Here is a 56884-nt window from a genome sequence, read left to right as displayed (position 1 = left end):
GATGGCCAAGATGCGCGAGCTGCCGGTGAAGGATGCCTTCACCGACAACGGCATCCTGCGCGAGGACGGCCGCATGGTGCACAGCATGTTCCTGTTCCAGGTGAAGAAGCCCGAGGAATCCAAGGGCCCGTGGGACTATTACAAGCTGCTCGCCGAAGTGCCGGCCGACCAGGCGTTCCGGCCGCTGAAGGACGGCGGCTGCCCGCTGGTGAAGTAACGCTGACGACCGACCTGCATCGCCTCGCGCGGTGCAGGTCCTCTAGCGGCGCCGCAAATCCGATGGGCTGTGGCCGAACTTCCTGCGGAACGCCGTGCTGAAATAGGACGAGCTGCTGAAGCCCAGCTGATAGGCAACTTCGGTAATCGACAGCGACCGCAGTTCCGGCCGCGTCAGCACGTCGTAGCAGCGCTGCAGCCGGCGATCCAAAATCCATTCGGACACCGAGACATCGGTCAGCCGAAAGAGATAATGCAGATGCCTGAGCGAGACGCCATTGCTCTTCGCAATCTTCTCCAGCGACAGATCCGCATCAGTGAGGTGCGCCTCGATCCAGGCCTTGACCGAGCGCAGGCGGGCCTGCGCAGCGCTCGCATCCTCGGAGAATTCGTCGCGCTCGCCCATGTCGAGCGCGAGCGCCAGCACGTCCATCAGCTCACCGCCCAGTCGCGTTCTCGCGGTCTCGTCGAGCGGCGCGCCTTCCGCGGCGAGCGTCGCACAGAACTCGGCGGCAATCCGGCCAAGGCCGCGGCTCGTGGCCATCGTAGTGACGACCGGCAGCCGCCCCTCGCTGAAGCGCGCCGAGAATTCCGCGCGCGGAATCTCGAGATAGAGCGATCGCACCTTGCCGACGCATTCGAGATCATAGGCTTCGGAGGCCGAGAAGATCGCGCTCACGCCGGGATTCGACAGCAGGGTCTGGCCGGCCTGGAGCACGTTGACCCGGCCCTGCTGGACGAATTCGACATAGTAGCAATCCTTGTCGAGCTTCGCGATATGCCGCTCGCGGCGCGAGATGCGCTGCTCCGACAGCAGGACGTCGGTCATCGTCACCGCGCCGAACCGTGCCTCGCGGATGAAGCCGTGATAGTCGGACCGCTCCTCGGCATTCACGTCGACATGGACGTAGACGTCGCAGATCGCGCCTTGCCACGCGGCGTAGCGTTTGGACGGCTCCAGATCGTCTGTCGAAAACACCAGGTTCATCGTCCGCCCATCCGTTGCGCCGCCATGATGAACGTCGTTTGTGCATCGCACAAGCTGGCCACGCATCGAGATTCTAGAGGGCCGCCGCCTACACGCAAGACCGTTTGCGCGGAGAAGCAAAAGCTTTGCGCTCCGGAGCAAGCCGCGCTCCGGCATGTGGCCTATGAAGAACAAAAAGCAGTCCACAAAATAGGCGGGAAACGTTCGCTTGCGTCAGGTCCAGTCAACTGCTGCACAGCTTGCCGTGCCGCCCGAATGGCGATGCCCGTGAGCAGCGCCTTGTCATCGCAAGTCACAACCCGGTTCACGCAGCCGGTCAAAACCATCGCCGATATCGAGGCGTTGGAGCAGCGGCCTTACGATTCGCTCATCCCTGCCCGCAATCTGCTCGATCTCTTCGAAGCCACGGCGCACCTGCATCCCGATCGGCCTGCACTGACGGTGCTGACCAAAGGCTCGCGCGAGCCGGGCGACGCGACGCTGACGCACCGGCAATTGCTTGCGGAGATCATCCGCGCGGCCAATCTGTTCCGGTCGCACGGGATCGGCGAGAGTGGCGGGACCGCCGCGTTCCTCTGTCCGATCCTGCCGCCACTGTTTCCCGCATTGCTCGGCGCCCAGGTCGCGGGCGTCGCCAGCTCGATCAACTATCTCCTGAACGAAGACGCAATCGCCGACCTGCTCGAGGCGCAGAACGCGACTGTGCTGGTGATCCCGGCCGAAGCGGCCGATCGCGCGATCTGGGCCAAGGCGGCCAACGTCGCGAAACGCGTCCCGTCGCTGAAGACCATTTTTGTGATGGGCGCGAACGGTCCGCTGCCTGGAGGATCTCTAAACTTCAATGAGACGGCCGCGAGCGCGCTCGGCACACTGGACTTCGCACCTTCGACCGATCGCAATGCGATCTGCGCCCTCTTCCACACCGGCGGGACCACCGGACGACCTAAGCTGGTTCGGCTGACACATGGCAACCAGATCCATGCGGCCTGGAGCTTTGCGCAGGTCCACGGACTGGATGAGCTGGACGCCGCCGTGAACGGTTTTCCGCTGTTTCACGTCGGCGGCACCATGACGCTCGGCCTGTCGATTCTCGCTGCCGGCGGTCATGTGATCATTCCCTCGCCGTACAGCCTCAGAAGTCCCGATGCGATTCGCGACTACTGGCACACGGTGGAGCGGTTTCGCGCGACCATCGTGAGCGGAGTGCCGACTTCGATTGCCGCTCTTGCCGAGGTGCCGATCGGGTCCTCCGATGTCAGCACCGTTCGCATGGCGCTCACCGGCGGGGCCGTGGCTCCCAAGGCTGTCAGCGACAGGTTTCAGGCGCGGACCGGGATTACCTTGTTCGAGACCTACGGGATGACAGAAACCGCGGCAGCGATCGCATTCAATCCCGGCCGTGGCACTCCTGTGCAAGGCAGCGTCGGCTTCAGGGCGCCGTTCGCAAAGACCAAAATCGTCGCTCTGGCCGATGCCGAACTGAAGACAGAGTGTCCGCCTCTCACCAGCGGTCTTGTCCTCGTGAGGGGACCGCAGGTGTTTCCCGGATACGTCGATCCCCAGCACGACAAGGGCGTTCTCACCGACGACCACTGGATCGTCACCGGCGACGTCGGCTATCTCACCCCGGATCAACGCCTCGTGCTGACGGGGCGCGAGAAGGACCTCATCGTACGAAGCGGTCACAACATCGACCCTGCCGCAATCGAGGACGTCGCGAACGCCTTCCCCGGTGTCCAGATGAGCTCGGCCGTCGGCATGCCCGACGCCTACGCGGGAGAGGTTCCAGTTCTCTTCGCGGTGCCCTCCCCCGGACAGACAATCGATCTGGCGCAATTGCGCGAGCATCTCGAACACAACGTCAATGAGCCTCCTGCGAGGCCGAAGCGCGTCGTCCTGCTTGAAGCTCTTCCGGTTACCGCCGTCGGGAAGATCTTCAAGCCCACGCTTCGCGATCTCGCCGTCCGGGAAAAGGTCAGGACCGAGATCGATCGCATCTTCGGCCCCGACACCGCGGCGGATATCGTCGTCGGGAAAGACGAGAAGCTCAACACAGTCGTCAGCATCTCGGTCCATTCCGGTGATCTGGATCGAACAAAGATGCTCGTCGAAAGCCTTGCAACGCTTCCACAAACCTATCGCATCGAGAACCGATCGTCCTGACGGTCGCGCAACAGCCGGGTCGAAGAAAGGCAAGACGGGGATGAAGCGCTTTCGTTTCAATCAGCAAGAGATCGTCTTCGCAGTCTTCGCGCTGCTGTTCCTTGTGTTTTCGATCTTCCTGCGCGGCTTTCTGACGCCGGACAACATGCTGACGCTGCTCCAGAACGTGGCAGTGCTCGGCATCCTCGGCCTTGCCATGGCAATCGTCGTGATCGGACGCGGCATCGACATCTCGCTGATCGCGGCCCTTGCGGTGCCGCCGGGACTGGTGCTCCAGATGGTGCAGAACGGTCATTCGCTACCGGCCTCGCTGCTGACCGCCGTCCTGCTCACGATTGCCTTTGGCCTCGTCAACGGCTGGCTGATCGCCTATGCCGAAGTCCCTTCGCTGTTTGCGACGCTGGCAACGGGCCTGTTGCTGGCCGGGCTCGGGCAGACCGCGCTGTTCCAGCTCGACGTCGTGCAATGGAGCCCGGGCATGGACGGCTTCGAGCGGCTCGGACAAGGCACCATTCTCGGCATTCCGACGTCGATCTGGATGTTCGCAATTGCCTGCATCGTGGTCGCGTTCCTGCTGCGCCAGACGCGCTGGGGCGCCTATATCTATGCGATCGGTGACAACCCCTATGCCGCGCGTGTCACCGGCATTCCCTCTCGCCCGATCATCGTCCTGCAATATGTGATCACCGCCCTGATCGGCTGCTTTGCCGGCCTCGTGATGGCGGCATCCGTCAACTCGATGCCGACCCGCATCTTCAACTCGACGCTCATCTATGACGTCATCCTGGTCGTCGTGCTTGGCGGCATCGGGCTATCAGGCGGCCGTGGCGGCGTGCTCAACGTCGTCATCGGCACGCTCGTTATCGGAACGATGCTCAACGGTATGACCATCATGGACATCTCCTACGCCGGGCAGAATCTCATCAAGGGCGTGGTGCTGCTGCTCGCCGTCATCACGGATTCCTTCCTGAATCCGCGCAACGAGGAAACGGCACAACAGGGCGACATCTGAGCGATCCAACAATAACGACAACCACAACCAAGGAGGAAGCAATGAAGCATTTCGGCAACCCGACAAAGGCAATTGTTGCCGCACTGGGTCTTGCGGCAATGACCGCGCCGGCCCTCGCCCAGCAGGGTCTGGATGAGCCGTTCCAGAAGCCGTTCAAGGAGGCGCTGGCCGGCAAGACCGTGGCCTATGTGCCGGTCGCCATGAACTTCGACCTCACGGAGGGCTGGTATGCCGGACTGAAGAAGGAGCTCGAGCCGTTCGGCGTCAAGTTCGTGATCCGCGACGCCAACTGGAATACCAACGCCGGCGCCCAGGCGGTCACCTCGCTGATCTCGGAGAAGCCGGCGGTGATGGTGGTTCATAATCCGGACGTGCAGACCTACGCCAAGCTGCTGCAGCGCGCCGAGAACGAAGGCATCTACGTCATCCAGATCAACATGGGCTCTGCCTATCGCAGCTCGGCCTTCGTCGGCGCCAATTGGGTCGAGATCGGCGAACGCCAAACCGAAGGCGTGGTCAAGGCCTGCGAGGGCAAGTCCAACAAGATCGCGATCATCCAGGGTGCGCTGTCGGCCGCCGCGAGCGCCTATACGCTGAAGGGCGTCGAGAACGTGCTCGCCAAGCATCCTGAAATCAAGGTGGTGTCGAGCCAGGCCGCCGATTGGGACGCCGCCAAGGCCAAGGCGATCACCCAAACGGTGCTGAAGCAGAATCCCGATCTCTGCGGCATCGTCGGCTTCTGGGATGGCATGGACATCGGCACGGCAGCGGCCGTCAAGGAGGCCGGCCTCACCGGCAAGGTGTTCGTGGCAACTTCGGGCGGCGGCGAGCGCAAGGGCGCGTGCGAACTGGTGAAGTCGGGCGCGTTCGATCTCAACATGAGCTACGACGTGCCGACCCAGGCCGCGCAGATGGCCGGCACCATCAAGTGGCTGCTGTCGTCGGGCGTCAAGCCCGGCTCCGTCAAGGGCTCGGAATACACGACGCTGATTCCGATCACCAAGGAGAACGCCGATAGCCAGATGGCCTGCTGGAATCTCAGCGACCTCAAGAAATAATTGTCGCGACGCAAGACCCTGGCGTCCCGGACGATCTCACGTCCGGGACGTAGTCTCGAAACTTGCAAGGTCCCGGAATGCCGATGCGCGACACTCTGACAAGCCTGCGTTACCGCTACTGGCCCGATCATCTCCTCGGTGAAATCCTGTCCAAGCGATGGACCGAGACAGCTATCCCGGTCATCCTCCTCCTGATCGTCGGCCTCGCGCTCAGCCGGTCCATCGACAATTTCCTGTCGCCGGCGAGCCTTGCCGACACCGCGCGCCAGGCTGGAGAGATCGGCTTCATTGCGCTCGGGCTGGCGCTGGTGGTCATCGTCGGCGGCATCGACCTCTCCGTCGGTTCGATCTTCGCGCTGACCGATTTCTGTGCCCTCTATCTTCTCGACGTCCTGGGCTGGCCGGTCCCGGCGGTGGTGGCGGCCACCCTGCTTTCCGGTGCGCTGCTCGGCGCCGTCAACGGCATCCTGATCGGATATTTGCGACTGCGGGCCTTCATCACCACGCTGATCACCCTGATCATCTACCGCTCGGCCTACGATCTCCTGATCCAGCGTTACTCCAACGCGATCGCGTCGGCCTTCCCCGACATTCCGTCCTGGGATTTCATCGGCAGCGGCAGCATCTTCGGCATTCCGACCGTGGCGCTCGTCTATATCGTCATCGCCATCTTCGGCCATATCTTCATGACCCGGCTGCGCCCGGGCTGGCACATCACCGCGATCGGCGGCTCGCGTCGTTCAGCTTACAATTCCGGCATTCCCGTCCGCCGCACCATCGCGCTTTGCTACGTCGCAAGCGGCGTGCTGACCAGCATTGGCGCGCTGTTCTTCGCGTCCCGGCTTGGCACCGTCGGCGGCGACATCGGCGTTGGCCTGGAGGTGATCGTGCTGACCGCGACAGTGCTCGGCGGCATCACGCTCGGCGGCGGCAAGGGCTCGGTCGCCAAATCGGCGGTCGGGGTGCTGATCGTGCTCCTGATCACCAATGGTCTGACCACCATGAACGCGCGCGGTGGCGTCAACCGGATGGCGCTTGCCGGCATCCTGCTCGTTGCTGCCATGGTCGACATCCGCTGGCAGAAGAACCGAACCCGCATCATCAGCAAGGTCTACGTGGCCCCCACCTATCACGCGCTGCCGCCACCGCCGCCGACCGAGATCGGGCAAGGCGGCCCGTTCGAGCAGAACGACAAGCTGCGCAATGTCGAGTCGATCGGCCTCGGCCGCATCGAGGCGCCGGAGGACGTCATCCTCGACCGCCACGACAATCTCTATGCGGGTTCGCGCCACGGCGACATCATGCGCTTCCTCGCGCCCGACTATCAGAAGATGGAGGTGTTCGCCCATATCGGCGGCCAACCACTCGGCATGGCCTTCGACCGCGAGGACAATCTCTACGTCTGCATCGGCGGCATGGGGCTCTATCGCATCAAGCCTGACGGCACGGTGGAAAAGGCGACCGACGAGACCAATCGCAGCATGCGTTCGGTCAATGACGACAGCCGCCTGCGGCTCGCCGACGATCTCGACATCACCGACGACGGCCTGATCTTCTTCTCGGAAGCCACCGTGCGCTACGAGATGGACGAATGGCCGATCGACGGTCTCGAAGCGCGCGGCAACGGCCGCATCATCTCTTATGACACCAAGACCGGCGTGACGCGCACGGAGCTGCGCGGCCTCAAATTCCCCAACGGCATCTGCGTCGCCAGCGACGGCCAGTCGATCCTGTTCGCCGAAACCTTCGGCTGCTCGATCAAGCGCTATTGGTTCGCAGGGTCAAAGAAGGGCAAGGTCGAGGTCGTCATGGACAATCTGCCGGGCTACCCCGATAACATCAACCTCGCCTCCGACGGCAATTACTGGCTGGCGCTGGTCGGCATGCGCAGCCCCTCGCTCGACCTCGCCTGGAAGATGCCCGGCTTCCGCCGCCGCATGGGCAAGCGCGTGCCGGTGGACGAATGGCTGTTCCCCAACATCAACACCGGCTGCGTGGTCAAGTTCAACGAGCAGGGCAAGATCGTCGAATCGTTCTGGGACCTGCGCGGCGAAAACCATCCGATGATCACCTCGATGCGCGAGCATCGCGGCTATCTCTATCTCGGCGGCATCCTCAACAACCGGATCGGCCGCTACAAGCTCGACAATGCCGATCCGAACTTCGTCCAGTACGACAAGCGATGGGGGAAGCAATCGTGATCGCGGCCGTCAGGGAGTTCGCCAACCGCTTTCTCGGGCGCGGCGACGCCACCATCACCGTACCGTCCTTCGACGGCGCATTGAAGCCCAACCAGAAGCTGGAATCCGCCGAAACCTTGCTGACATGCGAGGCGCCGGAGGATCTCGCCACCGACGGAAGCAACCTCTTCATCGCGGCGGGCCAGCGGCTGATGTCTCTGAATGACGGCACGGCATCGGAGGTCCGCAACTTCGAGCGGCCGATCTCGGCATTGTGTGCCCTCCCCGGCGGCGGCCTTGCGGTTGCGCTCGGGGGACGCGAGGTGCGGCTCTACGCAAGCCCCTCGGCCGAGCAGCCAAGCGTGACGTTTGCAGATAGCGCGTTCAATGCCGTCAACGCACTGACGCTCGCGAGCGACAACACGCTGATCGCGACGGACGGCTCGGCGACATGCGGCGTCGATGACTGGGCACGCGATTTGATGGAGCTCAATCGGAGCGGCCGGGTGTTCAGGCTCGATCCCGGCAGCAGGAGCGTGACGCCCCTCGCGCAAGGGCTGGGCCACGCCTTCGGCGCCTGCGCGTATGGCAATGGCGTGCTGGTCAGCGAGAGTTGGCGCCACCGCCTCGTCCTTGTGGCACCGGGCACATCGCCGCGAACCGTCCTTGCTCACTTGCCCGTCTATCCGTCGCGGCTGTCGAAGGCGGCGGGCGGCGGCTACTGGCTCACCGCCTTCACCGCGCGCACCCAGCTGATCGAGTTCGTGCTGCGCGAACCAGCCTACCGTAAGCGAATGATGGCCGAGATCGATCCGGCGTATTGGGTTGCGCCGCGCCTGCGCTCGGGCTTCTCGTTCAAGGAGCCGATGCAGGGTGCACACATCAAGACCATGGGCGTGATCAAGCCGTGGGCGCCGCCGCGCTCCTATGGCCTCGTCATCCGACTCGATGCAGATGGCCAGCCGCTCTATTCGCTGCACAGCCGGGTCGACGGCGCCAATCACGGTATCGTTGCGGCGATCGAGATGGGCGGCGATCTCGTCCTGATCGCCAAGGGACCGGGCCGCGTGCTGCGACTGCCGCTGTCCGGTCTTGCCGAGGAGTTCCGCTCATGAGCGACATCGCACTCTCGCTGCGCAAGGCCACAAAACTTTACGCCGGCGTGCCCGCCATCGACGGGGTCGACTTCGACCTCCGCCGCGGCGAGATCCACGCGCTGGTCGGCGAGAACGGCGCCGGCAAATCGACACTGACCAAGGTGATGGCCGGCGTGGTGACGCTGACGTCAGGGACCATGACGGTCGACGGCGCCGACGTCGCACCACGGACACCGCTGGAGGCGCGCAATCTCGGCATCGCCATGGTGTTCCAGGAAAACAGCCTGGTACCGACCATGACGGTCGCGCAGAATCTGTTTCTCGGGCAGGAGAAATTCTATAACCGCCTGCGCGGCATCTACATCGCTGCGCAGCAGTTCCTGCAATCGCTCAATTTCGACGTCACGCCGACCGCCACCGTCGGCGGCCTCGGCGCCGCCAAGAAGCAGATGGTGGAGATCGCGCGCGCGGTTTTGCACCGCGCCAAAGTCATCATCTTCGACGAGCCGACGGCGTCGCTGACGCCGGAAGAGAAGAAATACTTCTTTGACCTCGTCCGCGATCTCAAGAAGCGCGGGGTCTCGATCGTCTTCATCTCGCACGCCCTGGAAGAAGCCTTGTTGCTCGCCGACCGCATCACGGTTCTGCGCGACGGCAAGCACGTCGTCACCGACGATGCCACCAACTTCGACCGCGCGGCGATCGTGCAGGCCATGGTCGGGCGCGACCTCTCCAACACGCTCTACGGTGCGCGAAAGAGCAGCGTGCGGCCGCCCGGCGCGCGCGTGCTCACCGTGCAGAACCTGAAGATGGCACCGATGGTGAAGAACAATTCGCTGTCGGTGTTCGCGGGACAGATCACCGGCGTGTTCGGCCTCGTCGGGGCCGGCCGCACCGAAACGTTCAAGATCGTCTCCGGCGTGCTGAAGCGCGACTTCTTCCATGGCGGCGAGATCCTGCTGCACGACAAGCCGGTGCGCTACCGGGTGCCGGCGCCGGCGGTGCAGGCCGGCATCGCCTATGTGACTGAAGACCGCAAGGTCGAAGGCTTCTTCGAGACGTCCTCGATCGCACGCAACATCTATCTCGGCCTTCTGTCGAAATTTCCCAAGGGCCGCATGATGCTGTCGCGGCGAGAGAACGAGGCGATCGGCAGGACCTGGATCGAACGGCTCAAGGTTCGCGCGATCGGCAACGACGGCAAGGTGGTCGAGCTTTCCGGCGGCAATCAGCAGAAGGTCGTGATCGCCAAATCGCTGGTTCAGGAGCCCGATCTGATCATCTTCGACGAACCCACGCGCGGCGTCGACGTCGGCGCCATCGTCGAGATCCACGAGTTGATCAACCAGCTCGCCGACGAGGGCAAGGCGGTCGTGGTCATCTCATCCTACCTGCCCGAGATCATGGCGCTCTCCGACCGCATCCTGGTCTCGCGCCAGGGCAAGGTCGTGGAGGAATTCTCCGCATTGGAGGCGACGGAGGAGAGGATCATGTACGCCGCGATTCACTGAGCATGACGGTCTACGGCTTGTGCGCTTTCTGGCGCAGCGCCTCGATGAGGCGTAGCTTTAGTTCATCTGCGGCCTTCTGGTTGACGTCCTGGCCGATCTGCGCGCTCGCCTGCGCCAGCGCATCGGACTTTTCCATAAACTTCCGGCCAGCAGGCTGGGCATAGAACGCTTCGATCTGGCGCAGCTCGTCGACGGTGAAGTTTTGGGCATAGAGCGCGGCGATCTGGTCGATCATCGAGGCAAAGAACGGCGCGTAGATGTCGGAGCCCGGCGCCGTCATTGCGTCATAATCGCGCTCGATCTCAGGCCGGTCCTGTGCGACCACGGGTCTCAGCTTGAGCAGGAGCTGCGGGAGCGCCGCGCGATACTGATCTGCGATCTTCAGCGTGGCGACGAGTTTTCGTGCAGCATCCATCGCCTCGGGCGACGGCCCTTGCGCCGACGCGTTGCAGACGAGGAGCAGGAGGGCGCCGGCAATCGTCAACAAAAATCTCGACATGCATCTCTCCCGAAAAATCGTCCCGGCGACGCGATGTGCTCTCAGCGGCGAGCCGGAGCCGCGCCGATGATCGTTACCGGCGCGCCTTCGGCGGCGGCCTCCCGCTCGTCGTCGACATCCGTCACCTTGACGAAGAGGCTCGGCACCCGCTCGGCGCGGTCGAGCAGCCACGCCGCCCCGAACATGATGACGAAGCCGGCGAACGAGACGGCGAGTTGCTCCCAGACGCCCCTGGTGAATTGCATCAGGATCCAATGCGCCGAGAACGACAGGAACACGCTGAGGCAAAAGATCGGCAGCGAATGCTGGCCGCAGAGGATGACCGGGTGCACCCATTTCGAATGCAACGCCTTCCAGTGGCGCGGGATAAAATAGATCACCCAGACCGCCAGCGCCAGAAAGTGCGTGAAGCGCAGCATGTCGAGGTCGGTCTTGTCGATCGGGTAGATCGCCTTGATCATCCATTTCGGGATCAGCGCCTCGAGCGCAGGGATGTGCCAGGTCATCACGATCAGGAGCGCGAAGGCGAGCCAGGCCGCCGCCAGCGTCATCGCCGCCTTCGACCACACCCATGTTGCGATCTTGTCGATCTGGCCGACGCCACACCAGGCGGCGAACACGAACATCAGCTGCCAGCAGAACGGGTTGAAGTACCAGGTCGTGCCCGGCGGATAGGAGGCGATGTTCCAGTCGAACCGGCGCGCCAACACATACAACACCACGGAGGCAGCCAGCGTCAGGTTCGGCCGGCGCACCAGGCCCCACACGATGAAGGGCGCGGCGAGCACCAGCGTGATGTAGAGCGGCAGCACGTCGAGATTGACCGGCTTGTAGCGCAGCGAGAGCGCCTGACCTATCAGGATGTCCGGATGGTCGAGAAAATTGTGAACGTTGAACTCGTCTGCATACATCGGGTTGTCGAACCTCCTGACCGTGCGCGCGATCTGCGCCGTGAACAACAGGAACAGCATGATGTGGGCAACGTACATCTCGCCCGCGCGCCGCCACAGCCGCTTCAGCGCGGCGAGAAACCAGCCGCCGGCGACGATCGGCCCGTAGATCCAGCCGACCAGATAGCCGGAGATGAAGACGAAGAACTCGGCGGCGTCACTGAAGCCGTAGTTGCGCAAGGTCAGCCAGGCCACGACGTCGTGCGGGATGTGATCGAGGAAGATCATCCACAACCCGACGCCGCGGAAGAGATCGAGCCGCAAATCGCGCTCGACCGGCGCCAACAAAGCTGACTGGTCCCGTGTGCTCATGGCCCCGCCTCGTCCGGTGGGCGTCGCGCCGTCGCGGCGCCGAAAGATCGGATGCTAAAAAATGTAAATCAAAAGTCACCTGGCCCTGCGGCTAGTGCCGACGGTAGCCGACCTTGGCGTCCGTGCAAGGGGCTTCGTCATCGGGGCGCACAGACCGCGTCCGGCAAGTCATGAGACCTTGAACGGCGCCGGCTGGAGGTGGTGGTCCTCCCTGTAAAATGTCGAAAACAACCCCATGCACAGTAGAGACGGTCTCTTAAGTCCTTGCTTTGCCTGCGAAACTCAAACGGCCCGTCGGGCAAAAAATCAGCCCGGCGGTACGATCGCACGCCAGGGAGGGAGCAGGGTCAGGTCAGCTCGCCGCCCCGGGCAAGCATCTCGGTCAGCATCGCCTCGGCCTTGTGCTGGAGCGGCAGCGCGCCGCTCTCGGAGGCGATCGCGATGGCCGCGCGCAAGGCGACGATGATCGCGGCCTTGTTCGCCGCATCCGTCGGCGGCGTCACCACGGCCTCGCCGAGCAGGGCCTCGGCCTCGAGGCCGGAAAACCCCTGCTGGCGAGCGGTGTTGCGCGCCTCGCGCAGCATGTTCTGCGCGGCCTGGACGTCGCCGAGGCGGAAGGTTGCGAGCGCAAGATAGATCGAGCTGCGCAGCACCGCCGAGGTATAGCCGACCGCCTTCGCCTCCTCGCGCGCCTCGGCCAGCATGCCGCGCGCCCGGTCGAACAGCCCCTGCTCCAGATAGGCGATGCCGAGATGACAGGCGAGCACCGGCACGAACAGCCGGATGCCGTGCTTCTGCGCCAGCACGAACCCGTCTTCGAGAATGGCAGCGGCCGCGGCCGGCTCGTTGCGGCCGAGCATCAGCCAGCCGCCGCTATAGGCGGCGGCGACGCGGTCGTAGGGACGGCCCGTCTCCTCCGCGATCGCGGCGGCTTGTTGCTGGAGCTGGCCGGCGGTGTCGAGTTCGCCCATGACGGTGTGCGTGAAGCTCTTCATCATGCAGCAGAGGAGGAGCGTGTATTTTGGGGGAGTTCCGAAGGGCGCGCTTGCGTCCGGCCCCATGAGATTAGCGCGGCCTTGCGCCAACGTCTGCTCCGCTTCGCGATATCGACCGGCGAGAAAATAGGCCTGTCCCAGATTGTATTGTGCAAGGTTGCGCCAACCCGGGTTGCCTGACTTCTCGGCGAGGCCAACGACCTCCTGGCCGAGCGCAACCGCTTCAGTTGGCGTTCCGTAGAAATTCTGTCCACCCGCCATGACGGTCATGGCGGCGACCTTTCTTCCGATGTCGTCAATTCCACTAGCCCGGCGTTCGGCCTCCTTTCCGAGATCGATCCACTCGGCAACCTGACCGGACCAGATGAATGCCATTCGCGCCTCCATCCGGAGGTCAATTGCATCTGCCTCCCGCGAGAGAGTCATCGGCATCTTGTCGAGCGAACTCATCGCGATCCCGAAATAGTCGACCGCATCGGCATACGCCGAGCGCACAAGACATTTCTGCGCGGCACCTCTCCCGTACCCGAACGCTTTCAGCCAATCCTTCGCGCGCATTGCGTGGTAGCAAAGCGTGTCAGGACCGTCGCTCCATGTCTCGTCGCTTTCGAAGGCCGCAAGTATTCGCCCATGTATATTTTCGCGCACCTTTTCGACCATCGACTCGTAGGTCACTTGGCGGACCATCTCGTGCTGGAACTCGATCGAGTCCTCAAGTTCACTATCGATCCTGACGAGGATCTCGGCTCGGTCGAGCGCTCCGAGGCAATCCTGGAGAATGTCTTCGGGCAGCGCGGCGACGTTCCGCAGCATCATCACGCTTGAGCGCGGCCCCAGCGCCGCCGCTATTTGGAGAACCGAGCGCTCCTGCCTCGAGACACGATCGAGCCGCGCCGCAATCACCCCCTGAATGCTGGTAGGGATGCCGAGCTCGTCAATAGGTCGAACGAGCGCAAGGTCACCCCACTGACCGCGAAGCGTGCCACTATCTTTCAGTCCACGGCAGACTTCCTCGAGAAATAGAGGAACGTTGGCAGTATGAGAAATGATCCGGTTCTTCAAATCGGTGTTCATCGCCGACGGTCCGAGCATATCGGCCAACATGGCCAATCCCGAATCGTCATCCAGAGGGCGCATTGCAATCACTTCCGCATGGCAGCGTGCGATCCACTCGGGCATGCCGTTCGGCCTGCTCGTGAGAAAAACTATCAGGTTGGGACTCTGTAACGACGCAATTGCAGCAACAACCGCATCGCTGGCTCGGTCGATCCAGTGCAGGTCCTCGATGAGAAGAACCGTACGCTGTTGAAAGGCCAGGCTTTGCACGATGGCGCAACTTGCATCGGAAATGGCACGCGCGCGCGCGTAAGGCTCCAGCTCACTCCAGCGATGATCCGCGACCGGAATATCCAATATGGAATCGATCGCGAGCTGATGGATTGCCGGCAACTCCTTTCGGATGTCGACCAGACTATCCGAATCTCTGGCGGCAACTTCGATGATCGAAAGTATGGTGCGCTTGAGCGCGCTGAACGGCACGCCCTGAAGGTTCGGACTACACTCGGCGTCAATCAGCCGCCAGCCATCGGCCTTGAGCTCCTGGGCGAACTCATGCGCGAGCCGCGATTTTCCGATGCCTGCATCGCCGATCAGCAGGACCGTCTGCCGGCTTGCACTGGACCTCTCAGCGGCACGTCCCAACAGGGCCCGCTCAGTCGTGCGATCGACAAACCGCGAAACGCTCCGCGCTCGTCGCACCCGCCAGCTTGAAAGGTCGCTCGCTCCGACGACACGGTAGACCGGCAGCGGCTCGTTGAAACCGCGCAGCACCTTGCGGCCCAAGGCTTCGAATCGGACATGTCCATCCGCGAGTTTCTGGCAGGCTTCCGACACGTAGATCTGATTGGCTTCGGCCGCGGCCTCCAGCCTCGCGGCAAGATGCTGAGCGGCTCCTCCGATCTCGTAGACCTTGGAAAACTCGCTGGCGACCATATAGGCGACGACGTGCCCCGAATGGAGGCCGACCCGAACCTGAAGTCCGGGATCGCCAAGACTGCCGACCCGCCGGACAAGCTCGATGGCCGCATGGCAGGCCAGCGGAGCATGGTTGTCGTCGGCGATCGGGGCACCAAAGACAGCGGCCAAGCCGTCCCCCAACTCCTTGCTGACGATGCCGCCAAACTGGCGTACCGCGCCCCTCATGGCCGCCAGCGCTGGCTCCAGGCGTGAGACGGCCTCCTCCGGCTCCAATTCGGCAACAAGCCCCGTGGAGTCGATGACGTCGGCTCGGAGAATTGTCACAAACCGCCGCTCGCTGTCGGGATCAGCACGCCGACGTACCGCCGCCCCACACTTGGAGCACCAGCTATCGTCCGAATCAATCGCCGACTGGCACGCGAAGCAATGCATTCCTGCGCCTTCAAGGATCGCGGCGTCGCTGTCGTCCAGCGCCCGCGAGCAACTCGTGGTAAGAATACCTATCAAGAACCGCTTAGCAATCGGACTTGCCCATCGCCGTTAGCGGAGCACGGTGCGGTTGGCGATCTGGACGAAACACAGTCCTGAGTGGTAGCCTATGCAATCCCAGCAAAGATGGGGCATATATTCGGCGAAGCCGGGGTGGCAAAACTAACCGGCGTCGCGGAGCTGTATGTATTTTCACAAAGCCAAGGACATATTGAGGGAAAAGACGATGGGGTCGAGAACTTACACCGGGGCTTCATTCAAAGATTTGATGAACGACAATTATTTCCCTCTGGAAAACATGCAGAGGAGCGTGGACATCCTCAAGGCGTCGCCGGACATCCACGTGCCGACCCTGGAGTACGGCCAGTACCATCTGATCCTGACGCCGGCGGACAAATGGCCGGACGGGAGCGCGGCGTACTGGCACAAGGAGAAGGGACGAGCTCGCGTCGACCTCACCACGCAGTTGAATACGGTCCCGCTGTCCAAGGACGAGCCCGGCGTGATCCCGCTGACGCGATGCGCGCTGCTCGATGCCTGCGTGCGGAAGTGCTTCAATTCCGAGCCGCCGATCCCGATGAAGACCAATATCATCACTCACGCGGCGAGCGACGCCTATGCCGACCGGCACGAGATCCGGCTGGAGTGGGAGTACGACAACGGTGAGGACCAGGCGCCGACGCTGCTCCACCTGACGATGGTCTGTCCGTACCGCCCCTGATTCCGAGCGGGAGCAGCAGCGCGGAGGCTTCCGCACCAATCGAAGATGGTCCGTCGTCGCCACAGCATGCGTTGCACGACGGACCAATCATGCCCCGCCCTCTCCGCTCGAAGGCCGCGTTGCATTGTCTCGCGGCCGCGCCCTGTCATGGACCTGTCGCACGAAAATGATCCGCTTCCGCCGTGCGCGTGCGAGTCGCCTGCTTGAAGCAGTCGCCGCGTTCGTTTGACAGGAGCGCCCGATGCCCGTTGGACTGCTAGAGGTCTTAGGCACCATCGATGTCGGCCAGTTCTGGCCGGAGGGCCGGTCGGACGCCGACACCACCAAGGTCGTGGTGAATGTCGCCCCAGACGCGATCCGCTTCCGCAAGAACGACTCGGTGCCTTTCCAGCCGACCCACGTCTTCGAGGGCGCCAAGGTCAAGGGCCGGACCGCGACGGCGCCGATCAAGAACGGCAAGCTCACCATTCGCCTTCAGGGCATCGACGCGCCGGAGCTGCATTATCAGCCCTCGCCGCTCTCGGCCGCCGAGAAGAAGGGCCTGAGCGACGCCAAGCGGCAGGCCTATCACGAGGTCACACACCCCTACCGGCAGTTTCTTGGCGCGACGACGAGCAAGGCGCTGCATGACTTCCTCAGCAGCGCCGGCGAGCCCACGCTCGCCTGCCGGGTGTTCACCCATGTCGATGCGCCGAACGAGGTGTTCGACACCTATGGCCGGCTGGTCGGCGACATCGAGGTGACGGTCGCCGGCAAGACCATCGACATCAATCACTGGCTGGTCGAGCAGGGCTTTGCCTATCCAACCTTCTACTCTTCGATGAACGACGACGAGATCAAGGCCTTCCTCGCGCTCGCGAAGCCCGCACGCGCGCAGAAGCTGCCGGTCTGGAAGCATCTCGCCAAGACGATTCCCGCCTTCGACTTCGACCTGCGCGAACCCAGGAAGAACGAGACCGACGTGCTCGCGACCGACAAGGGCCCCGTGATCCTGCCGAAGCTCTATCGCCGCTACACCAACTGGTCGGCGCGCAAGAAGGCGAAGGTGACGAGCCAGACCTTCCAGAAATTCTTGGGCGAAGGCTCCGGCGGCAAGCCCGACACCTGCTACGAGATCGACGACTTCCTGACCAACGGCGTGCACTCGGCCACGCCGCGCAATTTTGCCGACTTCGTCGAGGGCGGCAAGACGATCAAGTTTCAGCCGGAGGGGCTGGTGTTCGGCGAGGCGCCGTCGAGTCTCGTGGGGGCGGACGGCAAGCCGATCACGACGTTCTGAGGATGCGCGCGCGGCCGACCGGGATCAACGGCGTTTTGTCGCAGATTGCTGCCGGCCGTGAGCTCGCACGTTCATGCGCCGCTATTCTCCTGTCGTTGCAGGCATTTCCGGCGGCCGAGCCTGGCCGATCAAGGACCGCTCGCGCTAACGGTTAGAATTCGCTACTACACAACCATAGATTTTTCGTCTATTTTCCTGGCCGCGGCGATTGCAGGGCGTCCTCGGTCGAAGTCCGAGTGACCCAAGATGCCGGCTCTCAAGGCGAGCTGGTGGATGAGAGGAAGATCAATCCGGCGGAGCCGCCTGCCCGTTCTCTCGGCCGGCCGGCGCCGCAGTCAAGCGACAAGGAGAACGGCATGCTGGTTCGACAGAACGTGTGGGAGCTTGGCGGCGACTGGGCGGATCCGATTCTCTGGTACGCGCGCGCGGTTGGCGCATTGAGGCCGAAGCCGCTCAACGATCGAACCAGCTGGCGCTTCTGGGCCGGCATGCACGGCTATCATCAGGGCCTGTGGGAGTTCTACGGCTACAAGGCGCCTGCCGAGCAAGTTCCTGCCCAGGCCGACTTCGACGAGTTCTGGCAGCAATGTCAGCACGGCAGCTGGTATTTTCTGCCATGGCACCGCGGCTATCTGATCGGGTTTGAGAAGCTCATTCGCTCGACCGTCGTGACGCTCGGTGGGCCGCCTGACTGGACCTTGCCTTACTGGAACTACTTCAAACCCGGTCAGGATGGCTTGCCGCCGGCATTCGGCAGCCCGGACTGGCCGGACGGCACCGGCAACAATCCCCTCTTCATTGAACAGCGGTGGGGACCCGGCGATCCCTCGCAGCCCGGCAAGGTCTTCGTCCCGCTCGACGCCGTGAACCTGGACGCGATGGACGTTCACGAGTTCACCGGTGTGGCAAGTGGCGGCGACCGCGGCTTCGGTGGCATCGACACCGGCTTCGAGCACGGCGGCACCAAGCATGGCGACATCGAAAGTCAACCGCACGACCAGGTTCACGGCCTTGTCGGCGGCGAGAAGATGTTCCCGGAGGCGAGCACGAGGCCATTGCCGGGACTGATGTCGTCACCGGTGACGGCCGGCCTGGATCCCATCTTCTGGCTGCACCACGCGAATATCGATCGGCTGTGGCAAAGCTGGAGGCAGAGCGATTCCCAGAACACGGATCCGGAAGAAGCCAGCTGGAAGAAGGGACCTGCCAGCCTCGGCCAGCATAAATTTGTCGTTCCTCTCCCCGACGGCTCGCCGTGGGAGTACACGCCGGAACAGATGTCGGACTTTGCCGGGGTGGGCTATACTTACAGCGATTTCTCGCCGGCAGGCGCGCCGTTGGCGGCCGTCGCCGGCAGGACAGCGACATCATCCGGAGCGGTCGCGATGGCGAGATCGACTGGAGCAACAGTTGAGGTGCTTGGCGCCAATGCCCAATCGCTTCCCGTCGCAGGGAAAGGTGCCGAGACCTCCGTGCAACTCGATGCGCGTACGCATACGAAAGTTGCCGCCAGGCTGGCTGCCGGCCCCGCGCCCGGGGCGCGCGCGGAGCAGGTCTTTCTCAATCTGGAGAATGTGCGCGGATATTCCGACGCCACCGTGCTGCAGGTCTATCTGCAGTTTGCGGGGAAGGACGGCGCGCCGTCCTTCGAGCGGCAGGTCGGGAGCATCGGGCTCTTCGGCATCACCAAGGCGACGGAGAGCGATACCGGGCACGCGGGAGACGGCTTGTCGTACGCGCTGAACATCACCAAGCCCTATTCGGAGTTCGCCGGTTCGGGCACTGCCGATCTCGCAAAGGTCGGCGTTCGTCTCCAGGCCGTCGCGCCGGTGCAGCAGTCGGCCGACGTGAGTGTCGGCCGCATCAGCATCGTCCGACAGGGCGATTGACGGCCGCTCATGACGCCCGCGGCCTACGAGCGTCTGCAAATCCGTATTCCGCTCACCGTCGCGGCAGCCGCCGCGTGGGCGGCCGTCGTGGCGTTGTCGGACCAGCGCAGGCTCGTCGCCTTCTGCAACAGCGATGTCTGGCCGGCACTGTCGCTCGATCAGCTCGCCCTTGCCATGACGTTCTATTCGCCGACAACACTCACCGGCGAATGGATGCTGATGGTAGCGGCGATGATGACGCCGATGCTCGCGGGCGCTCTTGGGCACGTGCGTGCGCGAAGCCTGCCGCGTCGACGCATGCGGTCGATGGCGCTCTTCATGATCGGATACTGGTCCATCTGGGCTGCCTGTGGCGTTCCCATCGTACTGGCCGTGCTGGCGCTGCAACTGATGCAATCATCATCGATCGTCACGATCGCATTGGCGGGATCGCTCGTCCTAGTCTGGCAATTCTCCCCCGTGAAACAGATCTGCCTGAACCACTGCCACGACCAGCCGCCGCTGGCGGCGTATGGGATCAGGGCCGACCTGGCTGCTCTCGGATATGGCGTCACCCAGGGTATCTGGTGTTGCGGAGCCTGCTGGGCGCTGATGCTCGTTCCGTTGGCGACGCAAGGCGGGCATTTGGCGGCGATGGCCGCGACCAGTGCATTCCTGATTGCCGAGCGCCTGGACAAACCGCGGCGCCCGGCGTGGGAGGTGCGATGGCCATCGACCGCTGCCAGGCTGCTATGGTTCAGGCTCGGCCTTTGGCGACGCACGGAGAGCGCCGGAGTGAAGGCAACCTGATCGGTGCCGACGGCACGCGCGACGACGCGATTCGCGCAGGCGACCGGGCAAACTTTGCCGGCGACACCGCCGCACCGGCAATTTTTTCAAGCTGCCGATGAGCGCGAGCCCGGAAACATCGGGAAATCCAACGAAAACATCTGGCACGCACGTTGCTTGCCCTTCGCGATCGTCTCGAGGGGCCGAACATGCAAGTCACGCCAGGAGCATCAATCTTCGGCTACCAGCCTGCAAAAGCCGGCTCAACGACCGGTGCATCGAAGCCGCCGGTGACCGACAATGGTGGGCCCTCGCAAGCCAACGAAGATGGCGCATCGGGCGACAGCAGCGTCGTGCAGGAATTCCTGAAATACGCGAAGATGAATCCCTTCGACCGTATGCGGGCTGCCATTCTGAAGAGCATGAATCTCAGCGAGGCCGACCTCGCCAACATGACCCCGGACCAGAAAGCGGCGGTGGAGCAGAAGATCCGGGACGCCATCGAAAAGCAGCTGGAGAAGAAGGGCCAGCAGCCCGGCAGCCTGGTCGACCAGTCCGCGTAACGACCGCGCATCACCAGTGGAATGTCGCGCCTTTTCCAATCTCGCAATCGAATGCCGTATCCTTGAGAACGGCGTCATTGACGGCATCCAGGACCATCGTGCGCGCCTCGATCCTGCCGTTTGGGTGCACCCTGAACGACAGGAATTCCCTGACCGCCTTGTCCGGTCTCACCGTGAAATGGGTCGTTGCGAAAGCGATCGTCCCGTCAGGCTGGATCATGTATCCGTCAAACCGCATGCTGGCCTTGACCGGAGGTCCCGCCGCGCCCGTGCCGTGAACTTGACAGGCTGAAAGGTCGACGAGCATGCGAAATTCCTTGCCATCGACGATCGCCTTGTTCAGCGCCGCATAGTCGGCGTTTCCGGGTTCGTCCGCGATCGCGGGGTGCGTCCAGAAGCTCGCTACGATCGCCAGAGCGGCGGCGCAGCTGCGCAGATCATTCGACAAATGTGGCTCCCAGGGATGGCGGCTCTCGGCTGGACCTCGTTTCGCCGGAGCAGGCTTGCGATGATATTCGTCGCTCTAGCCGGCTCCCGACTCGAACTTCACCGCCTCATGATTGGTGATGACTTCTCGAACGACCAGGGCATGCAGCTTCCGGGTAAAATCCGGATCGAGCCCGCTCTGTGCGGCGAGGATGCGAAGCCGTTTCAATTGCGCCGCTTCACGTCTGGGATCCCGGGATTCCAGTCCATGCCTGGCCTTGAGCTCTCCGATCGCGTCCGTACAGCGAAAGCGCTCTGCGAGCAGGTGCACCATCGCCGCATCCAGATTGTCGATGCTGCGGCGCAGCCTGGCCAGATCGCCGGCAAACTCCTGGTCATCATCCGTCATCGATCGGCACCTCCAGACAGCGCCGCGGCGGACAACCCGCCCTTCTGCAGAATGAAGCCCGCAATCTCATCGACACCTTGGCCACTCTTCAGATTGGAGAAGATGAACGGTCGCGCGCCTCGCATCCGCCGCGCGTCCGCTTCCATGATCTCCAGATTCGCGCCCACCATGGGAGCCAGATCGATCTTGTTGATCACCAGCAGATCGGATCGCATGATCCCCGGCCCTCCCTTGCGCGGGATCTTCTCTCCGGCGGCGACGTCGATGACGTAGACGGTCAGGTCCGCAAGCTCCGGGCTGAAGGTGGCGGCGAGATTGTCGCCACCCGACTCGACGAAGCAAAGCTCCGCGTCCGGAAACTTCAGGTTCATGTCGTGGATCGCCGCCAGGTTCATCGAGGCGTCCTCCCGTATGGCCGTATGCGGACAGCCACCCGTCTCCACCCCCATGATGCGCTCCGCCGCCAATGCCTGCGCGCGGGTCAGAATGAGCTGATCCTCCTTGGTGTAGATGTCGTTGGTGATGACGTAGATCTCATAGAAATCGCGCAGGTGCTTGCACAGCGCCTCGACCAGCGCCGTCTTTCCGGAACCGACCGGACCGCCGATTCCGACGCGCAGCGGCCCGTTGGTTGCCGCAATGCCGGGTGTGCGGAGAGACCTGCTCTCGTGTTCAATCGTCTTCATGACCGAAACAACCTCGTATATTGGAGCTCGTGTGCGATGGACGCGAGCTCAACCATCAGGCCCGCCGAACCGAGATCGTCGACCGTCTCACGGCTTGCGACTTCACTGCGCGACAGGATCGGCAGCTCGAGCGCCGCGATGGCAAGCTGACCGTCGGTCTGACCGAGAGGCACCAATCGCACGCCCGCGCTCACCAGATTGGCGACATAGCTGTGCAGGAATGCCGGCAGCGCGATGTCGACGGCAATCCGCTCGCGCGCCGCTCGCGCTCCGAGCAGGACGGCCAGCACCGGCGGACATTTCGGATCTGAGAAGATGTCCAGAATTCGATCCGGCCAGACACTGCGAAGGGTCGTAAGGCACGCAGACGATTGCTGGGCGGATTCGAGCACGAATTCGGATGTGCCGCGGGAAGCGGCTGCGAGTTCGGCCAGATCCGGGAGCTGGTCCTCGGCGCCCTCGGCCACGCATCGGTAGGCTTCGCTGAAGAAGATGGCTTCGTTCCGGCCCGAGCCGTAGCAAAGGTCGGCCTCGAGCCAATCGATCAGGCTGCGCCGATCGGAGACATAGCCGGCCTCCACCGCCCACTCCAGTCCGTGCGAGTAGCTGTAGGCCCCGTTCGGGAACGACGGCGAGAGCCAGCTCTGCAGCCTCAGGAACGCCAGCGCCGTATGTCCATAACTCTGGTCTGTCATCGCACCACCATGCCGGCAACGCGTCAGTACATGAAATAGCGCTGCGCCATCGGGACCACATTCACCGGCGGACACGTGAGCAGCCGTCCGTCGGCCCGCACCTCGTAGGTTTCGGCATCGACCTCCATGCGGGGCAGCGCGTCGTTGAGGATCATGGAATGCTTGCCGATCGATCGCGTGTTCGAGACCGGCAGGAGTTGCTTGGCCAGGCCCAATTGTCTCGTCGTTTCGAGCGAGGCCTGACTGACGAAGGTCACAGAATTTCTGCCGGGAGAACGGCCGAAGGCACCGAACATCGGCCGGTAATATTCCGGCTGAGGCGTCGGTATCGACGCATTGGGGTCGCCCATGATCGCGGCGACGATCATGCCGGATTTCAAGACCATGTCGGGCTTGATCCCGAAGAACGCCGGATCCCAGACGACGATGTCCGCGAGCTTCCCGACCTCGACCGAACCGACATGGCGTGACATTCCCTGCACGATGGCCGGATTGATCGTGTATTTTGCGACGTAGCGCCGCGCCCTGAAATTATCGTTCTGCCCGGTCTCCTCCGGCAACCGCCCGAACTGCTTCTTCATCTTGTCGGCGGTCTGCCACGTCCGCGTGATCACCTCGCCGACGCGCCCCATCGCCTGGCTATCCGACGACACGATCGAGAACGCGCCGAGATCGTGCAGGATATCCTCTGCGGCAATCGTCTCCTTTCGGATGCGGCTTTCCGCGAAGGCGACATCCTCCGGAATGCGACGGTCCAGATGGTGGGTCACCATCAGCATGTCGAGTGCTTCGTCGAGCGTGTTCGCGGTGTAGGGACGCGTCGGATTTGTCGAGGCCGGAATGACGTTGCTCTCGCCGCAGACCTTGATGATATCAGGCGCGTGCCCGCCGCCGGCCCCTTCCGTATGGGCCGCATGGATCGTCCTGCCCTTGAACGCGGCGATCGTGCGCTCGACGAACCCGCCTTCGTTCAGGGAATCGGTGTGGATCATGACTTGCACGTCCATGTCGTCCGCGACAGAGAGGCAGCAGTCGATCGATGCGGGCGTTGCGCCCCAGTCCTCGTGCAGCTTCAGGCCACACGCGCCGGCTTCGATCTGCTCGACCAGGCCCGCGGGTAGGCTCGCATTGCCCTTGCCGAAAATGCCGAAGTTCATCGGGAACCCATCCAGCGCCTCGAGCATCCGATGGATGTGCCATGGCCCCGGCGTACAGGTCGTCGCCGTCGTCCCAGCGGCAGGTCCGGTGCCGCCACCCATCATGGTCGTGACGCCCGAGAAAAGCGCCTCGTCGATCTGCTGAGGGCAGATGAAATGAATGTGCGTATCCATTCCGCCGGCGGTGATGATCTTGCCCTCGCCCGCGATGATTTCCGTCCCCGGCCCAATGATGATCGATACACCCGGCTGTACGTCGGGATTGCCCGCCTTGCCGATGGCGGCAATGAGCCCGTCCCTGATCGCGATGTCGGCCTTGACGATTCCCCAGTGATCGAGGATCAGCGCATTGGTAATGACCGTATCGACCGCGCCCTGCGCGCGCGTGAGCTGCGATTGTCCCATGCCGTCGCGAATGACCTTGCCGCCGCCGAACTTGACCTCCTCGCCATAGATGGTGAGGTCCCTCTCGGGCTCGATGAACAGGTCAGTATCCGCCAGGCGCACCCTGTCGCCGACCGTGGGGCCGAACATCTGCGCATAGGCAGCGCGGCTCATCGTGTGGGACATGTCTTCCTGACCTTATTCGTTGGCGCCGGACGCATCGTTTCCTGATTCCAGAGGTCCCATCACGCCGCCGCTGAAGCCGTAGATGCGCCGCGCTCCGGCAAACGGGATCAATGAGACCTCGCGCGACTGACCCGGCTCGAATCGCACGGCCGTCCCGGCCGGGATATCGAGGCGGCACCCACGGGCAAGGGATCGATCGAACGCGAGTACGGCGTTCACTTCGGCGAAGTGATAATGGCTGCCCACCTGGACCGGCCGGTCGCCGGTGTTGGCTACGGCAATCGATGGTCCGGTCCGGTCCCCGTTCAGGACGATGTCGCCGTCAGCCGGAATGACCTCCCCGGGAATCATGCCACGCCTCCAAGCAGCAGCAGCCCGACAAGGCCAGCGCATACGCCCGCCGCGCGAAGCAAGCTTCGTCTGGTCGCGTTTCCTCCTGAGAACCCGATGACCATGCCGGTCAGGAGAAGAGCGGCGGTCGCCGTCGTGAAGCCGATCACATAGGGGACAAGCATCGCGGCGGCTTCAGTTCCGTGGGCGTGACCATGGAAGAACGCGAACAGGCCGACGGCCGCCGCGCCCAGCATGACGGGCATCCTGAATTCGAACGCAACGAACGCTGCCAGCGCCACCACCGAGAGGCTGATCGCCGCCTCCACAAATCCCAGCTCAAGTCCTGCGCTTGCCGCGGCGAAGCCGCCCAGCATCGCGATCAGAAAGGTCAGCGGCCACACGGCTCTCGCGGATCCGCCCACGAGCGCGCTCCACGTTCCCACCAACGTGACCGCAATCAGATGATCGGCGCCGCTGAACGGATGGACGAGACCGGCGTCGAACGAACTGCCCGCGCCCGGAATGGGATGAGCGAAGGCCGGCGCCGCAAGCAGGCTCAACGCAGCGACGCAAATCGGGATGATGCGCATCATCGGCTCCTATCGGATCGGGTTGTGCACCGGGACAAGCTTGGTCCCGTCCGGAAACGTCGCCTCCACCTGGATCTCGCGGATCATTTCCGGGATGCCCTCCATGACCTGGTCGCGGCGCAGCAGCCGGCCGCCTTCGGACATGAGATCCGCGACCGATCGTCCGTCGCGGGCGCCTTCCATGATGGCATCCGAAATCAATGCGATGCTTTCGGGATAATTCAGCTTGACGCCGCGCGCGAGCCGGCCGCGCGCAACGATCGCGGCGAGGGCTATCATCAGCTTGTCTCGTTCCCGTGGCGTCAGATTCAAGATGCTCCTCCCACTTGGCCGCGCTGCTAACAGGACCACATCTTCGGCACTCCGAAGGGACCGGATCCGAGCTCATGGTCGAGTTGATCGAGGAAGCGGCGCAGACCTCGCCTGAGATCCACGCTTGCAATCGCGGCGACCCGGACGACGATGATCGCGCCCACGATCGTGACGCCGCACGCGCATTCCAGCGAAGCACCGATCTCGCGCAATCTCTCGAGCCGGGCCTCAAGGCCCGGACCGAAATAGATCATCGTCGCAATAGCCTTCCAGTTCGAGAGCAGCGCCGTCTTCCGAAGCTGCAGGAGCGCCTGGTCTGAGGCGAGGAAGCCATCTGCCCACACCAGACGGCCGTCGACCCTGACGCGCCAACTGTCCAGGATATGTCCGGCAAGAACCTCCTCGCCGCTCTCGATGCGGCCAAGAACCAGCCATTCGAGGGCAATCAATTCGGTGCCCGAGCACACATCGATCTCGGTGTGCCGCGCGATGCGCGCCTGGTTGAAGACGATGGTCTCTTGCGGAAGCCACGCAAGCCGGGCATTTCCCTCAGCCCTTAACCGCGTCCGGATTCGGGCGGGCCGATCCAGCGCGCGATAGACCTTCTCCGCGGCCTGCGTGGTCACCGCGACCGACGCGTTGCCTTGAGCGACCACCTCGATCCTGATCTCGTCGCCACCCGCGACACCGCCCGAGGTATTAATGAGGACCGCCTCCTTGCGCCGGCGATCGTCGACATTCGGGAAGGCAACGGCCATCGGAAACTTCTGATAGACGTCGATGATCTCCGTGCCGTTTGCGGCGCCGGAGAACACCACGCGAGCTTCCCCGACAGCGCGCTGCAGATCGAATTTTTCCGTGGCGCCCTGCCCTTCTCCCGGATGGCCGGGATGAGCCGCGGATGTCCCGCGAGAGCGCTCATGAATTGCTTCAAACATCCGTCTCGGGGCTCATGATTGACCGTGTGTGTCTCGCATATCGGCGAGGGAGAGGCCGGGCGTGGAACGGCAATGCCGACCACGCCCGGACCTCATGTCGCGAAACCGGGATCAGAAACCCGCAAGACCCTGGGAGCCATTGTACGGGATCTTGACGCTGCCGATCTCCTTCAGCGAACCGTCCGGCTGGGTGCTGTAGCTGACCAGCTTCGAGGCGTTGCCGTAGATCTGATAGAGATAGGCGCCGTCCGGCGAGATCCAGCTATCGCTGGGACCGCTCGTCACGGTTCCGTTCAATCCCCTCGCGGTGCCGTCGCCGGGCACCTTCGGACACGCCGGATCGCACGCAATCTCCAGGCCGCTACCGTTGATGCGGTAGCTACTGATGTTGCTGTAGCCGAAGTTCGTTGCGTAAATCGTGCGATCATCGGGCGCGATGGCCAGCCAGCACAGCTCGGACGGCAGGCCCGCGCTGGTGTCGATCTTGACGAGCTGGCCGATCTTGATCGAGCCGTCCTTCTCGATGGTGCAAATGGAGCATCCGTCGCCGACGGCATAGCCGATCACGAACGTATTCGGACGCTGATTCAGGAACGCGATGTAGAACGGAGAACCGCCCTTCGCATCGTAGAACCTGGCCGTGCCGAGCGAGCCGTCCTTTTGCAGGGCGAACACGGCAAGGCCGTCCGGATCCGGTGCATTCGACGCAATCGAGTGCAACGCACCGCCGGCGCGCTGGACCCAGAGAATCGGCGAGCCGTCGGGATACAAGCCGGTGAGCGCGATCGGCTCATCGAAAGTGGTGCCGACAAGCACAAGCTCCTCGTTGGGCGAGACCACGACCATGGTGGAGACACGATTCCGCTTGCTGTACGTGTTCACCGTGTATCGCTCGGGCCGCGTCTTGAGCATGCCTTCGGCATCGACCGACATCAGCCGAAGGTGATCCGGTCCGAACGCGTGCAGCACGAAGAGGGTGCGCGTCGACGGAGCGAAAGCCAGCGATTTGGCCGTGCCGCTCCTGCCCTCGACCGGGTTGCCGGTCGACTTCACGTCGAGCAGCGTGAGACGACCGTCGCTCTCCAGGCGGAAGCTCGAAACGGAATTGTCTCCGCCATTGGTCGCAAACAAAAAGCGCCGATCGGATGTAATGATGACGCTTCCTGCACCCTCGTAAGAGTTGGGCGCGCTGTCCTGGCCGCTGATCGGCTTGAATTCACCGGAGCCAGCGCCGCCCGTCTTGATACGCGCGACCTCGGCCAGCTTGCCGTCCGCCTGCCGCGTGTAGTGGATAATGGCGTTGTCGATCTCATTGGTCTGGATATAGAGATGGCCAGTCTGCCCCTTCGACATTCCCATCTCGCTCGCCGTCGCTTCTTTAGCCATCTCTCGCTCCTTTGATGATTGGCTTTGGTAAATCGAATGACTTTCGGTGACCTGCACCATCGCTATGGCTTCAACGGAGGGTATCCATCGATGTAAACCCAGTCGGACGTCCGCACGGGCACATGGCACGCCTGGCATTGCGCCTTGTAATTCGTCGTCGTCGTTTTTGAACGATCGCCCGCGTCGAACCACGACCATCCCCAGCCGTCGCCCCACAGCGCGCTCTCCGGGTGACGGTTCGACGTGTCCTTCACCATGACGAACCATCCCTTCAAAGCATCGGCGCGGCTGACGGTGCCGGTCGTCATTTCCGAGGTTGCCGCCTTGAACACCTCCTTGACCAGCACCGCACCGTCCGGGAAGCGCCTGTCCTTCCGATAGGCGTCGATCACTCCCGGCGAGGCGTACACGACGTGAAGCTCCTTCGAGCCGTGAGTGTCGTCTGCCGCGATCGCCCAGCTTCCGAGGATCTGATAGGTCGTACGATAGTCATCGGGCACGTGCAGATGCCTGTCGCGGTCGGCGACACTCGCACCGGCCGAAACGCCATCCGCCGCATTCGCCGGCAGCTGTGATTGCCTGACCACGGCCGCGACCCCAAGGATCACGACGACGGCGACACAGGCGGCTTTGAGGATTTTCATGCCGATCTTCCGCCGATCACGCGGTCACCGCGCGTCCTTGTCGTCCAGCAGCGGATAGAACTGGGTCCAGACCTCATCCTTCTTGGCGTTGGCGATATGGCAGTAGGCGCACTCGTCCTTCGACTTCACCTTGGCCGTCGGCGCCTTCGGTTCGTGGTGATTGAAGTTGAAATAGCCCCACCCGTTGGTGTCGGCGAAGCGCTTCGAGTCCTTGACGGTCACGTCGGCGCCGTTCCACTTGCCCGGGAAGTAGCCACGTCCCGACGCTTCCGTTCGCGAGCCGTCGGCATTCTCCTGCGGCAACGTCAGCTGCAGCTCCTTGAACAGGATCGTCCCCTCGGGGAATTCGCCGGTCTTCTTGTAGATCGCGTACGAGCCCGGCTCGATATAGACGTTGTGGAATTCCGGGAAGTTCGCCTGTCCGCCGTTGAGGGCATTTGGCGTCAGCGGCGAGCCGACATAGACCCACTCGTGGAAATTCTTCGGCAGGAGCAACTGCCCGTCCGCGGTGTATTCCGGCAGATAGCGCGTATTGCTCTGGGCATTGCTATCCCTAAGCGATCCGAAGAACAGAATCGTTGCGACCGCACTGCCTACGATGACCGCCGCTGCTGCCTGGACTCTCACGCGCATTGTCTTCTCCCGCGACTGCGGCCGAACGCGCGAGGCGCCGGCACGATTGACCTGTCGAGAGATGACTTAGCCAGTCGCGGAAGATCCTGCGCGCTGGGGATTGCTTCCGCTTTGGCCATCTTGATGCATTCCGTGCCGAACCTGCGATCGGTGAAGAGGTTGACGCTGCGGAAGCAGGACGCGCGACCCCAATCGGCGCCGCGATCGCGGCGCGGACGGCCATGGAAGCGACCGAGAGGGTGCAAGGTCAGCGGGTGAGGTCTGAAAGCGGGGCTGTTCTCAGGGGGCGCTCGCGGCAGATCCGGTAGTTGTCCTGCCAGGGACGAAGCCGCTCGAAAGCCGCGCTCGCCGCCAGCACGTCGAAGTCGGCGTTTCGCCGACCTATGATCTGCATCCCGACCGGAAGCCCGTCGGACAGACCCGCCGGAATCGAGGCTGCCGGATGGCCCGTAAAGTTGACGAAGTAGGTCAGGGCCCATCCGATCAGAGGATCTATCTCGACACCATTGATCGACTTCGGCCCAGCCGTGTTGCCGTCGCTGGCGTTGTCGACCGGCGGGCACGCGACGGTCGGCGTGACCAACAGATCGAATCTTTCAAGGACGTTCTGGAAGGCATCGTAGACCTCCGACCGGACGGCCTGGTCGCGGAAGAAATCGAGCCCCGACATGCGATTGGTCTTCTCGACCCAATCCATGTATTCAGGCGGAAAGTCGTCGCGATGCTTGCCGAACAGATCGATTCCGTCGCGCTTCATGTTCTCGATCGCCTGCAGGTTCAGAAGCATGTAGAGACGCGACCAGACGTCGCTCAGCTCCCGTTGCGAGCGAACGATGCCGAGCTTCACCTCCTCGACGTGAGCACCGGCTTCCTCGAACGCCTGTACCGCGCGGCGGACCGTCGCCGCGACTTTTCCGTCGACCGGAAAGACGTCCAGATCCGGACTATAGGCAATCTTGAGGCCACGGATCGAACGACGGGTCGCCGCGGTGAAGTCGACGGGCGGCTCGATCAGGCTGAAGGGATCTCGCGGATCAGGGCCGGCAAGTACGTTCAACGCGATTGCGGCATCTTCGACCGTCCGCGTGATGGGCCCTTCGAACAGGAACGGAGAGTCGGCCACGCCGAACGCGTTGGGACGCACGAGGAACGGCACGCGTCCGAACGACGCCTTGTAGCCATAGACTCCACACCAGGCGGAGGGGATCCGTATCGAGCCGCCGGCGTCCGTACCTTCTGCAATAGGTAGCAGTCCATCGGCGACCGCCGCGGCGCTTCCTCCGGATGAGCCACCCGTGTTCTTGGCAAGATTGAACGGGTTGCGCGTGGGACCAAAGAGGTAGTTGTCGCAGGTGCCTCGGAATCCCATGAGGGGGCTGTTGGTCTTGCCGAGGAACACGGCGCCGCCACGCTTCTCCATGCGCTCGCAGAACACGCAGTAACCGTTCACGACGTGATGCTTGAGCGCGCGGATGCCGCCCAGGCTTGCAGGCCAGCCCGGCTTGAAGTCGAACAGATCCTTGAGCGCCGACGGGATGCCGTGCAGCGGTCCCCACGACTCGCCGGCAACCAATGCGCGCTCGGCCTCTTTTGCCCTCGCGCGGGCGCCGTCGAAATCGAGATAGACTAGCGCATTCAGGCTCGGGTTGCGCGCTTCGATGCGCCGGATGAACGCATCGACCACGTCAACCGGCGACAGATCACGTCGCCGGATGCGAGCTGCCAGTTCGTGCGCGGTGAGGTAAGCGAGTTCGTCGGAATGCAAGGGCTGGCTCACGCTCGACATCGTCTCCTCCTTCTGAACCACTTCAGGACGAAGCCGCATTTGACATTGAAACAGTTCTTGCCTGCGCAGCCGTGATTGCTTCGTCTTTCGCAATCTTGATGCATTCGCCGCGACGGCCATCGACAAGGCATCGCTCAGGGTTCATGTGCGCTGACGTGGGCTGCAGGTTACGCCGACGCGCGTTGGCACATCCTGCGCGTCACCGCACAAGGGCACGCTTCCATGGACCGACCTCCCGTTTCTCGCGGCTTCAAATCCAGGCGACAGACACCCGAAGCCGCCCGGCTGCCACCGGGTCAGTATCTGACGACCGACTTCCCGGTGCTGTCCGCCGGACCCACGCCGGATATCCGTGTCGCTGACTGGAAGATTTCGCTTCAACTCGGCGGATCGTTGCTGGGGAAATGGACCTGGGACGAATTCGAGGCACTGCCCCAGACCACGATCACGGTCGACATTCACTGCGTCACCAAATGGACGAAGCTCGGCACGGTCTGGCAGGGCGTCAGCTTCGACGATCTTCTGAAGGTGGTCGGGGTGAGCGAGCCGCCGAACGCCTATGTCATGGCGCATTGCGACGGCGGATACACGACGAACCTTCCGGTGACCGACCTGGTCGCGGGAAAGGCGATGATCGCGACCCGCTATGAGGGCCTGCCGCTCGCCCCGGCGCACGGCGGCCCCGCGCGACTCCTGGTGCCGCATCTCTACTTCTGGAAGAGCGCAAAGTGGCTGCGAAGGCTCCGCTTCATGCCCAAGGACGAGCCCGGGTTCTGGGAATCGCGTGGTTATCACAATTATGGCGATCCCTGGCGGGAGCAACGTTATGACGGCGATTGATGCGCCTCTGCAGCAGCCCAGGATCGCGTGGCAGACCGGTCGCGTGCAGGCCATCGTGGCTGAAACAAGCCGGGTGAAGAGCATCATCCTGCAGCCGGCCAACTGGTCCGGGCACTGGCCCGGCCAGCACGTCGACATCCGTCTCACCGCCGATGACGGCTATCAGGCCGAACGAAGCTACTCGATCGCATCGCCCCCGGAAGAAAAGCGGCTCACTCTCACCGTCGAACGGGTCGAGGACGGTGAGGTGTCGTCCTATCTCCTCGACGAATTGCAGGTTGGCGACGCTCTCGAATTTCGGGGACCCATTGGGCGGCATTTCATCTGGAGCCAAACGCGCGGTGGACCGATTTGCCTGGTCGCGGGCGGTACCGGGATTACGCCTTTGATGGCCATGTTGCGCCACCGCAGGAGGTCGCTCGCACGCATACCGGCATCATTGATCTATTCGGCACGCAGCCTTGCCGAAATCGTGTATCGGGATGAACTCGATACGATGGCTCGCGGCGATCGCGACCTCCGCCTGGTCTATGCGCTCACCCGCGAGCATCCGAGCGACTGGAACGGACATCGGGGACGGGTCAACGAGGCGCTGCTCGCAGAGAACAGCTTTACGCGCGAGCAGAATCCCACGTTCTTCATTTGCGGTCCCACCGGGTTTGTCGAGGGCATCTCGAGCATGCTCGTGAAGCTCGGCTTCGACCCTCTCGCCATAAGAACCGAGCGTTTCGGGCCAACAGGAGCATGATCGCCATGGCAGACAACATCGCCGACCTCATTCTTGGCGGTGACCCCGGCACACACTTGCTTCAAGAAGCCTTTGCCTTTGACATCACCCTGACGAAGATCCGGTGCGCGGCATGCAACACCGTGTCCTGCCTTGGCTCTCTCGCCGTCGACGGCGGGCCGCTGGAGGCGCTCGTCAAATGCGCCGATTGCGGAAGCGATCTGATGAAGGCGACGCGCACTCAGAGGGGATGTGTCCTTGAAATGCACGGTGCCCGGCACCTGTACTTCTGAATGCCGCGCCCGATCGCCCGCCAAGCCCCGAAATCAAAGACCCGCCATGCACGGTGAAGACATCCACCTCGCTGAAATCGAGCGCCAGATTGCCGCCACGGCGGCGAAGCTTCGCGAGCTGATTGAACAGTCCGCCTCACATCTCGCCGCGATGAGCGAAGAGCTTGTCGGCCAGCGAATTGACGATCAGGCCGCACGGCTCGAGATTCTGATCAGGCGCCGCGACGAGCTCCTCAGAGCCAGATCCGGCGAAGACTGAAAAGGACGGCCGGGGCAGATCGGGAAGCGTCAGCCGTGAAATTTCAACCCGTCGACGATCTTGTCGATCACCTTGCGCTCGGCGCGCATCGAAATTCCAACCAGATTCAGGTCTGTGCGGGAAACGGCCTTCACGACCTCGCGGTTGGCGGCGTCGTGAGCGGTCCTGAACATGTCCTCGGTATAGAGCCCCGGCGTCACTCCGCGCGTCAGTGCGCGATCGAGCGCGCGAGATAGCGCCGCGCGGTCGGCGCCATAGATCAGGATGGGCTGGCCGATCAACGGCAGATATTTCGTCCCGGAGCCGTCTTCGTAGGGGTCGCCGATGCAGGCCGGAAAAGCCGCCGCGATCCCGCTGGCGAGGAAAGAGGCCACGTTCAGCTTCTGCCACGGCTCAAGGTCGGTGCGGACCACGACCGCGATCTTGGTGTCAAACTGCATGACGGTTTTGCCGCTATTCCTCAGCGCTCGCGAAGAGCGAAAGAGCCCTTACTCCATGCTTGCGCGCATCGAACGCTTTTGCAAGTGGGCCACTTCCGCGGACGGCCTTCGGGTGAAAACCGATTATATCGATTTCACCTCGCCGCCGTCCATCCGCAATGCCGAGCCGGTCATCCAGCGCGCGCCGGGCGATACGAGGAACGCCATCAACTCGGCAATCTCTTCCGGCTCACCGTAACGCGCGATCCCGGCGTCCTTGGGAAACTTCGCCGTGGCTTCCTCGACGGTCATGTTGTGCAGGGGCGCCCAGTGCTCGAGGTAGGAGCGGCGGCGGCCCGTCATCACCGGCCCCGGCAGGACGCTGTTGACCTGGACGCCATCGCTGATTCCCTTGTCGGAGAACGCCTTTGCCAAGGCGACGATTGCAGCGTTGATGGTGCCGACCGCGGCATAGGGCGCCTTGGGGAAAGAGGCCGAGTTTCCCGACATCAACACCACCGCCCCCTGCGCGGCCATGAGCGACGGCCAGGCGGCGATCGTGAGCCGCCGGGCGCCATGCAGCTTCAACGCCAGTCCGGCGTCCCACTGTGCTTCCGTCGTCTCGAACAGATCGACCTGAGGTACCGCGCCTGCGATATTGAGCAGGGCATCGATCCGGCCGAACGCCGCCAAGGTCTGGTCGACGACAGATTGAGCGGCACGAGGTTCGGCCAGATCGGCATCGATCACCAGCACCCCGGCGCCGGCGGCCCGGACCGCCCTTGCGGTGTCCTCGAGATTGGCGCGGTTTCGCGCGACCAGGGCAAGCGCCGAGAAATCGCGCGCCAGGCGTACCGCGGTCGCCCGGCCGATTCCCTGGCTCGCCCCCGTCACGATGGCGACTGATTTCGACATATGAACCCTCCCGAATACCAAGCTTGTAAATATCAGTCGCGAACGACGACCATCTTTCCGACCGCCTCGTTCGCCTCCATGACGCGATGCGCCTCGCGAATCTCGTCGAAGCGAAAGACCCGCGCCGGCTTGACGTCCAGCCGGCCGGCTGCGGCGTCGGCGGCGATTTCCCTCAGCGGCACGTCGGAGAGCGGGAACCCGGGCGTGCCGAACACGAAGCTACCGAAGAAGGTCAGGTAGACGCCGCTCGGCATCTGCAGCAGCGGGTTGAAATCCGGAATCGGATCAAGCCCGCCGAGCCAGCCGGCGAGACAGGAGCGGCCGCCGCGGCGAAGCATGGCGAGGGAGTCGAGCACGACGCTGTTGCCGACGAGGTCCAGGACTGCGTCGACCTGCTTCGCCTCGGGCAGATGCTTTGAGAGATCGCGCCGTTCAATTTCGCACCGCGCGGCTCCGAGCTTCTCCAGCATCGCAAAGCGCTCCCGGCTGCGCGTCGTCGCGATGACCCGCGCGCCGGCATTGACCGCGAGCTTGAGTGCCGCCTGACCGAACGAGGACGTCGCTCCGCGGATGACGAGAAGCTGACCTTTCGCGAGATCGAGATTTCGAAAGAGACAGGTCCATGCCGTCGCGAAGGTTTCGGGGATCGCTGCGAGCTCGGCCCATGGCAAATCCGCATCGATCGATGCGACATTCGAGACCGGCGCACGCGTGTATTCGGCGTAGCTGCCGTTGATGGTCCGGCCGAGACCGCCCATCAATGCGGCCACCTTTGCGCCCACCGGAAATTCTCCGCCCGGGCACGACTTGCCGAATCCCTTGACCTCGATGACGGCATGACCGAGCTGCGGCTCCGGCTCCGGAACGTCTCGATAGACGAGGCTGTCCAAGCCACCGAATTTTTCAAGAACGATGGCGCGCATGATGGCTCTCCCGACGTTTCTCGCGGCGAGGGAAGCGGCGGTTACCCATTCGAATTCAGCTGGCCAAGAAAATCACCGATCGAAGCTGCGATCTCCCGCGCGTGAGTCTCGAGCGCAAAGTGCCCTGTGTCGAAGAAGCGCACTTCGGCGCCCGGCATGTCGCGCTGAAACGCCGTCGCGCCCGCCGGCAGGAAAAAGGGATCGTTCTTGCCCCAGACCGCCAGGAAGGGCGGCTTGTGCTTGCGGAAGTAGGCCTGGAATTCCGGATACATGGCGACGTTGGTCCTGTAGTCGCCGAAGAGATCGAGCTGGATCTCGTCCGCGCCTGGGCGCTCGAGATAATGGTTGTCCAGCGTGAAGCCATCAGGGGAGATCAGGGAGGTGTCAGGCACCCCGTAGGTGTATTGCCAGACCGTCGTCTCCGGCGAAAGGAATGATCGCAGCACCGCCCGATTCGCTTGCGATGCATCTTGCCAGTAAGCCCGGATCGGGCTCCAGCCATCGCTCAATCCCTCCTCATAGGCATTGCCATTCTGCGAGATGATGGAAACGATGCGCTCGGGATGCCGAAGAGCCATCCGAAAGCCCGTCGGCGCGCCATAGTCGAAGACGTAGAGCGAGAAACGGGCGAGTCCGATGACTTCTGTGAACCGTTCGATCACCTGCGCCAACGCGGCAAACGTATATGCAAAGCTTTCGCGAGCCGGCATGTCGGACTGGCCGAACCCGGGCAGATCCGGCGCCACCAGTCGGAAGCGATCCGAGAGTGCCGGGATCAACTCGCGGAACATGTGGCCGGCCGTCGGAAATCCGTGCAGCAGCAGCAAGGCGGGCGCGTCAGCCCGGCCAGCCTCCCGGTAAAATACGTTCAGTCCGTCCACGTCCGCCTTGCGGTATCGAATGCTCGTCATCTGCGGTCCCTCCCTCGACACCTGTTGCGCCCGGTGAAATCGATGTTCCGATGGCAGCCGATCCGAGGCGGTCTCACCTGGACATTTCGTGGCTCGGGGCGATCCGGTTACAGACTTCCCGGGGATTTCTGCCCGTACGAGGCTGCCTGTCGCCTGCTCTGCCCGATCTATCGTGCCTCGGATCTATTCATTCGAACCCCCTGCGATAGTCCGTAGGAGTCCAACCCGTCGCTTTGCGAAAGGCGGAGCTGAAGGAGCTCGTTTGCGCATAGCCCAGGCTGAGTGCGATGTCCGTAATCGATACCGCGCGATCCGCCAGCCGCAGCTTGGCGAACTCCATGCGTCGCTGCACCTGATACTGGTAGGCCGGGATTCCGAACGACTTCTTGAAAGCGCGGCAGAAGTGGTGAACGCTGAGCCTGACGAGCTCGGCGAGCTTGAGGAGGCAGACCTGTTCTCCCAGATGCCCCTCGACGTACTCGACCACGACACGCTTCTGCCAACCCGCGAGACCTCCACGACTGACCGCTGCCGGTTCGCGAACAACATCGTGATCAGACCTGGAAAGCTCGTGGGCGAGCACGCCGCAGAGCGCTTCGAGGTAGGGCGCGCAATTCGTCTCGGCGCTCTCGATCGCCTTCTTCAATTTGGAGGCGGTTTCCCAGACCAGCGGATCCTCGAAGTATATTCTCGGCGCGAGCCCGGCCGCGCTGTCGTCGGACTTGTGAAGCGCGGCGGGATCGAAGTAGAGGAAGGTCACCTGCGCAGACGAGGCAGTCTCATGCCATTCCCGATAGGCGCGTCCCGCCGGGACAAAGGTCAGCCTGTGCTCGGAGCCGCGCAGCTTCGACGAGCAGAGGCCATCGATGGAGGTCTCACCGCTTTTCCGCGCTCCCTCGTTGTACAACGCCAGGAGATGTCTCGACCCCTGAAAGCGAAATTCAATCCTGTTGCCGACCGGGAGGTGAACGCTCTCCGAAAACCACCAGCGCCAGCCTATCCCAAGGCGCTTCACCGGCTCGGAAGGCGTTATGCTGACCGTCGGATGAAGCGCTGCGTCGGACGGCCTAGAAGACAGCGTCTCGTCCACCGGCCGGATTGGCGAAGCGGAGACCGCCATCCGTGGCGTGCTCTCACTCGAATTTGATACGTACATCCCCATCGTCGTCGCCCTGTTCTGTGCTCCGGATGGCCGCGTCCAATCGTCAACGAATTTCTGCACGGAGGAGATGCCCTGGTCGCCTGGATACGGGCGTTGAAGCCGCAAGCTGCACGTGACGTTACCTCTCCGGTCAAGACGCGCTGCCAACGCCGGCTGACAGCACCGCACAGGGGCAACATGCTTTTCATCGCCCCCGCGGACAATCTCACGCTTGTGCTGTTCCGGCCCATACTTAGGTATGGGTCGCGTGCATTGAAGGCGCCGAGATGATTCAGCACGAGATGCCAGTCCCGAAGCTTCAGCCCTGGAGTTGGAGCGCTTCTGCCATTCGGACGAGCATTGCCGCGGTTTTTGCCCCGAGCTTCCGCATCACGCTGCCACGATGCATCTTGACTGTCGCTTCGCTGATCGAGAGCTCGCTGGCGACCTGCTTGTTCATCAGACCGGATGCCACCAGCGTCATCACTTGCCGCTCGCGCGTGGTCAGGAGTGCAAACTTCTCCTGCAACTGCGTCAGGTGCGCGCTGTCGTCGCGCCGATCGATGTCCTTTCGGATCGCGGCCGTGATCGCATCGAGAAGGTCCTGATCCCGTATCGGCTTGGTGAGAAAATCGACCGCCCCCAGCTTCATGCCTCTTACCGACATGGGAATGTCGCCAAAGGCGGTCATCAGGATCACCGGGATTCCGACATTGATTTTCGTCAGGTACTCCTGCAGCTCCAAGCCACTCGTGCCGGGCAATCTGACATCGAGCACCAGGCACGCAGGGGCATCCGACAGTTCGACCTTGAGGAAATCCGAGGCTGATCCGTACAGGGCGACCTTGTAGTGCAGGGACTCGAGCAGATCGCCAAGGGACTCGCGAACCGCGCGGTCATCGTCGACGATATGAACAACGCCGGAAGGAGGCATGTCTACCGGCTTTCCGACGTCTGAACCGCCTGGCGAAGCGGGAGAGCGAAGGTGAACTTCGCTCCGCACCTCCCGTTTTCTTCCACCCATAGCTGTCCTCCGTGGAGTTTCACTATCTTGCGGCAGATCGACAGTCCCAGACCGAGTCCCGCTCCCTTCGTCGTGTAGAGCGTCTCGAAGACCCGCTCTCTATCAGCCGGGCTGATGCCGCCCCCCGTATCCGCGATTGCCACGGAAATCATACCATCGGCGACCCCCGAAGAGAGGGCCAAAATGCGGTTCCCGTCCTCGACCCCGGCCATGGCCTCGATCGCGTTGCGCACGAGGTTGAGGGCGACCTGCTGGACCTGAACACGGTCTGCTTCGACACGCGGCGATGATCGATCGAAGTCGGTACGGACGATGACCCCGGCTCGCTCGATTTCCCTGTTCGACAGAAGCAGAACCTCCGCAACCGCATCGTTGATATCGAACTCGGCAAAATGGACCTGCGTGCCCCGCACGAGAGAGCGGACCCCGGTCACAACCTCCGCAGCTCGACGTGCCTGTCTGATGATGCGTGCGACCGATTTGCGGGCCTCCGCGGCCTGAACGGGATCCCGGGCGAGCCACCGGAGGCAAGCTTCCGCGCTCATGATCATGCCCGTCAGCGGCTGGTCGATCTCGTGAATGATCGAGCCGGCGAGCTCGCCAAGGGACGTCAGACCCGTCGCACGCGCAAGCTCGTTTCGCGCGTCGGCGAGAGCCTGCTCCGCCGCCTTCCGTTGCGAGACATCCGTGATGATGCCTTCCAGCTCGAGGTCTCCCGTGGGCCCCTCATCGAATTGCCCAACGGCGACGACATGCAACGTCTTGCCGTCCCGGTGGATCACGCGGTACTCGTGGGTGAATGGCGACTTCGTGCTGATCGCCTCGGTGAGGTCTTGCTCCAGCGCGGGATAATCCTCGGGATGGACCCGGCTCCTGAACACCTCGAAGGGCACGGGGTTCACGTCCAGGTCGATATCCAGGATGCGGTAACATTCGCGCGATCCGCGCGAGAGCAGGGTCCGCGTGTTCCAGCGATAGCTGCCCATCCCGCCGATCTGCTGCCCTCTGACCATCCACATATTGGTCTCGCGCAGCGCCTCGAACAGGCGGACGGATTCGAATGAGACGGCGGCCTGATTGGCCAGCATGGATGTCACCCAGACGCATCGCGGCGTGAAGATCTCCGCATCTCCATCCGCTTCGAGATAGAGAACGCCGATCGCCCAGTGCTGGTGAATCAACGGCAGGCACAGCTGCGCTATCTTTCCAGACGGCGGGTTCGCGGGATCGATCAGTGCGGAGCTCTCCGCGCCGGCTTGCCTCACGACCGTTTGCTTTCGATCGAGCACCTCTTCGGCAAGGTCGCTCGGCAGGCGGAATTCGGCGTGCGGCGGGAAGGAGGCAAGGAAGTTCGCCCTCTCGCGCGGGAAGCTCGCATCGGCCTTGGCAAGCAGCTCTCTTTGCCCGCTGAGCAGGATCGCCCCCCGACTGGCCCCGGAGTAGCTCAGCGCCTCCATGAGGAGAGCCTTGGCCAATCCCTGATAGCTGATTTCTCTCGAGATAATCTGAAACGCCTTTGCGACCAGATCGAGTTCGTGCGTCTCGTTATCAAGCCTCATACTGAGATGTCTCGTCGTGAAAATCATTTCCAGACGTCTCGACGCATCACCCCGCCGCTTGCGTATCGAGGGGTGGGACGAGAGCGCGTCAGTACGCCGCAACATGTAACGGGACTTGCGAACGTTGCCAAGTTTGGTCGCGAGAGCCGCGGTTCACGAGCCCGCGCCGTGCACGTCGTTGCGCATTGCCCCGATTTTTTTCGAAGCAGCTGTAACCGATGCGACGTTTGCTCCGAATGTCTACGAAAGTGCGGAGCAGCGGCAGTGCGCCCCGCTGGCCGTCGGCATGACTCGCCTGCTGTTCAGGCCCGATCGGGGCGTCGAGACACTGCCGCGCAGGCCTGCATCGGCAAGGAAACAGGAATGATGACCGCGGACTCTCCGAAGACAAAACGCCTGAATGCCCTCTCGGACGCGGCTTTTGCAGTCGTTATTACAATTCTCGCCCTGGACCTGCGCCCGCCGCACGCTCCGAGCCTCAATGCTCTGTTCGAACTCTGGCCGACCGTCATCGGCTACGCAGTCAGCTATCTCTTCATCGCCATCGTCTGGGTGAACCATCACCATCTTCTGCACTATGCCAGCGCGGCGACGCCCCGATTGATCTGGGGAAACTTCGCTCATCTGTTTTCCGTATCGCTGCTGCCGTTCTCGACAGCCTGGATCGCGAGCTCAAAGCTGGCGCCGCTGCCCGTCACCGTCTACGCCGGCGTATTCGCCCTGGTGAACGCGACCTATCTGCTGCTGTGCTGGGAAGCCGTCGACCGGCCGGCGATCGAGGCGATCCCGGACAAGGCGCGCATGATGATGCGGATGCGATCCTTGACCACCCTGTTCGGCTTCCTCGCCGCGGCGGCCGTCTCGTTGCACTATCCCATTCTCGCGCTGGCCATGATCTGCATCTGCCTTGCCATGTATCTCAAGCCTCAGGTCTCAGGACACGGGCCGCATCTTGCTTCAGCAGATACAACGATACCGCAAGCAGCACGACATCCTTCATCAGGAACGGAACGTTACCCGTCATCGCCGGAAAGCCGCCTGCAGCAGCGTCCCAACCGTCCGGCATAAACGGAATGATCGTGACTGTTGCGATGAAGGTACCGGTCGATCCAAGGGCGCCCAGAATGCCGAGCCGCTTGCTCCAGAAGCCCGCGAATATCAAAGCACCAAAGGTCCATTCGGCGACGCCGAGGAACCAGCTGGCGCCTTGATGGCCGAACGCGGGATAGAGCCACCAGATCAGCGGACCGTTGCTGATGAAGGGGTCCAGGCGGTCCGCCTCGTACGCCCACCATTTCTGGTAGCCGAAGAAGAAGAACAGGATCACCATCGACGCCCGGACGATGTGGTAATCGAGGTCTCCCGCAAGCAGCCCCGATATCGGCAGCCTGCTTGCGAACGATTTGCGCTGGGCTCTCGCCAATGTACTCATGGTGCCGATCCTCCTGATCCTAACTGACAGGCCCTTGCGCGGTCAGCGCCTGACCGAGATCGATCAGAAGCCGGCAGACAAGGCCGTCGGGTGCGAAGTCGAGATCGACCTGCGCGCCCGGCAGGGCCCTTGCGATCAGTTGCGTGCCAAAGCCCTTGCGTACTGGCTTGGTCACAATCGGTCCGCCGCGCTCGCGCCACTGGATCGCAAGACCTTGTCCGCCGAGATAGGGCGGGCTTTCCCAGATCACCTCGACGGCTCCTGCCGTCGATGTCAGCGCGCCGTACTTGCTCGCGTTGGTAACCAGCTCGTGAATGATGACGTGCAGCGCCAAGGCGATGTGCGGCTCCAGTGTGAGGTCCGGCCCCGCGAGCAGAATGCGGCCTCTGTGAAACATCGCGTGCGGCTTGAGCGTTCGCTCCAGCATCGCCGCGAGAGACACGCGCTGCTCTCCCGCGGATTCGATCATCCTGTAGGCGTCGGACAGGGTCGCGATCCGTGCCGAGAGCGCCTCGCGAAAATCGGCGGTCGTATTCGCATCGGTGTTGTTCACGAAGCACAGAACGATGCTGAGGATATTGCGCATGCGATGCTGCAATTCCCTGACGACAAGCTCGAGCTCGTCATCCCGGATCGGGGCGATCCGCTCAAAGTGCGCGCACCCGCTTCCGCCGTCGTGGAACGAACCGGTGACAGTGTGCCTCATGTGCAGACCTATCGCTGTTTGCTGAACCGGATTTCGATCAACATCCGCGGCAGATTTTCAGCTTCTTGTCGAGATCTGCGTCCAGACCTTCCAGTTTCCGGTTGAAGTCGGTAATGCGCTTCTGCAACGCATCCTCGGCGACTGAATTCGGCATGAATTCATTGCCGCGCGGCTGCACCTGGACGGTCTCAGCCGGGCTCGGCGCTTTCGGCGACGGCGCCGGGAGCGGATCTGCCAGGGCGGTTAGAGGAATGGCGGCGAAGCTCAGGATGAGGGATGAACGGAGTTGCATGGTCGCGCCTCAACGCAGTTGATTGCCGTGATGACGCGCACATTATGCAGCATGTGTACGAGCCTCGCTGTTCGTGGATTGCGCCGATTGAGGCGATATTGTTGGAAATGATTCCGTCTGCGCCCCGATTCATCCTAGGGTGCCGCCGGCGCGGGCCTTTGCTCCGCGAGAATGACCGAGAAGAGCCCGCTGTCGTCAGTCCAATCGGCGACGGGATGCCATCCGCCGGCCTGCAGCAGGACGAAGGCATCCCTCCGCCCGTATTTGAGGCTGTTCTCCGTGTGGATGGTCTCGCCCTTCGACAACGAGAAGACGCGACCGTCGACCTCGAAGCGGACGTCGCGCGTGGCTTCCAGATGCATCTCGATACGCGCCTCCGCATCATTCCAGCGCGCCAAATGGCGAAACGCGCCCAGGGGAATCGAGCCGCCCAGCTCGCGGTTGATCCGGTGCAAGAGGTTGAGATTGAATGCGGCCGTCAGCCCTTGCGCGTCGTCATATGCTGGCAGCAGAACATCCTGATCCTTGATACGGTCGATGCCGATCAGCAGCATCGATCCGGCACCCAGGGTCACCGCCATCGCCCGCAACAGGTCGACCGCCGCAGGCACAGTGAGGTTTCCGATCGTCGACCCCGGAAAGAAGCCGAGGCGCGCAGTCGAGGCAATCTCGTCCGGCAGCGCAAAGGGATAGGTGAAATCGGCCTCGGTTGGATAGATCGGCAGTCCCGGGAATGCATGCGACAAGCCTACCGCAACCTCCCGGAGGAATTCGCCCGAGATGTCGATCGGCACATAGGCAGAAGGCTCCGTCTCTGCCAGCAACAGTCGCGTCTTTGCCGACGAGCCTGAGCCGAATTCTATGACTGCGCGGCCCGGCCCCGCGAGCGCGGCGATTTCCGATGCTGCGGACGCAAGGATCGATCGCTCGGTTCGTGTCGGGTAGTATTCGGGCAGCAGCGTGATGGCTTCAAACAGAGCCGATCCGCGGCGGTCATAAAGCCATCTCGCCGGAATTGCCTTTGGCGCGAGGCTCAGCCCTTCCATGATGTCATAGCGGAACGCCGCCGTCAGGTCGGCCACCGTAGATCGCATTTCGTTCTGGAGTTGAAGCAATTTCGGCTTTCCTTCGCACGACGTCTCGGTCGGCCCGGCCCGCGGCCGCAATGACGTCAGGATACCAATGTGGACAATTTCTTCAGGCCGCGATGGATATTGATCTTGACCAGGGCCGCCGACTGTCCGGTCGCACCGGCCGCTCGCGCGATGCTCAGACCATTAAGCTTCACGAGGCGGATCACGGTCTCTTGCGCAGGCTTCAACCGGCCAAGCAGCTGGTCCAGCGCAGCAGCGCTGATCGCGGCACCTTCGTGATCCTCGATTGCGATGTCTTCGTCGAGCGCGAGCGCGCTGTAGCGAGACGCATCGCGCACGCGATCGACCCATTTGTAGCGGGCAATCGCCGTAACCCAGGCGCCGAAGGGCTTCGAGGCCGCGAACGTGTGGCGTTTCGCGTGAATGGCCAGGAGCACCTCCTGCCTCGCATCGTCGGCGGCGGGATAGGGAAGCCGGCGCGCGTAGTAAGCCCGAAGCCACAGATCCAGCTCCCGCAGCAATCGCTCATATGCGTCTCCATCCCCTGCTCGCGCCGCAAGCAGAAGCCGGCCCCATCGCTCCGAACAATCGTTCCATCTCTCCCAACGGGCCGCCCTCCGGCGATCATGTCGCGGCGAATCCATATCCCCCCGGGGGCGTGCACGCCCCGGATCGTCGCCGCCAGACGATTGCGTCGCCATAGAGGACGTGATGTCGTCAGCCGAGAGCGCTTTCATCTTCGAAGGCTCCTGTCGAGACACTCAAGCAGCGCGCTCGTTTCGAACGGCTTTCTGAGAAGGCAGAATGCGCCGATCGAGGCCGCTTCGGCGTCCAGCTGCTTGTGAGGAAGCGCGGTAATGAGAATCACCGGCGCTCCGACCTTCTGCTGCTGGAGCTCGCGAACGAGGTTGAGCCCACCCATTCCAGGCATGTGAACGTCGGCAATGATGCAGTCGAAGCTGAACCGGCCGGCGTAGCTCAGCAGCGCTTCGGCCCTGTCAAACGGCTCGGAGCGGTAGCCGATCGATCGCATCAGATCCACCAAAGACAGGCACAGGGCCTCGTCGTCATCGACGACACCTACGTAAGGGACCTTCACCTGACTTACCCTCGCAAGACGCGATCATCATCGAAACGCGATCGCAACACGGGCGATTGAAGCGCAAGCCGCTCTCCAGTTGACCAGGCGGCTGCTGTCGTGACGTTCGATGCTTGTTCGCGAGAGGCACATGTTCGGTCTCCCCAACTGAGGAAAATCCAGTAGCTGCGCCAGGATCGGTTGCGCATGTCGGCCTCGAGCATGCGTTCGGTGGGTGCCTCCGACAATCTCGCGATTGTGATGCACAGACCCATACTTTGGTATGGGTTTGCGGCGCCAAGAGCGAGCCACCGAGGGCGACGCGATGTCAGGCCACGCCGATCCCGGTCGCCTGCGGCCGAACAGCGCAAGTTTGAGAAATGCACGATAACCCGCGCACAGCGCGCCCTTCGAAGCTTGGCTACCGTTCAGATCGCGACAGACGTCGACGCCGCCCTTGGCGCCAATCCGCGACCTCGAGGATGAGACGACATCAGATGGACCATCTCATAAAGAAGCTGTCCGAGCTCGATCTGGTCAGAGGCGATTTTGACTACCATGTCACGCGTGTGGCGATGATCGTCGTCTTCTTCGTCTTCAGCTGCCAGAAATGGTTCGACTACGAAGCGCACGCGTTGATTCCGTTCATCAGCAATGGTCCGCTGATCTTCTGGCTGTATCCGGTGTTTGGCGTGCGCGGCGCGGCCTACTTCCTGGGTTCAGCGGAATTGTTGTTTGGATTGCTTCTTCTGCTCGGCTTCTGGAGCAGAAGAGTGGCGATTTTGGGATCGCTGGGTTCATGCGCGACCTATGTCGCCACCGTGACGATCATTCCGTTTTTCCCCGATGCCTGGCCCGCGCCGGCCGGCGGATTTCCTGCGGCCACGTTGCCGTTCCTCTTCCTCATGAAGGATGTCGTACTGCTTGCGGCTTCCGTCTATCTGCTCAAGCGTGACCTCCTCCGGGCAGCAGCCGACGTGTCACCGGCTCAGAACGGGATTGTTCGACAGGAAGCGATGCAATAGTGCCGGTTGGCACTGGAAGAGCAGGATCAGCGTGCCGGGCCGCCCGATGAACGCAGCTTCCCAGCCGGCCGCCACGGCGCTACGCGTATCCCAGGCGTGGCAGGCGATCATGCAGAGCTGCGAGGGGACGCCAAGTTCATTCTCCATTTGAGCGTAGGTTTGCGGCGACGGCTTACAGATCTTGAAACTGTCCTCGCTGAATGACCTTTCGAAGAATCCCGCAATTCCCCCACGCTCAAAGCTGGAGGGTCTGAACTTCAGCCAGGTTATTCGCAGAGTGAACAGCCTGAAGCCAGCAGCGCGGAGCCGTCTTCCAGTTCACCGTGCCGATCGATGACGGCTTTGCGGTTGGTTGAGCCACGCCCCGAAATCCGAATGTGGCTCATGCCATGGCTCCGATCCCGGCTATTGTTGGGGATTGGCGTTGGGAGTACGTTCCCGGACGGGACAGGTGAGCACCTTTCCCTCCTTTTCAATCGACTGGCCGGCTAGTTCCGGAGTCCGGCAGATGCACGTATCCTCGCGGGTATCCACGAACGGCAATGCCGGTCTCAAAGCGTCATGGGACGACGGCGAGCGCGTCTTTTGTCGCGAATGGCGCCGGGGCGCCGATGGCGATGTCAACAGTGTCCTGACCGTAAGGGCGGCGACGGAACATCCGCCGGCCGCGGTCCTCGACCGGCTCGCCCATGAATACGCCTTGCGCGACGAGCTCGATGGGACCTGGGCCGTACGGCCGCTGGAGCTGATTCGCGACGGTGGTCGAACCTTGCTGATATTGGAAGATCCCGGCAGCGAGCCGCTCGAGCAGTTGCTCGGCGCGCCGATGAAGCTGGACCATTTCTTGCGATTGGCTCTCGGCATCACCACCGCCGTCGACCAGCTGCATCGGCAGGGCCTGGTCCACAAGGATTTGAAGCCGGCCAATCTTCTGGTGACCGGGGCAGACGAGGTCAGGATCACCGGATTCGGCCTCGCATCTCGCCTGCCGCGCGAGCGACAGCAGCTCGAACCACCGGAGACCATGGCGGGCACGCTGGCCTACATGGCGCCCGAGCAGACCGGCCGCATGAATCGGTCCGTCGATTCCCGCAGCGATCTGTACGCAATCGGCGTGACGTTCTACCGGATGCTGACGGGCGCACTGCCGTTCACCGCGGCCAGTCCGATGGAATGGGTGCACAGCCACATCGCGAGACGTGCCGTTCCGCCCGCCGAACGAGTCAATGGCGTGCCTTATGCCGTGTCGGCGATCATCATGAAGCTCCTCGCCAAGACGGCCGAGGACCGCTACCAGACCGCAGCCGGTCTCAAGAGCGACCTGGAACGGTCACTCGCCGAATGGGAAGCGCAGGGACGAATCGATGATTTCGTCCTGGCCCAAACCGATACACCGAACCGCCTGCTGATTCCCGAACGGCTCTACGGCAGGGAGCACGAGATCGAGGCGTTGCTCACCTCGTTCGATCGCGTCACCCGGAGCGGCACGCCCGAGTTGATCCTGGTGTCCGGCCCCTCCGGTATCGGCAAGTCCGCTTTCGTCGACGAAATGCACAAGGCCTTGGTCCCGTTGGGAGGGTTCTTCGCCTCCGGCAAGTTCGATCAGCACAAGCGCGATATGCCTTACGCGACGCTCGCGCATGCGCTCCAAGGCCTTATCCGAGGCCTCCTCGCCAAGAGCGATGCCGATCTGGCACCCTGGCGTAACGCACTGCACGAAGCGCTGGGCCAGCTCGGTCAGCTGATGGTGGATCTCGTACCGGAGCTGCGGCTGGTGATCGGGGATCAACCGCCTGTCCCGGAGGCTCCCCCGCAAGACGCACAGCGACGCTTCCAACTCGTCGTTCGACGCTTCATTGGCATCTTCGCCAAACCTCACCATCCGCTCGTGCTTTTCTTCGACGACCTGCAGTGGCTCGACGTGGCCACACTTGATCTGATCGCGTTTCTTCTGAACAGATCCGACCTGCAAAATCTGCTTCTCATCGCCGCCTTTCGACGCAAGGATGTCGACGTCAAACATCCGCTGGCACAACGGCTCGTCGAAATTCGCGCCTCCCGTAAACGGGTGCGGGAAATCGACCTGGCACCCCTCACCCGCGCTGCCGTCGAGGAACTCACCGCGGATGCACTTCACTGCGAGCCGGCATACGCCATGCCCCTGGCGCAGCTGATATACGAGAAGACGAACGGGAATCCGTTCTTTCTCACGCAGTTTCTGCGGGCACTGGCCGAAGAAAACCTACTGACCTTCGATCATGACAAGCGACAGTGGCGCTGGGATCTCGAACGCATCAAGGAAAAAAGCTACGCCGAAAACGTCGCGCGCCTCATGGTCGGCAAGCTGAGCGGTTTGCGCGACGAGACACGTCGGGCCCTGCTGGAGCTGGCCTGCCTGGGCAACAGCGCCGAGATCGCAACGCTCTGCCTCGTGCACGGAGCATCGGAGCAGACGCTGCACGCGGATCTGCGAGACGCGACGCGTCTCGAACTGGTCCGACGCCTCAAGAGCTCTTACGCGTTCGTCCACGATCGCGTGCAAGAGGCCGCTTATGCGCTTCAACCGGACCAGGACAGGCGAACGGCCCTGCACCTTCGGATCGGTCTGGTCCTGGCAGCGCAGCTGACGCCCGACGAAACCAACGAGCGCGTCTATATCGTTGCCAACCAGCTGAACCGCGGCATCGCCGCTCTGACCAACGGCGCTGAACGCGAACAGGTCATTGCCGTCAATCTCGCCGCGGGCCGGCGCGCGCGAAATGCAACGGCCTACCACGCGGCGGCAACCTACCTTGAAATCGCCCGCGAACTGCTCGGGGAGGAAGGGCATCCGCGGTGCAGCCGGGACGCCTTCGCGATCGGCCTGCTCCACGCCGAATGCAAATTCCTGCTCGGCGAGCTGAACACGGCGGAAGCGGAATTGACGGTCCTGTCGCAGAGCTGTTCGGACATTCAGGCGAGCGCCGAGGTCGCCAGACTCCAGGCGCAGCTATACACCACCGCGGGACAGCTCGAGCGCGCGGTCGACGTTTGCCTCGCATTTTTGCGCAGAACCGGGATTGACTGGTCTCCTCATCCCAGCCGCAGCGAGGTGGACGAGGATCGGCGACGCCTGCGGAGCTTGACCGAAAAGCTGTCCGACGAGCAGCTTCATGCGCTACCGCCGATGACCGATCCGGATCATCGTGCGACCATGGGCGTCCTGGCCGACCTCCTCACGCCTGCGTTTCTCACCGATCGCAACCTCTCCGACACCATGCTCTTGGAGGCCACTCGACTGACGCTCCAGCACGGGACCAGCCCTGAAGCGTGCTACCCGCTGACCGCCATATTCGGCGTGCTCGCGAGCAATTCAACCGATGCTGAACTTGGATTCCGGCTATCGCAATTTGGCGCAGCCCTTGCTGACAGGCAGCCGCAGACAGGGCTGAGCGGCCGGGCGCTTTTGGTATTCGGCCTTCACGTGACCCCATGGATTCTCCCGATCCGATCGGGACGGCCGTTCATTCGGCGCGCTCTTGCGATCTGCTTGACGACCGGAGATCTGGCATTCGCGGCGTATTCGCATCGCGGACTGATATCGGTGGATCTCTTCTGCGGCGATCCGCTCACGGACGTCTGCTCGCGCGCCGAGCGGTCCCTGGCATTCGCCGAGGGTCTGGGCGTCCGATTGGCTGCGGAGGGCCTCATCAGGCAACGAGATCTGGCGCAGAGCCTTATGGGGCGCGATGGCCGGAATGACTTCGAGAGCCCCGCGGCGCTTCAGCCCTCGGATGCGAGCGAACCGATAAGCGCCTTCTTCTACTACGCGACGCAAATTCAGATCGAAGTCATTGCCGGACGTGACGATGTCGCGATTGCCCTCGCCGCACGCGCAGAAGCGCTCTCATGGTGCGTCCGCTCTTATTCGGATTTCACCGAATACCGGTTCTACACGGCACTCGCTCATGCCGGGGCTTATCACGCATCACGCCCCGAGGATCGCGAGCGGCGCCTCGGCGACCTCCGGGAACACCACCGCAAGCTGACAGTCTGGTCCAACCGCTGCCCCGCGAATTACGCTGCCCGGCAGAAGCTCGTCGCGGCGGAACTTGCGCGCATCGAAGGCCGCGAACTCGAGGCGGAACAGCTCTACGAGGAATCGATCCGATTGGCGCAAGAATCCGGATTCGCGCAGATCGAGGCGATCGCTGCGGAACGCGCAGCAGGGTTCTACGAGGCGCGCGGCATTCGAACGGTTGTCTTGTCCTACCTGACAAAAGCGCGCGATTGCTACGCGCGCTGGGGCGCCGAGGCGAAGGTGAGCCAGCTCGAGAAACTCCATCCGAACCTGCGGGAGAGAGGATCCGCGCTCAGCGCCGCAGGGACGATCGGAGCACCTGTCGAGCAGCTGGACCTTGCGACGGTTCTCAAGGTGTCGGAGGCTGTTTCAGGCGAGATCGTGCTGGAGAAGCTCACGGAGACCCTGCTTCGTTCGGCCATCGAGCACGCGGGTGCGGAACGTGGCGTGCTGATTTTACCGAGGGGTTCCGAGCTGAGAATTCGGGCGGACGCGGTGACAGGCGGCGGTTTGATCGCTCTCGATCTCGCCGATTCACCGATCTCCGCCGCTGAAGTCCCGATGTCGATCGTCCTTTACACGGCTCGCACCCAGGAAAGCGTCGTGCTCGACGATGCCTCGACGAGCAGCGCGTTCGGCGGCGACGAATACATCCAGAAGAAGCACGTCCGATCAGCCTTGTGCGTGCCGCTCGTCAAGCAAGGCAGGGCGGTGGCATTTCTGTATCTGGAGAACAATCTCGCCTCGCGCGTCTTCACACCCGCCCGGATCGCGATCCTCAAGTTTCTCGCATCCGAGGCTGCGACCTCGCTCGACAATGCCCGTCTGTACCGGGAGCTTCAGGAGCGGGAGTCGCGGATCCGCCGGCTGGTCGAGGCCAACATCATCGGGATCTTCATCTTCGATCACACCCCCGACATCCTCGATGCCAACGACGCGTTCCTGAAGACCATGGGATATGATCGCGAGGATCTCGCCGCGGGCCGGTTGCGCTGGGCAGATCTGACGCCGCCCGAATGGCAGGAGCGCACCGACCGCGCCCGGGCCGAATTGAAGGCGACGCGGGTTGTCCACCCGTTCGAAAAGGCGTTCTTCCGCAAGGACGGCAGCCGGGTGCCGGTGCTGACCGGCGGAGCCTTGTTCGACGACGAGCAGGAGCAAGGCGTTGCCTTCGTGCTGGATCTCAGCGAGCGCAAGCGCGCCGAAACCGAGGCACGCGAGAACGAGCAGCGTTACCGCGTGGCTCAGATGGAGCTGGCCCACGCCAACCGCGTGGCGGTGATGGGACAGCTGACGGCGTCGATCGCCCACGAGGTCAATCAGCCGAACACCGCCGTCATCGCCAGCGCGCAAGCGGCCTTGAGCTGGCTCGATCACCAACCACCGGCACTGGAGCAGACGCGCAGGGCGCTGACACGCGCCATCGAGAACGGCATCCGCTCCAGCGAGGTCATTGAGCGAATCCGGGATCTCGTCAAAAAATCACCGCCCAAACGGGATTCCCTGGCGATCAACAGCGTCATCGGCCAAGTCATCGAACTCACGCAGGCTGAAGCAGCGCGGCACGATGTGTCGATCCAGACGATATTCGCCGATCGTCTGCCCAAGGTCATCGGGGATCGCGTCGAGCTGCAGCAGGTCACGCTCAACCTGATCCTGAACGCCATCGAGGCCATGAGCGAGACAACGGGGGGCAAGCGCGAGCTGTTGATCCAGACCGCGAGAGCAGATGCCGAGAGCATACGCGTATCGATCACGGATTCGGGACCGGGCTTGTCTGCGGAGAGCCTCGCGCGGCTGTTCGAACCCTTCTACACGACCAAATCGGGCGGCCTCGGTGTCGGACTGTCGATATGCCGTTCGATCATCGTGGCGCATGGCGGCAGGCTCTGGGCGACCGCAAACGAACCGCGCGGCGCCGTCTTCCAGTTCACTGTTCCGATCGATGACGGCTTTACGGTTGGTTGAATCATCTCGGCTGGCGTCATCACGCCGCAAAATTGGTGGGATGACCTGTAACCAAGGCCGGGCCGCGGACGAAATATAGCCATCGGATCGCGCCGGCGAAGCCAAGCACGGGCCGGAACAGATCCGCCATCGACGGCGTGCTGCAGGGAGAGATCAATTGGGACTGTCCTGGCAACAAGGCCCGCTTTCAACGGGAGCAATCGGCCGCTTTCTCGTCCCCGAGCCGCTGCCCAAGCGACTCCTGTACGTCGAACCGTTACGCCGCCGCATCCGCGTGCGCTTTGGGGGAAGCTGGATCGCCGATAGCGAGCGGGTGCTCCTGCTTTTCGAACCGGGCCGTTATCCCGTCGCCTATTTCCCGGAGGCCGATGTTTCCCCACATGTGCTGGAACCCACCGAGCACATCACTCAACACGCCGATCTTGGGCCGACGTCCTGGTACAGCGTTCGGGTCGACGAGCAACACATCGCGGCGCGCGGAGCATGGCGGCACACCGACCTGCCCGCCCATGCAGGCGATTTGCAGGGTCTGATCGCTTTTGCCTGGCGGGCCATGGATGCCTTCTACGAGGAAGACGAACGCATCGTGGGCCATGCCGCCGATCCCTATCACCGCATCGACATCCGCCAGACCTCTCGTAACCTGGTGGTCAACCACCAGGGCCAGGTCATAGCCGATACAAGGCGGCCGCTGGTCCTTTATGAGTCCGGCTTTGCACCGCGTTGGTATGTTCCTCGTGCCGACATCGATGAGTCTGCCCTCACTCCGGTCAAGCTCCAGACCTTCTGCCCGTACAAGGGCCTCTGCAGCTATTACTCCATCGGAGACGCGCGCCAGGCGGCATGGTCGTATCCCGACGCCTATCCCGAAGTCCGGCGCATCTCCAGTTTTGTATCGTTCGAGCCGGACATCGTGACGGTCCATCTCGATGGCACGCAGCTGCGTCTCGAACCCGGCCAATTAGTGGTTCCACACGGCCCCGATCGTAATCTTGACATCGCCGAGGTGGTCGCCGAGCCAACGCCTGGTGGCCAGCCCGCTGAAGCTGCAACCAGTCCCCTCCATCGACGCTCGTGAGACGAACGAGCATATCTTCGAGATCGCGCAGCATTCAGCCTTTCGCGTCCACGACTATTGTGGCCCTCAACGGAGCCGCTCATCCCGAGCCTCCGCTACGGGAGCGCCACAATGTCCCATCGTTCGAACCAGACACGCTCGATCCGCTCCACTTTTGCGGGCCTTCTCCTGATCGGCCTGCTGTCGCCCGCACATGCTTCCGACCGGAACAGCTCTCGCGACGTCCTCCCCGATCTGCCGTCGCGGGCCGCCGCGCGTTTCGCCTCGGTCGAGCCGACGTCGCGCCTGCCCTGGCTCGCTCCGGTCGGCCACCGTCAGCCGAGCCGGGCCGACGCGCCTCAATCAGATGCCCTGTCGGCCTGGGAGCGCGAGCAGCAGCAGCGCGATCAGATGCTGGATCGCAAGCTCATCATCTGCCGCGGATGTTGAGCTAGCCCGGCCACCTCACGCGCGCCGGCCTAGGCATTCTCGACACCCGATGCCGCCTCGGCGCTCTTCGCCAGCTCCAGCTCGTCAATCGTCGCAGGCGACTGCGCAGCCTTTCGCCATTGCGCGGGAGTGATGCCCATGTGGCTCTTGAAAGCCCGCTGGAATGCCGCCTCGGACAGATATCCGACCGCTTCAGCCACCGCTCCGGTCGAGAGCGAGGATTTCCTCAGTTCGTTCGTTGCCAGCGTCATGCGGATGTCGGTCAGCAGCTCGCTCGGCGAACGTCCGACCTTCTCCTGGAATTGACGGGCGAGTGTCGCACGCGACATGTTGGCGAGCTGCGCGAGCTCGGGCAGCGTCCATGCGCGCGCGGGCGCATTGAACATGGCCGCGACGACCGGCGCGAGGCGCGGGTGACCTGCGAGCGCAAGCAGCCCGCGTGGCGCGTCCCCGGTCTCGCTGGCGAGGCGCAGTACGAGCGCGAACATCGCCGTCGACAACGCGTTCAGCATCGCGCGGCCACCCAGCTGATCGTCTGCGGTCTCGCCGCGCATCAAGGCAACGAGGCCTGCGAGCTGCCCCGCCGTATCCCGCTCTCCGGCCTGCGCGCCGGCCCTCACGATCAGCACCGGCGGCAGATAGTTGCGCAGCAGCCGGTCGTGCGGCGGGGCGATCGAAAAATGTCCGCACAGCAGATCGAGCCGCGCGTCCGAGCCGGGATTCTCGCTGATCGTGAAGTTGAGTGAGGCGCGGTTGCGGGCCTTCAGCGGCGCAGCTCCGCTGCCGTCGTGCATCACGTGCCGGGGGTTGCGCGGCAGCAGCAGAATGTCGCCGGCCTCCAGTAGCAACGGCCGGCCTCCCGCCGGATCGTCCAGCACCGCCGAGCCTGCGAGCACCGCATGGTACGGGATCTCGTTGACCTCGCCCGGCCCCTGCTCGATCCGCCAGGGCGCGCCGTAGGAGCAGCGCAGGTCCAGACGGCCGCGCACCGGCATCATCTCGAACAGCCGGCTCAGCCAATCCATCGTATTCCTCTCTCGGTATGTCATTTGAGACGATTGAGCATATATACAAGCATATCAAGCATTCAACATCTCATGCCACGACCCTACTGTCACTCCGCAATCGTTCACCACCCCAACACGGAGTGCCATCATGTCCCGACTTTCCGTCCCGAACCTCGAAACTGACGCCGGCCCCTCCGGCCAGGTCTATGCCCAGATCAAGAAGGCGATCGGCAGCGTGCCGAACACCTTTGCGGCCATCGCCGCCCATGGCCCCGCTGCGCTCAAGGCCGTGCTCGCTGCCGACACTGTGCTCGCCTCCGGCGGACTGACCAAGTCCGACAAGGAGATCATCAAGCTCGTCATCAGCGAAGCCGCCGGCTGTGACTATTGTGTCGCCGCCCACAGCCATCTCGCAAAGCTCGTCGGCCTGGCGCCGGAGATTGTGAAGCAGATCCGCGATGGCCGGCCCACCGGTGATGCCCAGCGCGATGCGCTGGTCGCTTTCGTCGACAAGCTTGCGCGCACCAGCGGCACCGTCAGCCACAAGGATTTCGTCGCGATTAAGGCCGCCGGCTACAGCGACGCGCAGCTCGTCGACATCAGCCTCGCCTTTGCCACCACCGTGTTCACCAACGTCTTCAACCGCATCAACGATACCGAGATCGACTTCCCGGCGGTCGCCTAACGCGACGGCCGCCACGTCGCTCATCTCACATCAGGGATCACGACCATGACCACGCTTGCCAACACCCACACCGCCCAAAATCCTCTCGTCCGCGCCCTGCAGGGATCCGGCCTGCTCGCGGAAGATCTCGACTACCATGTCGTCCGCGCCTCGATGGTGATCATGTTCTTCTTCTTCGGTTACCAGAAGTGGTTTCCGTACGAGTTCGAACGGTTGGTCCCGTTCATCAGCAACGGCCCGTTGATCTGGTGGCTCTATCCCGTGTTCGGCCATGCCGGCGCCAGCTATTTCCTCGGCGTTTCTGAATGGACCTTCGGCGCGCTGCTGCTCTCGGGCTTCTGGAGCCACCGGCTTGGTGTGCTCGGCGCCCTCGGCTCGACCGGCACCTTCATCGCGACCGTCACCATCATTCCCTTCATGCCGGAGGGCTGGGACGTCGCCGCGGGAGGCTTCCCCGCGATGACGGGCAACGTGCCCTTCCTGATGAAGGACGTCGTGCTGCTCGCGGTCTCCTTCTATCTGCTAAGGCAGGATCTGGTTCGCCTGACGCGGTAACAGGTGGCATTCTGCCCAGCGACGCGTCGCCGGCGAGCTTTCCCGCTCGCCGGCGATTGCACGTCGCGACGATCACGGCAGTGTGCCCGCAAGCAGCCGTTTTCGCAGAGCATCAATGAACGCTCTTACCCGGACGGGCATTTGCGCGCGAGTCAGGAAAACCGCCCATATCCCAAGCTCAACCGGCGCGGCATCCGCCAGAACGATGCGCTTCAACTCTCCGCGTTCAATCTGCTCGTAAACATCCCAATAGGTCATCATGGCGACCCCCACGCCCGCAAGACAAGCCGCTCGAACAGCGTCGACTGTGCTGGCCGACAGCGGGCCGGCGATCCGGATCTGCTCCAATTCGCCTCCACGTACGAACGGCCAGGTCTCCATCGCATGAAGCTTGATGCAGGGGTGGCTCACCAGATCGCCCAGCGTTGCCGGCTCGCCGAAGCGAGCGATATAGGCTGGCGATGCGCAGAGGATGTAGGGATTGTCGGCGAGTCTTGTCGCGATCATGTCGGAAGGCTTCATCGGCGCCACGCGGATCGCAACGTCGAGACCCACCGAAGCGATGTCGACGCGATCGTCGCTCAGGACAAGATTGACCCGAAGCGCCGGGTTGTCCGCGATCAGCTTGGCCACGACGGGTACGATGACCGCATGGCCGATGACGTTCGGCGCGGTGACCTTGAGCACACCTGAGAGCCCCGAGCCGGCGGACGACACGGACTCGAATGCTGAATCGCGGGCGGCTATCAGGGCGGCGGCGTGAGGCAAAAAGGCCTCGCCCTCAGGGGTGAGCGATAGCGAGCGCGTCGTCCGATGAAACAGGCGTGCGCCCAGCTCGGCTTCGAGCGCTGCGAGCCTTCGACTGACCAACATTGGCGTCGTGCCCATCTCTCGCGCCGCAGCGGACAGGCTGCCGGCGGTCACGATGCTGCGAAACAGGGCCACATCCGCGAAATCCATTTTATAACGATAATCGATAAAGTGCTTAGCTTCCAGCCGGGCTTCTGTCGGCTCACGGCGAGATTTAAATCGATCTCCAGCAAGGGAGGCCACTCCCGAAGGTAAAGGCTCTGGAGATTCAAAAATGATGGACAGCGAAGCGAAGGCGCTTTTCACGCCGATCGATATAAACGGCCGTACCGCGAAGAACCGTCTTGCTGTTGCGCCAATGACGCGCATCACGGCGACCCAGGACGGCCGGGCCACCGAAACCATGACGCGATACTACGAGC

The 56884-nt window shown here is 63.0% G+C and carries 55 protein-coding genes and 1 pseudogene (2 of these 56 running past the window's edge); 24 read left to right on the top strand and 32 right to left on the bottom strand.

Annotated features, from left to right (window positions below):
• Positions 1-217, top strand: partial view of an ABC transporter substrate-binding protein gene (locus AB7G19_RS05520; protein ID WP_085403529.1) — the end only. It extends 989 nt beyond the left edge of the window; the window shows 217 of its 1206 coding nt (coding positions 990-1206); its start codon lies off the left edge, out of view; it ends in the stop codon at positions 215-217.
• Between the two features lie 42 nt (positions 218-259).
• Here the strand turns inward: AB7G19_RS05520 and AB7G19_RS05515 are convergent, their stop codons facing one another.
• Positions 260-1204 carry a helix-turn-helix domain-containing protein gene (locus AB7G19_RS05515; RefSeq protein ID WP_063980908.1) on the bottom strand — a complete coding sequence of 315 codons (945 nt, stop codon included), beginning with the start codon at positions 1202-1204 and terminating at the stop codon, positions 260-262.
• A 24-nt stretch (positions 1205-1228) separates the two neighbouring features.
• Between AB7G19_RS05515 and AB7G19_RS05510 the strand changes: the two genes are divergently transcribed.
• The 6 genes from AB7G19_RS05510 to AB7G19_RS05485 all read left to right on the top strand — a co-directional run bounded on the left by AB7G19_RS05510 (position 1229) and on the right by AB7G19_RS05485 (position 10225).
• Positions 1229-3367 (top strand): AMP-binding protein, encoded by a 2139-nt coding sequence (locus AB7G19_RS05510; RefSeq protein ID WP_441267738.1) that lies wholly within the window; start codon positions 1229-1231, stop codon positions 3365-3367.
• 40 nt (positions 3368-3407) lie between these two features.
• Positions 3408-4379 (top strand): ABC transporter permease, encoded by a 972-nt coding sequence (locus AB7G19_RS05505; RefSeq protein ID WP_014498319.1) that lies wholly within the window; start codon positions 3408-3410, stop codon positions 4377-4379.
• Between the two features lie 41 nt (positions 4380-4420).
• Complete coding sequence (locus tag AB7G19_RS05500; RefSeq protein ID WP_063980907.1) at positions 4421-5437, top strand: sugar ABC transporter substrate-binding protein; 1017 nt, start codon at positions 4421-4423, stop codon at positions 5435-5437.
• A 77-nt stretch (positions 5438-5514) separates the two neighbouring features.
• Complete coding sequence (locus tag AB7G19_RS05495; RefSeq protein WP_063980906.1) at positions 5515-7638, top strand: ABC transporter permease subunit; 2124 nt, start codon at positions 5515-5517, stop codon at positions 7636-7638.
• Entirely contained in the window at positions 7635-8732 is a 1098-nt protein-coding gene (locus AB7G19_RS05490; protein ID WP_063986071.1) for a hypothetical protein, read from the top strand. Before AB7G19_RS05495 ends, AB7G19_RS05490 begins: the two co-directional genes overlap by 4 nt.
• A complete protein-coding gene (locus AB7G19_RS05485; protein ID WP_283017989.1) occupies positions 8729-10225 on the top strand; it encodes a sugar ABC transporter ATP-binding protein in 1497 nt (498 codons plus the stop codon). Before AB7G19_RS05490 ends, AB7G19_RS05485 begins: the two co-directional genes overlap by 4 nt.
• A gap of 10 nt (positions 10226-10235) precedes the next feature.
• Here AB7G19_RS05485 and AB7G19_RS05480 read toward each other — a convergent pair whose 3' ends face one another.
• The 3 genes from AB7G19_RS05480 to AB7G19_RS05470 form a co-directional block, all read right to left on the bottom strand.
• Positions 10236-10724, bottom strand: a complete 489-nt coding sequence (locus AB7G19_RS05480; protein WP_283017988.1) for a DUF2059 domain-containing protein — start codon at positions 10722-10724, stop codon at positions 10236-10238.
• Between the two features lie 41 nt (positions 10725-10765).
• Entirely contained in the window at positions 10766-11986 is a 1221-nt protein-coding gene (locus AB7G19_RS05475) for an OpgC domain-containing protein (protein WP_063980903.1), read from the bottom strand.
• 347 nt (positions 11987-12333) lie between these two features.
• Entirely contained in the window at positions 12334-15390 is a 3057-nt protein-coding gene (locus tag AB7G19_RS05470) for an ATP-binding protein (RefSeq protein ID WP_283017987.1), read from the bottom strand.
• A gap of 283 nt (positions 15391-15673) precedes the next feature.
• Between AB7G19_RS05470 and AB7G19_RS05465 the strand changes: the two genes are divergently transcribed.
• The 5 genes from AB7G19_RS05465 to AB7G19_RS05445 all read left to right on the top strand — a co-directional run bounded on the left by AB7G19_RS05465 (position 15674) and on the right by AB7G19_RS05445 (position 20667).
• Positions 15674-16168 carry a hypothetical protein gene (locus tag AB7G19_RS05465; RefSeq protein ID WP_028148879.1) on the top strand — a complete coding sequence of 165 codons (495 nt, stop codon included), beginning with the start codon at positions 15674-15676 and terminating at the stop codon, positions 16166-16168.
• Positions 16169-16409: 241 nt separating this feature from the next.
• Positions 16410-17447, top strand: coding sequence for a thermonuclease family protein (locus tag AB7G19_RS05460; RefSeq protein ID WP_231143851.1), 1038 nt, complete (start codon positions 16410-16412; stop codon positions 17445-17447).
• Positions 17448-17803: 356 nt separating this feature from the next.
• Positions 17804-19336, top strand: a complete 1533-nt coding sequence (locus AB7G19_RS05455; protein WP_247316142.1) for a tyrosinase family protein — start codon at positions 17804-17806, stop codon at positions 19334-19336.
• Positions 19337-19345: 9 nt separating this feature from the next.
• Positions 19346-20125 (top strand): DUF2182 domain-containing protein, encoded by a 780-nt coding sequence (locus AB7G19_RS05450; protein WP_063980901.1) that lies wholly within the window; start codon positions 19346-19348, stop codon positions 20123-20125.
• Positions 20126-20313: 188 nt separating this feature from the next.
• Positions 20314-20667 carry a hypothetical protein gene (locus tag AB7G19_RS05445; RefSeq protein WP_063980900.1) on the top strand — a complete coding sequence of 118 codons (354 nt, stop codon included), beginning with the start codon at positions 20314-20316 and terminating at the stop codon, positions 20665-20667.
• Positions 20668-20677: 10 nt separating this feature from the next.
• Here AB7G19_RS05445 and AB7G19_RS05440 read toward each other — a convergent pair whose 3' ends face one another.
• From AB7G19_RS05440 to AB7G19_RS05380, 13 genes are all read right to left on the bottom strand, one after another.
• Positions 20678-21115: a VirK family protein gene (locus AB7G19_RS05440; RefSeq protein ID WP_084794956.1), complete on the bottom strand. Its 438-nt coding sequence runs from the start codon at positions 21113-21115 to the stop codon at positions 20678-20680.
• A 75-nt stretch (positions 21116-21190) separates the two neighbouring features.
• Entirely contained in the window at positions 21191-21502 is a 312-nt protein-coding gene (locus AB7G19_RS05435) for a chorismate mutase (protein ID WP_063980899.1), read from the bottom strand.
• Positions 21499-22188, bottom strand: a complete 690-nt coding sequence (gene ureG / locus AB7G19_RS05430) for an urease accessory protein UreG (RefSeq protein WP_063980898.1) — start codon at positions 22186-22188, stop codon at positions 21499-21501. Before ureG ends, AB7G19_RS05435 begins: the two co-directional genes overlap by 4 nt.
• Positions 22185-22883, bottom strand: coding sequence for an urease accessory protein UreF (locus AB7G19_RS05425; protein ID WP_063980897.1), 699 nt, complete (start codon positions 22881-22883; stop codon positions 22185-22187). The genes ureG and AB7G19_RS05425 overlap by 4 nt, the downstream gene beginning before the upstream one ends.
• Positions 22884-22906: 23 nt before the next feature.
• Complete coding sequence (ureC, locus tag AB7G19_RS05420) at positions 22907-24610, bottom strand: urease subunit alpha (protein WP_231143845.1); 1704 nt, start codon at positions 24608-24610, stop codon at positions 22907-22909.
• Positions 24611-24622: 12 nt separating this feature from the next.
• On the bottom strand, positions 24623-24961 hold the full coding sequence (locus tag AB7G19_RS05415; protein ID WP_063980895.1) for an urease subunit beta: 339 nt from the start codon (positions 24959-24961) through the stop codon (positions 24623-24625).
• Complete coding sequence (locus tag AB7G19_RS05410) at positions 24958-25533, bottom strand: HupE/UreJ family protein (RefSeq protein WP_231143844.1); 576 nt, start codon at positions 25531-25533, stop codon at positions 24958-24960. Before AB7G19_RS05410 ends, AB7G19_RS05415 begins: the two co-directional genes overlap by 4 nt.
• Before the next feature lie 9 nt (positions 25534-25542).
• A complete protein-coding gene (locus tag AB7G19_RS05405; RefSeq protein WP_028148889.1) occupies positions 25543-25845 on the bottom strand; it encodes an urease subunit gamma in 303 nt (100 codons plus the stop codon).
• Between the two features lie 26 nt (positions 25846-25871).
• Positions 25872-26783, bottom strand: a complete 912-nt coding sequence (locus AB7G19_RS05400; protein ID WP_245344206.1) for an urease accessory protein UreD — start codon at positions 26781-26783, stop codon at positions 25872-25874.
• 111 nt (positions 26784-26894) lie between these two features.
• A complete protein-coding gene (locus AB7G19_RS05395) occupies positions 26895-28169 on the bottom strand; it encodes a lactonase family protein (RefSeq protein WP_085403511.1) in 1275 nt (424 codons plus the stop codon).
• Between the two features lie 62 nt (positions 28170-28231).
• Positions 28232-28813, bottom strand: a complete 582-nt coding sequence (locus AB7G19_RS05390) for a cytochrome P460 family protein (protein ID WP_085403510.1) — start codon at positions 28811-28813, stop codon at positions 28232-28234.
• A 24-nt stretch (positions 28814-28837) separates the two neighbouring features.
• Positions 28838-29446 carry a cytochrome P460 family protein gene (locus AB7G19_RS05385; RefSeq protein WP_085403509.1) on the bottom strand — a complete coding sequence of 203 codons (609 nt, stop codon included), beginning with the start codon at positions 29444-29446 and terminating at the stop codon, positions 28838-28840.
• Between the two features lie 247 nt (positions 29447-29693).
• Positions 29694-31232 (bottom strand): amidase, encoded by a 1539-nt coding sequence (locus AB7G19_RS05380; RefSeq protein ID WP_085403575.1) that lies wholly within the window; start codon positions 31230-31232, stop codon positions 29694-29696.
• A gap of 222 nt (positions 31233-31454) precedes the next feature.
• Here AB7G19_RS05380 and AB7G19_RS05375 point away from each other — a divergent pair, with 222 nt between their 5' ends.
• From AB7G19_RS05375 to AB7G19_RS05360, 4 genes are read left to right on the top strand one after another with little or no spacing between them, the layout of a single operon-like run.
• Positions 31455-32072, top strand: coding sequence for a sulfite oxidase-like oxidoreductase (locus AB7G19_RS05375; protein WP_085403508.1), 618 nt, complete (start codon positions 31455-31457; stop codon positions 32070-32072).
• A complete protein-coding gene (locus tag AB7G19_RS05370; protein WP_441267737.1) occupies positions 32059-32820 on the top strand; it encodes a ferredoxin reductase in 762 nt (253 codons plus the stop codon). Before AB7G19_RS05375 ends, AB7G19_RS05370 begins: the two co-directional genes overlap by 14 nt.
• A gap of 5 nt (positions 32821-32825) precedes the next feature.
• Positions 32826-33092, top strand: a complete 267-nt coding sequence (locus tag AB7G19_RS05365) for a DUF6510 family protein (protein ID WP_224517587.1) — start codon at positions 32826-32828, stop codon at positions 33090-33092.
• A 46-nt stretch (positions 33093-33138) separates the two neighbouring features.
• Complete coding sequence (locus AB7G19_RS05360; protein WP_085403506.1) at positions 33139-33351, top strand: hypothetical protein; 213 nt, start codon at positions 33139-33141, stop codon at positions 33349-33351.
• Between the two features lie 29 nt (positions 33352-33380).
• Here AB7G19_RS05360 and AB7G19_RS05355 read toward each other — a convergent pair whose 3' ends face one another.
• From AB7G19_RS05355 to AB7G19_RS05325, 7 genes are all read right to left on the bottom strand, one after another.
• Positions 33381-33791: a DUF2000 family protein gene (locus tag AB7G19_RS05355; RefSeq protein WP_063980886.1), complete on the bottom strand. Its 411-nt coding sequence runs from the start codon at positions 33789-33791 to the stop codon at positions 33381-33383.
• 123 nt (positions 33792-33914) lie between these two features.
• Complete coding sequence (locus AB7G19_RS05350) at positions 33915-34685, bottom strand: SDR family oxidoreductase (protein ID WP_063980885.1); 771 nt, start codon at positions 34683-34685, stop codon at positions 33915-33917.
• Positions 34686-34717: 32 nt separating this feature from the next.
• Positions 34718-35608, bottom strand: coding sequence for a zinc-binding dehydrogenase (locus AB7G19_RS05345; RefSeq protein ID WP_441267736.1), 891 nt, complete (start codon positions 35606-35608; stop codon positions 34718-34720).
• Positions 35609-35649: 41 nt separating this feature from the next.
• Entirely contained in the window at positions 35650-36519 is an 870-nt protein-coding gene (locus tag AB7G19_RS05340) for an alpha/beta fold hydrolase (protein WP_063980883.1), read from the bottom strand.
• 187 nt (positions 36520-36706) lie between these two features.
• Positions 36707-37609, bottom strand: a complete 903-nt coding sequence (locus AB7G19_RS05335) for a helix-turn-helix transcriptional regulator (RefSeq protein WP_231143842.1) — start codon at positions 37607-37609, stop codon at positions 36707-36709.
• A gap of 370 nt (positions 37610-37979) precedes the next feature.
• Positions 37980-38594: a response regulator transcription factor gene (locus tag AB7G19_RS05330; RefSeq protein ID WP_063980882.1), complete on the bottom strand. Its 615-nt coding sequence runs from the start codon at positions 38592-38594 to the stop codon at positions 37980-37982.
• Positions 38595-38596: 2 nt separating this feature from the next.
• On the bottom strand, positions 38597-40243 hold the full coding sequence (locus AB7G19_RS05325) for an ATP-binding protein (protein ID WP_063980881.1): 1647 nt from the start codon (positions 40241-40243) through the stop codon (positions 38597-38599).
• Between the two features lie 6 nt (positions 40244-40249).
• Here AB7G19_RS05325 and AB7G19_RS05320 point away from each other — a divergent pair.
• Positions 40250-40879, top strand: a pseudogene (locus tag AB7G19_RS05320) (TMEM175 family protein); the annotation flags it as partial.
• A 283-nt stretch (positions 40880-41162) separates the two neighbouring features.
• Here AB7G19_RS05320 and AB7G19_RS05315 read toward each other — a convergent pair.
• From AB7G19_RS05315 to AB7G19_RS05290, 6 genes are all read right to left on the bottom strand, one after another.
• Positions 41163-41675, bottom strand: coding sequence for a YkgB family protein (locus tag AB7G19_RS05315; protein WP_084794953.1), 513 nt, complete (start codon positions 41673-41675; stop codon positions 41163-41165).
• Between the two features lie 19 nt (positions 41676-41694).
• The gene (locus AB7G19_RS05310) at positions 41695-42381 is read right to left on the bottom strand and encodes a sensor histidine kinase (RefSeq protein ID WP_063980879.1); all 687 of its coding nucleotides are present in this window, start codon (positions 42379-42381) and stop codon (positions 41695-41697) included.
• A gap of 37 nt (positions 42382-42418) precedes the next feature.
• Positions 42419-42673 (bottom strand): hypothetical protein, encoded by a 255-nt coding sequence (locus AB7G19_RS05305; RefSeq protein ID WP_063980878.1) that lies wholly within the window; start codon positions 42671-42673, stop codon positions 42419-42421.
• 134 nt (positions 42674-42807) lie between these two features.
• Positions 42808-43788 (bottom strand): L-histidine N(alpha)-methyltransferase, encoded by a 981-nt coding sequence (gene egtD, locus AB7G19_RS05300; RefSeq protein WP_441267735.1) that lies wholly within the window; start codon positions 43786-43788, stop codon positions 42808-42810.
• 56 nt (positions 43789-43844) lie between these two features.
• On the bottom strand, positions 43845-44504 hold the full coding sequence (locus tag AB7G19_RS05295) for a sigma-70 family RNA polymerase sigma factor (RefSeq protein WP_084794952.1): 660 nt from the start codon (positions 44502-44504) through the stop codon (positions 43845-43847).
• The gene (locus AB7G19_RS05290) at positions 44501-44866 is read right to left on the bottom strand and encodes a response regulator transcription factor (RefSeq protein ID WP_063980875.1); all 366 of its coding nucleotides are present in this window, start codon (positions 44864-44866) and stop codon (positions 44501-44503) included. Before AB7G19_RS05290 ends, AB7G19_RS05295 begins: the two co-directional genes overlap by 4 nt.
• Before the next feature lie 476 nt (positions 44867-45342).
• Here AB7G19_RS05290 and AB7G19_RS05285 point away from each other — a divergent pair, with 476 nt between their 5' ends.
• From AB7G19_RS05285 to AB7G19_RS05270, 4 genes are all read left to right on the top strand, one after another.
• Positions 45343-45870 carry a YkgB family protein gene (locus tag AB7G19_RS05285; protein ID WP_063980874.1) on the top strand — a complete coding sequence of 176 codons (528 nt, stop codon included), beginning with the start codon at positions 45343-45345 and terminating at the stop codon, positions 45868-45870.
• Between the two features lie 508 nt (positions 45871-46378).
• A complete protein-coding gene (locus AB7G19_RS05280) occupies positions 46379-51898 on the top strand; it encodes a trifunctional serine/threonine-protein kinase/ATP-binding protein/sensor histidine kinase (RefSeq protein ID WP_063980873.1) in 5520 nt (1839 codons plus the stop codon).
• Positions 51899-52055: 157 nt separating this feature from the next.
• On the top strand, positions 52056-52976 hold the full coding sequence (locus AB7G19_RS05275) for a DUF427 domain-containing protein (RefSeq protein ID WP_063980872.1): 921 nt from the start codon (positions 52056-52058) through the stop codon (positions 52974-52976).
• A gap of 111 nt (positions 52977-53087) precedes the next feature.
• A complete protein-coding gene (locus tag AB7G19_RS05270; RefSeq protein WP_231143840.1) occupies positions 53088-53405 on the top strand; it encodes a hypothetical protein in 318 nt (105 codons plus the stop codon).
• A gap of 29 nt (positions 53406-53434) precedes the next feature.
• Here AB7G19_RS05270 and AB7G19_RS05265 read toward each other — a convergent pair whose 3' ends face one another.
• Positions 53435-54430 carry an AraC family transcriptional regulator gene (locus AB7G19_RS05265; RefSeq protein WP_063980871.1) on the bottom strand — a complete coding sequence of 332 codons (996 nt, stop codon included), beginning with the start codon at positions 54428-54430 and terminating at the stop codon, positions 53435-53437.
• Between the two features lie 130 nt (positions 54431-54560).
• On the opposite strand from AB7G19_RS05265, the gene AB7G19_RS05260 reads away from it, so the two are divergent.
• Entirely contained in the window at positions 54561-55097 is a 537-nt protein-coding gene (locus AB7G19_RS05260) for a carboxymuconolactone decarboxylase family protein (RefSeq protein ID WP_063980870.1), read from the top strand.
• 45 nt (positions 55098-55142) lie between these two features.
• Positions 55143-55652: a YkgB family protein gene (locus tag AB7G19_RS05255; protein ID WP_063980869.1), complete on the top strand. Its 510-nt coding sequence runs from the start codon at positions 55143-55145 to the stop codon at positions 55650-55652.
• Positions 55653-55724: 72 nt separating this feature from the next.
• Here AB7G19_RS05255 and AB7G19_RS05250 read toward each other — a convergent pair whose 3' ends face one another.
• On the bottom strand, positions 55725-56831 hold the full coding sequence (locus AB7G19_RS05250; protein WP_231143839.1) for a LysR family transcriptional regulator: 1107 nt from the start codon (positions 56829-56831) through the stop codon (positions 55725-55727).
• On the opposite strand from AB7G19_RS05250, the gene AB7G19_RS05245 reads away from it, so the two are divergent.
• On the top strand, positions 56740-56884 hold the 5' end (the start) of the coding sequence (locus tag AB7G19_RS05245) for an NADH:flavin oxidoreductase (protein ID WP_425364320.1). It continues 959 nt past the right edge of the window; only the first 145 of its 1104 coding nucleotides appear in the window; it begins with the start codon at positions 56740-56742; its stop codon lies beyond the right edge, outside the window. The genes AB7G19_RS05250 and AB7G19_RS05245 overlap by 92 nt on opposite strands.

Origin of the sequence: Bradyrhizobium sp. 215_C5_N1_1 (assembly GCF_052075935.1) — a bacterium.
Taxonomy (GTDB): Bacteria; Pseudomonadota; Alphaproteobacteria; order Rhizobiales; family Xanthobacteraceae; genus Bradyrhizobium; species Bradyrhizobium barranii.
Note: the sequence above shows the minus strand (reverse complement) of the source record. Positions and strands in the feature narration are given on the sequence as shown.

Bases quoted from the DNA above. Each gene is read 5' to 3' on its own strand.
- ureC (WP_231143845.1), bottom strand. From the start codon at position 24,610: ATGTCCCACACGATGAGCCGCGCTGCCTATGCGCAGATGTTCGGCCCC.
- AB7G19_RS05515 (WP_063980908.1), bottom strand. From the start codon at position 1,204: ATGAACCTGGTGTTTTCGACAGACGATCTGGAGCCGTCCAAACGCTAC.
- AB7G19_RS05410 (WP_231143844.1), bottom strand. From the start codon at position 25,533: ATGCGCATCATCCCGATTTGCGTCGCTGCGTTGAGCCTGCTTGCGGCG.
- AB7G19_RS05340 (WP_063980883.1), bottom strand. From the start codon at position 36,519: ATGACGAGCATTCGATACCGCAAGGCGGACGTGGACGGACTGAACGTA.
- AB7G19_RS05265 (WP_063980871.1), bottom strand. From the start codon at position 54,430: ATGGATTGGCTGAGCCGGCTGTTCGAGATGATGCCGGTGCGCGGCCGT.
- AB7G19_RS05415 (WP_063980895.1), bottom strand. From the start codon at position 24,961: ATGATTCCCGGGGAGGTCATTCCGGCTGACGGCGACATCGTCCTGAAC.
- AB7G19_RS05345 (WP_441267736.1), bottom strand. From the start codon at position 35,608: ATGCGCGCCATCGTTCTTGAAAAATTCGGTGGCTTGGACAGCCTCGTC.
- AB7G19_RS05400 (WP_245344206.1), bottom strand. From the start codon at position 26,783: ATGTTTGAAGCAATTCATGAGCGCTCTCGCGGGACATCCGCGGCTCAT.
- AB7G19_RS05385 (WP_085403509.1), bottom strand. From the start codon at position 29,446: ATGCGCGTGAGAGTCCAGGCAGCAGCGGCGGTCATCGTAGGCAGTGCG.
- AB7G19_RS05355 (WP_063980886.1), bottom strand. From the start codon at position 33,791: ATGCAGTTTGACACCAAGATCGCGGTCGTGGTCCGCACCGACCTTGAG.
- AB7G19_RS05480 (WP_283017988.1), bottom strand. From the start codon at position 10,724: ATGTCGAGATTTTTGTTGACGATTGCCGGCGCCCTCCTGCTCCTCGTC.
- AB7G19_RS05325 (WP_063980881.1), bottom strand. From the start codon at position 40,243: ATGAGGCTTGATAACGAGACGCACGAACTCGATCTGGTCGCAAAGGCG.
- AB7G19_RS05305 (WP_063980878.1), bottom strand. From the start codon at position 42,673: ATGCAACTCCGTTCATCCCTCATCCTGAGCTTCGCCGCCATTCCTCTA.
- AB7G19_RS05360 (WP_085403506.1), top strand. From the start codon at position 33,139: ATGCACGGTGAAGACATCCACCTCGCTGAAATCGAGCGCCAGATTGCC.
- AB7G19_RS05255 (WP_063980869.1), top strand. From the start codon at position 55,143: ATGACCACGCTTGCCAACACCCACACCGCCCAAAATCCTCTCGTCCGC.
- AB7G19_RS05445 (WP_063980900.1), top strand. From the start codon at position 20,314: ATGCAAGTCACGCCAGGAGCATCAATCTTCGGCTACCAGCCTGCAAAA.
- AB7G19_RS05390 (WP_085403510.1), bottom strand. From the start codon at position 28,813: ATGAAAATCCTCAAAGCCGCCTGTGTCGCCGTCGTCGTGATCCTTGGG.
- AB7G19_RS05375 (WP_085403508.1), top strand. From the start codon at position 31,455: ATGGACCGACCTCCCGTTTCTCGCGGCTTCAAATCCAGGCGACAGACA.
- AB7G19_RS05310 (WP_063980879.1), bottom strand. From the start codon at position 42,381: ATGAGGCACACTGTCACCGGTTCGTTCCACGACGGCGGAAGCGGGTGC.
- AB7G19_RS05485 (WP_283017989.1), top strand. From the start codon at position 8,729: ATGAGCGACATCGCACTCTCGCTGCGCAAGGCCACAAAACTTTACGCC.
- AB7G19_RS05465 (WP_028148879.1), top strand. From the start codon at position 15,674: ATGGGGTCGAGAACTTACACCGGGGCTTCATTCAAAGATTTGATGAAC.
- AB7G19_RS05475 (WP_063980903.1), bottom strand. From the start codon at position 11,986: ATGAGCACACGGGACCAGTCAGCTTTGTTGGCGCCGGTCGAGCGCGAT.
- AB7G19_RS05505 (WP_014498319.1), top strand. From the start codon at position 3,408: ATGAAGCGCTTTCGTTTCAATCAGCAAGAGATCGTCTTCGCAGTCTTC.
- AB7G19_RS05495 (WP_063980906.1), top strand. From the start codon at position 5,515: ATGCCGATGCGCGACACTCTGACAAGCCTGCGTTACCGCTACTGGCCC.
- AB7G19_RS05365 (WP_224517587.1), top strand. From the start codon at position 32,826: ATGGCAGACAACATCGCCGACCTCATTCTTGGCGGTGACCCCGGCACA.
- AB7G19_RS05350 (WP_063980885.1), bottom strand. From the start codon at position 34,685: ATGTCGAAATCAGTCGCCATCGTGACGGGGGCGAGCCAGGGAATCGGC.
- AB7G19_RS05455 (WP_247316142.1), top strand. From the start codon at position 17,804: ATGCTGGTTCGACAGAACGTGTGGGAGCTTGGCGGCGACTGGGCGGAT.
- AB7G19_RS05450 (WP_063980901.1), top strand. From the start codon at position 19,346: ATGACGCCCGCGGCCTACGAGCGTCTGCAAATCCGTATTCCGCTCACC.
- ureG (WP_063980898.1), bottom strand. From the start codon at position 22,188: ATGAAGACGATTGAACACGAGAGCAGGTCTCTCCGCACACCCGGCATT.
- AB7G19_RS05395 (WP_085403511.1), bottom strand. From the start codon at position 28,169: ATGGCTAAAGAAGCGACGGCGAGCGAGATGGGAATGTCGAAGGGGCAG.
- AB7G19_RS05285 (WP_063980874.1), top strand. From the start codon at position 45,343: ATGGACCATCTCATAAAGAAGCTGTCCGAGCTCGATCTGGTCAGAGGC.
- AB7G19_RS05500 (WP_063980907.1), top strand. From the start codon at position 4,421: ATGAAGCATTTCGGCAACCCGACAAAGGCAATTGTTGCCGCACTGGGT.
- AB7G19_RS05460 (WP_231143851.1), top strand. From the start codon at position 16,410: ATGCCCGTTGGACTGCTAGAGGTCTTAGGCACCATCGATGTCGGCCAG.
- AB7G19_RS05315 (WP_084794953.1), bottom strand. From the start codon at position 41,675: ATGAGTACATTGGCGAGAGCCCAGCGCAAATCGTTCGCAAGCAGGCTG.
- AB7G19_RS05435 (WP_063980899.1), bottom strand. From the start codon at position 21,502: ATGACGGATGATGACCAGGAGTTTGCCGGCGATCTGGCCAGGCTGCGC.
- AB7G19_RS05380 (WP_085403575.1), bottom strand. From the start codon at position 31,232: ATGTCGAGCGTGAGCCAGCCCTTGCATTCCGACGAACTCGCTTACCTC.
- AB7G19_RS05510 (WP_441267738.1), top strand. From the start codon at position 1,229: ATGATGAACGTCGTTTGTGCATCGCACAAGCTGGCCACGCATCGAGAT.
- AB7G19_RS05250 (WP_231143839.1), bottom strand. From the start codon at position 56,831: ATGCGCGTCATTGGCGCAACAGCAAGACGGTTCTTCGCGGTACGGCCG.
- AB7G19_RS05295 (WP_084794952.1), bottom strand. From the start codon at position 44,504: ATGAAAGCGCTCTCGGCTGACGACATCACGTCCTCTATGGCGACGCAA.
- AB7G19_RS05270 (WP_231143840.1), top strand. From the start codon at position 53,088: ATGTCCCATCGTTCGAACCAGACACGCTCGATCCGCTCCACTTTTGCG.
- AB7G19_RS05280 (WP_063980873.1), top strand. From the start codon at position 46,379: ATGCACGTATCCTCGCGGGTATCCACGAACGGCAATGCCGGTCTCAAA.
- AB7G19_RS05260 (WP_063980870.1), top strand. From the start codon at position 54,561: ATGTCCCGACTTTCCGTCCCGAACCTCGAAACTGACGCCGGCCCCTCC.
- AB7G19_RS05370 (WP_441267737.1), top strand. From the start codon at position 32,059: ATGACGGCGATTGATGCGCCTCTGCAGCAGCCCAGGATCGCGTGGCAG.
- AB7G19_RS05425 (WP_063980897.1), bottom strand. From the start codon at position 22,883: ATGACAGACCAGAGTTATGGACATACGGCGCTGGCGTTCCTGAGGCTG.
- AB7G19_RS05470 (WP_283017987.1), bottom strand. From the start codon at position 15,390: ATGCATTGCTTCGCGTGCCAGTCGGCGATTGATTCGGACGATAGCTGG.
- AB7G19_RS05330 (WP_063980882.1), bottom strand. From the start codon at position 38,594: ATGCCTCCTTCCGGCGTTGTTCATATCGTCGACGATGACCGCGCGGTT.